The 57671-nt window shown below is 49.9% G+C and carries 43 protein-coding genes and 2 pseudogenes; 27 read left to right on the plus strand and 18 right to left on the minus strand.

The annotated features are described in order from the left end of the window. The 3 genes from msrP to GILYN3_RS01415 form a co-directional block, all read left to right on the plus strand. Nucleotides 1-961: protein-methionine-sulfoxide reductase catalytic subunit MsrP (gene msrP, locus GILYN3_RS01405; RefSeq protein WP_332307847.1), on the plus strand; the 961-nt coding region annotated here is incomplete at its 5' end. Between the two features lie 13 nt (nt 962-974). Continuing rightward, on the plus strand, nt 975-1589 hold the full coding sequence (locus GILYN3_RS01410) for a protein-methionine-sulfoxide reductase heme-binding subunit MsrQ (RefSeq protein WP_049721196.1): 615 nt from the start codon (nt 975-977) through the stop codon (nt 1587-1589). Between the two features lie 214 nt (nt 1590-1803). Beyond that, on the plus strand, nt 1804-4269 hold the full coding sequence (locus GILYN3_RS01415; protein ID WP_049721197.1) for a beta-propeller domain-containing protein: 2466 nt from the start codon (nt 1804-1806) through the stop codon (nt 4267-4269). A 52-nt stretch (nt 4270-4321) separates the two neighbouring features. On the opposite strand, the gene GILYN3_RS01420 is transcribed toward GILYN3_RS01415, so the two are convergent. Next, nucleotides 4322-6430: a TonB-dependent receptor gene (locus GILYN3_RS01420; RefSeq protein ID WP_049721198.1), complete on the minus strand. Its 2109-nt coding sequence runs from the start codon at nt 6428-6430 to the stop codon at nt 4322-4324. Between the two features lie 133 nt (nt 6431-6563). Here GILYN3_RS01420 and GILYN3_RS01425 point away from each other — a divergent pair, with 133 nt between their 5' ends. Both GILYN3_RS01425 and GILYN3_RS01430 read left to right on the plus strand, forming a co-directional pair. Then, entirely contained in the window at nt 6564-7625 is a 1062-nt protein-coding gene (locus GILYN3_RS01425) for a PepSY-associated TM helix domain-containing protein (protein WP_049721199.1), read from the plus strand. Between the two features lie 329 nt (nt 7626-7954). After that, nucleotides 7955-9994 carry a PAS domain-containing protein gene (locus GILYN3_RS01430; protein ID WP_049721200.1) on the plus strand — a complete coding sequence of 680 codons (2040 nt, stop codon included), beginning with the start codon at nt 7955-7957 and terminating at the stop codon, nt 9992-9994. 18 nt (nt 9995-10012) lie between these two features. Here the strand turns inward: GILYN3_RS01430 and GILYN3_RS01435 are convergent, their stop codons facing one another. From GILYN3_RS01435 to GILYN3_RS01445, 3 genes are read right to left on the minus strand one after another with little or no spacing between them, the layout of a single operon-like run. Then, complete coding sequence (locus tag GILYN3_RS01435) at nt 10013-10573, minus strand: DUF1415 domain-containing protein (protein ID WP_049721201.1); 561 nt, start codon at nt 10571-10573, stop codon at nt 10013-10015. 48 nt (nt 10574-10621) lie between these two features. Continuing rightward, complete coding sequence (locus tag GILYN3_RS01440) at nt 10622-11143, minus strand: hypothetical protein (protein ID WP_049721202.1); 522 nt, start codon at nt 11141-11143, stop codon at nt 10622-10624. Between the two features lie 41 nt (nt 11144-11184). Continuing rightward, nucleotides 11185-11733, minus strand: a complete 549-nt coding sequence (locus tag GILYN3_RS01445; protein WP_049721203.1) for a flavodoxin — start codon at nt 11731-11733, stop codon at nt 11185-11187. Between the two features lie 152 nt (nt 11734-11885). Here GILYN3_RS01445 and recQ point away from each other — a divergent pair, with 152 nt between their 5' ends. Beyond that, nucleotides 11886-14036, plus strand: coding sequence for a DNA helicase RecQ (gene recQ / locus GILYN3_RS01450; protein WP_049721204.1), 2151 nt, complete (start codon nt 11886-11888; stop codon nt 14034-14036). 132 nt (nt 14037-14168) lie between these two features. Then, on the plus strand, nt 14169-14696 hold the full coding sequence (locus tag GILYN3_RS01455) for a hypothetical protein (RefSeq protein ID WP_049721205.1): 528 nt from the start codon (nt 14169-14171) through the stop codon (nt 14694-14696). Between the two features lie 268 nt (nt 14697-14964). On the opposite strand, the gene GILYN3_RS01460 is transcribed toward GILYN3_RS01455, so the two are convergent. Then, nucleotides 14965-15144, minus strand: a complete 180-nt coding sequence (locus GILYN3_RS01460) for a hypothetical protein (RefSeq protein ID WP_049721206.1) — start codon at nt 15142-15144, stop codon at nt 14965-14967. A 108-nt stretch (nt 15145-15252) separates the two neighbouring features. Between GILYN3_RS01460 and dauA the strand changes: the two genes are divergently transcribed. From dauA to GILYN3_RS01480, 4 genes are all read left to right on the plus strand, one after another. Then, nucleotides 15253-16986: a C4-dicarboxylic acid transporter DauA gene (gene dauA, locus GILYN3_RS01465; protein WP_049721207.1), complete on the plus strand. Its 1734-nt coding sequence runs from the start codon at nt 15253-15255 to the stop codon at nt 16984-16986. Then, nucleotides 16983-17213 (plus strand): hypothetical protein, encoded by a 231-nt coding sequence (locus GILYN3_RS01470; RefSeq protein WP_049721208.1) that lies wholly within the window; start codon nt 16983-16985, stop codon nt 17211-17213. Before dauA ends, GILYN3_RS01470 begins: the two co-directional genes overlap by 4 nt. A 127-nt stretch (nt 17214-17340) precedes the next feature. Then, nucleotides 17341-18006 carry a trimeric intracellular cation channel family protein gene (locus tag GILYN3_RS01475; protein ID WP_049721209.1) on the plus strand — a complete coding sequence of 222 codons (666 nt, stop codon included), beginning with the start codon at nt 17341-17343 and terminating at the stop codon, nt 18004-18006. 9 nt (nt 18007-18015) lie between these two features. Then, nucleotides 18016-18351, plus strand: coding sequence for a zinc ribbon domain-containing protein YjdM (locus GILYN3_RS01480; RefSeq protein WP_049721210.1), 336 nt, complete (start codon nt 18016-18018; stop codon nt 18349-18351). A gap of 235 nt (nt 18352-18586) precedes the next feature. Here the strand turns inward: GILYN3_RS01480 and GILYN3_RS01485 are convergent, their stop codons facing one another. Beyond that, nucleotides 18587-21745, minus strand: coding sequence for a glycoside hydrolase family 9 protein (locus GILYN3_RS01485; RefSeq protein WP_049722507.1), 3159 nt, complete (start codon nt 21743-21745; stop codon nt 18587-18589). Nucleotides 21746-22224: 479 nt separating this feature from the next. Here GILYN3_RS01485 and GILYN3_RS01490 point away from each other — a divergent pair, with 479 nt between their 5' ends. Further along, the gene (locus tag GILYN3_RS01490; RefSeq protein ID WP_049721211.1) at nt 22225-22749 is read left to right on the plus strand and encodes a disulfide bond formation protein B; all 525 of its coding nucleotides are present in this window, start codon (nt 22225-22227) and stop codon (nt 22747-22749) included. A 59-nt stretch (nt 22750-22808) separates the two neighbouring features. Here GILYN3_RS01490 and metE read toward each other — a convergent pair whose 3' ends face one another. Then, nucleotides 22809-25085 carry a 5-methyltetrahydropteroyltriglutamate--homocysteine S-methyltransferase gene (gene metE / locus GILYN3_RS01495; protein ID WP_049721212.1) on the minus strand — a complete coding sequence of 759 codons (2277 nt, stop codon included), beginning with the start codon at nt 25083-25085 and terminating at the stop codon, nt 22809-22811. A 122-nt stretch (nt 25086-25207) separates the two neighbouring features. On the opposite strand from metE, the gene GILYN3_RS01500 reads away from it, so the two are divergent. After that, nucleotides 25208-26095: a LysR family transcriptional regulator gene (locus GILYN3_RS01500; protein ID WP_049721213.1), complete on the plus strand. Its 888-nt coding sequence runs from the start codon at nt 25208-25210 to the stop codon at nt 26093-26095. Between the two features lie 101 nt (nt 26096-26196). Here the strand turns inward: GILYN3_RS01500 and GILYN3_RS01505 are convergent, their stop codons facing one another. Next, a complete protein-coding gene (locus GILYN3_RS01505; protein WP_084005014.1) occupies nt 26197-26664 on the minus strand; it encodes a DUF2780 domain-containing protein in 468 nt (155 codons plus the stop codon). A gap of 206 nt (nt 26665-26870) precedes the next feature. Between GILYN3_RS01505 and pbpG the strand changes: the two genes are divergently transcribed. Both pbpG and GILYN3_RS01515 read left to right on the plus strand, forming a co-directional pair. After that, nucleotides 26871-27887: a D-alanyl-D-alanine endopeptidase gene (gene pbpG / locus GILYN3_RS01510; protein WP_232305489.1), complete on the plus strand. Its 1017-nt coding sequence runs from the start codon at nt 26871-26873 to the stop codon at nt 27885-27887. Between the two features lie 39 nt (nt 27888-27926). Next, complete coding sequence (locus GILYN3_RS01515; RefSeq protein WP_049721214.1) at nt 27927-31454, plus strand: response regulator; 3528 nt, start codon at nt 27927-27929, stop codon at nt 31452-31454. A 37-nt stretch (nt 31455-31491) separates the two neighbouring features. Here the strand turns inward: GILYN3_RS01515 and GILYN3_RS01520 are convergent, their stop codons facing one another. Beyond that, nucleotides 31492-32454: an alpha/beta hydrolase gene (locus GILYN3_RS01520; RefSeq protein WP_049721215.1), complete on the minus strand. Its 963-nt coding sequence runs from the start codon at nt 32452-32454 to the stop codon at nt 31492-31494. A 409-nt stretch (nt 32455-32863) separates the two neighbouring features. Here GILYN3_RS01520 and tpiA point away from each other — a divergent pair, with 409 nt between their 5' ends. The 3 genes from tpiA to GILYN3_RS01535 all read left to right on the plus strand — a co-directional run bounded on the left by tpiA (nt 32864) and on the right by GILYN3_RS01535 (nt 36107). Then, on the plus strand, nt 32864-33628 hold the full coding sequence (gene tpiA, locus GILYN3_RS01525) for a triose-phosphate isomerase (protein WP_049721216.1): 765 nt from the start codon (nt 32864-32866) through the stop codon (nt 33626-33628). A gap of 18 nt (nt 33629-33646) precedes the next feature. Beyond that, nucleotides 33647-34609, plus strand: a complete 963-nt coding sequence (locus GILYN3_RS01530; RefSeq protein ID WP_049721217.1) for a class 1 fructose-bisphosphatase — start codon at nt 33647-33649, stop codon at nt 34607-34609. Nucleotides 34610-34778: 169 nt separating this feature from the next. After that, nucleotides 34779-36107, plus strand: a complete 1329-nt coding sequence (locus tag GILYN3_RS01535) for a GGDEF domain-containing protein (RefSeq protein WP_049721218.1) — start codon at nt 34779-34781, stop codon at nt 36105-36107. Between the two features lie 5 nt (nt 36108-36112). On the opposite strand, the gene GILYN3_RS01540 is transcribed toward GILYN3_RS01535, so the two are convergent. From GILYN3_RS01540 to GILYN3_RS01550, 3 genes are all read right to left on the minus strand, one after another. Further along, on the minus strand, nt 36113-36667 hold the full coding sequence (locus tag GILYN3_RS01540) for an acyl-CoA thioesterase (protein WP_049721219.1): 555 nt from the start codon (nt 36665-36667) through the stop codon (nt 36113-36115). A 133-nt stretch (nt 36668-36800) separates the two neighbouring features. Next, a complete protein-coding gene (locus GILYN3_RS01545; protein WP_049721220.1) occupies nt 36801-37487 on the minus strand; it encodes an RluA family pseudouridine synthase in 687 nt (228 codons plus the stop codon). 101 nt (nt 37488-37588) lie between these two features. Further along, complete coding sequence (locus tag GILYN3_RS01550; RefSeq protein ID WP_049721221.1) at nt 37589-39208, minus strand: RNA polymerase sigma factor; 1620 nt, start codon at nt 39206-39208, stop codon at nt 37589-37591. A gap of 165 nt (nt 39209-39373) precedes the next feature. Here GILYN3_RS01550 and GILYN3_RS01555 point away from each other — a divergent pair, with 165 nt between their 5' ends. Both GILYN3_RS01555 and GILYN3_RS01560 read left to right on the plus strand, forming a co-directional pair. Next, the gene (locus tag GILYN3_RS01555) at nt 39374-39973 is read left to right on the plus strand and encodes a CIA30 family protein (RefSeq protein ID WP_049721222.1); all 600 of its coding nucleotides are present in this window, start codon (nt 39374-39376) and stop codon (nt 39971-39973) included. Between the two features lie 100 nt (nt 39974-40073). Beyond that, entirely contained in the window at nt 40074-41288 is a 1215-nt protein-coding gene (locus GILYN3_RS01560) for an acyltransferase family protein (protein ID WP_049721223.1), read from the plus strand. A 156-nt stretch (nt 41289-41444) separates the two neighbouring features. On the opposite strand, the gene GILYN3_RS01565 is transcribed toward GILYN3_RS01560, so the two are convergent. Then, on the minus strand, nt 41445-43274 hold the full coding sequence (locus GILYN3_RS01565) for a DUF7933 domain-containing protein (RefSeq protein WP_084005016.1): 1830 nt from the start codon (nt 43272-43274) through the stop codon (nt 41445-41447). Between the two features lie 534 nt (nt 43275-43808). Here GILYN3_RS01565 and GILYN3_RS01570 point away from each other — a divergent pair. Further along, nucleotides 43809-44369: an outer membrane beta-barrel protein gene (locus tag GILYN3_RS01570; protein ID WP_198147258.1), complete on the plus strand. Its 561-nt coding sequence runs from the start codon at nt 43809-43811 to the stop codon at nt 44367-44369. Nucleotides 44370-44511: 142 nt separating this feature from the next. Here the strand turns inward: GILYN3_RS01570 and GILYN3_RS01575 are convergent, their stop codons facing one another. Continuing rightward, complete coding sequence (locus GILYN3_RS01575; protein ID WP_049721226.1) at nt 44512-46314, minus strand: ABCB family ABC transporter ATP-binding protein/permease; 1803 nt, start codon at nt 46312-46314, stop codon at nt 44512-44514. A gap of 263 nt (nt 46315-46577) precedes the next feature. Here GILYN3_RS01575 and GILYN3_RS01580 point away from each other — a divergent pair, with 263 nt between their 5' ends. The 4 genes and pseudogenes from GILYN3_RS01580 to GILYN3_RS01595 all read left to right on the plus strand — a co-directional run bounded on the left by GILYN3_RS01580 (nt 46578) and on the right by GILYN3_RS01595 (nt 51841). Beyond that, complete coding sequence (locus tag GILYN3_RS01580; protein WP_049721227.1) at nt 46578-50060, plus strand: class I SAM-dependent DNA methyltransferase; 3483 nt, start codon at nt 46578-46580, stop codon at nt 50058-50060. Between the two features lie 3 nt (nt 50061-50063). Then, entirely contained in the window at nt 50064-50675 is a 612-nt protein-coding gene (locus GILYN3_RS01585) for a hypothetical protein (RefSeq protein WP_049721228.1), read from the plus strand. A 134-nt stretch (nt 50676-50809) separates the two neighbouring features. Further along, nucleotides 50810-51118 (plus strand): hypothetical protein, encoded by a 309-nt coding sequence (locus tag GILYN3_RS01590; protein ID WP_049721229.1) that lies wholly within the window; start codon nt 50810-50812, stop codon nt 51116-51118. Between the two features lie 62 nt (nt 51119-51180). Then, nucleotides 51181-51841 (plus strand): annotated as a pseudogene (locus GILYN3_RS01595) (SDR family NAD(P)-dependent oxidoreductase). A gap of 34 nt (nt 51842-51875) precedes the next feature. Here GILYN3_RS01595 and GILYN3_RS01600 read toward each other — a convergent pair. After that, a complete protein-coding gene (locus GILYN3_RS01600; protein ID WP_049721230.1) occupies nt 51876-53243 on the minus strand; it encodes a hypothetical protein in 1368 nt (455 codons plus the stop codon). 208 nt (nt 53244-53451) lie between these two features. Here GILYN3_RS01600 and GILYN3_RS17040 point away from each other — a divergent pair. Further along, nucleotides 53452-53496 (plus strand): annotated as a pseudogene (locus GILYN3_RS17040) (bacteriocin); the annotation flags it as partial. Between the two features lie 52 nt (nt 53497-53548). Here GILYN3_RS17040 and GILYN3_RS01605 read toward each other — a convergent pair. The 3 genes from GILYN3_RS01605 to GILYN3_RS01615 form a co-directional block, all read right to left on the minus strand. Continuing rightward, nucleotides 53549-54271 (minus strand): hypothetical protein, encoded by a 723-nt coding sequence (locus tag GILYN3_RS01605; RefSeq protein WP_049721231.1) that lies wholly within the window; start codon nt 54269-54271, stop codon nt 53549-53551. Then, nucleotides 54271-55383 (minus strand): AAA family ATPase, encoded by a 1113-nt coding sequence (locus GILYN3_RS01610; RefSeq protein WP_049722510.1) that lies wholly within the window; start codon nt 55381-55383, stop codon nt 54271-54273. The genes GILYN3_RS01605 and GILYN3_RS01610 overlap by 1 nt, the downstream gene beginning before the upstream one ends. 657 nt (nt 55384-56040) lie before the next feature. Further along, nucleotides 56041-56322, minus strand: a complete 282-nt coding sequence (locus tag GILYN3_RS01615) for a peptidylprolyl isomerase (RefSeq protein WP_049721232.1) — start codon at nt 56320-56322, stop codon at nt 56041-56043. Between the two features lie 229 nt (nt 56323-56551). Between GILYN3_RS01615 and GILYN3_RS01620 the strand changes: the two genes are divergently transcribed. Further along, nucleotides 56552-57313 carry a hypothetical protein gene (locus tag GILYN3_RS01620; RefSeq protein ID WP_157484828.1) on the plus strand — a complete coding sequence of 254 codons (762 nt, stop codon included), beginning with the start codon at nt 56552-56554 and terminating at the stop codon, nt 57311-57313. Nucleotides 57314-57671: the final 358 nt, after the last annotated feature.

A 57671-nucleotide genomic window follows, 5' to 3' on the forward strand; every position in this document is an offset into this window, starting at 1 on the left:
CCCCGAGCCTATTTACCGAGCGCGGCGACAATTTATGCAGCAGAGCTTAGCTCTTGGCACAGCCGCGGTTGCTGTTGGTGGTGTGGCAACCGCGACGGCCAAACCTTCTTTTGTGGCCGATGCGGATGTATCAAGTCCCAGTTGGTTGAGTCAAAAGCTCGCCGAGGCTAGCGCCGATACCGCTACGCTGGACGATAAACTCACGCCTTATGAACATGTCACCAGCTACAATAATTTCTATGAATTTGGTTATAACAAAGACGATCCGGCCAAGCACAGCGATACCTTAAAACCGCATCCGTGGAACGTTGAGATTGCTGGCGAAGCGGAAAAAACTGGTTCGTTCAATCTTGAAGATATTCTTAGTAAAGTCGAGCTGCAGGAGCGGGTGTATCGGCTGCGCTGCGTCGAGGCGTGGTCTATGGTGATACCTTGGATTGGTTTTGAGCTGGGCAGTTTATTAAAACAATTTAATCCCACCAGTCGCGCTAACTATGTGGCTTTTACCACACTAGAAGATGCACTGCAGATGCCGGCCCAAGGCAACGCCTTTAGCACCATCGATTGGCCTTACGTGGAGGGCCTAACCATGGCCGAAGCGATGCATCCGCTTACTTTATTGGCGGTGGGCTTATACGGCAAAGCATTGCCCAATCAAAACGGCGCGCCACTGCGTTTGGTGGTGCCTTGGAAGTACGGCTTTAAAAGTATTAAATCCATTGTGAAGATTGAGTTTACCCAGAAGCAACCACCGACCAGCTGGAATATCTTGGCGCCTAATGAGTACGGTTTTTATGCCAATGTGAACCCAGAAGTGGATCATCCACGTTGGTCGCAAGCCACAGAGCGACGCCTGCCCAGCGGATTGTTTAGCCCCAACATTATCGATACTCAAATGTTTAATGGTTACGATGAAGTGGCTTCGCTGTATAAAAATGTAGACTTACGCAAAAACTTTTAATTAGGGACAATATATGCCATCTACTTTATGGCGGCGCGTTATTTTAGCTGTGCTAATGCTGGCGCCTTTTGCGTGGATTAGCTATGCAGCGGTGACGCAACAGCTGGGTGCCGACCCGGCCAAAACCATTGTTTTATTTACCGGCGAGTGGACTATTTACAGCTTGTTTTTCACCTTGTCGGTTTCGCCCTTAGTACGTTTTTTAAAGTGGCGTTGGCTGATGCCGCACCGGCGTATGCTGGGCTTGTTTGCCTTGTTTTACGCCCTGTGCCATTTACTTAGCTATATGGTGTTTATCTTGGGGCTCGATATGTCACGCTTTTTATCCGAGCTGGCCAAACGCCCTTACATTACCGCAGGTGCCCCGGCTATTTTAATTCTAATTGCCTTAGGGGTGACCTCTACCCAAGGCATGATGCGCCGCTTGGGTAAAAATTGGCAGCGGCTACATAAGCTTGTTTATGTGGCCTTGTTTTTAGGCTGGATTCACGTGTTATGGCAGGTGCGTTCGAGTTATTTTGATGCGGTTTTATACGGTGTTATAACCGCGTTGTTGCTGGGGATTCGTCTCTACTGGACCGCAAAAAAGCGCCGCAAGCGCGGTAAAAAGCCGCTGAGCAATTGTTAAAACCTGTCGCCAAGGACGGTATAACTATGCCTTGCCAACCATTGTGGTGATATAAGATGATTGGCATTAATCGTCTTAATCGAAACACTTCGCAAGGCGGTTCAAACATCGTTGGGTGTGATTGTTAGTTACAAATTCATACAGATATCTTCTAATGATTGGTTATGCTAGTCGACTATAAAGTTGAACTTAGTCGTCAATCAAGGAGAGAGTAATGCGTTTTGCCGGATGGTTTTTGTTAGTCGTGGGTTTAGTGGGCTGTGGCGGGTCTAATAGCTCGTCAAGTGATGGCACTGTTGCCTCGTCGCTGGCATCGAGTGTGTCGTCTAGCTCACTTTCAAGTAGTTCTTCTAGCTCGCTCTCAAGTAGTTCTTCGTCTTCGGTTGCTTCTTCGGTTAGCAGTTCTGTCGTATCCTCTTCCAGCTCGTCCTTACCTGCGGTTGACTATAGTAGCTTAAAGCCGAGCCAGCCGACCGAGGTGCCTCTGGCCAGACTCAGTAGTCTTCAGTTGGAGCGTTTGATAAAAAATGGGCTTAGGCTTCAACTTTCAAGCTATGGCTACCCGGTTAATCGAGAGCTAGAGGATATTGATGTTAGCGACGCTGATTTTTCGCCGAGACCCCCTGCGTCAGTATCTAGCGGCGAGCCATCATACTCAGACACCAACGTACACGTGGACGGTGTTGATGAATCTGACGTTGTTAAGTACGACGGGAAGCATTGGTTTGTGGCGCACATCGGCACCGAGAGTAATGGCAATATACCGGGTATTCAGGTTGTTGCCACTGAGCCAGATGTTCCGGATGCACATATTGTTGGGCAGTACCTCTACGAAGATGCTTGGTGGGGCATGGTCAGTCAAATGTATATGGAAAAAAACGCCAGTGCCGCGACCCAACTGGTTACTTTAAAAAGAAAGCTGGGAAACCTTGATGCGATAATGCCTACGGCGACCCCGACCTGTATCTCAGACCCTTGGTTTACACCGGCTAATGGTCGTATTCAGGTAGATTTTATTGATGTCTCGACACCCAGCACGCCGAATCTGGCGGCCGAGCTTACCTTAGACGGTACGCTAATCGATAGTCGTCGAGTTGGGGATATTTTATATATCATTTCGCGCTATGACCCTTGGGTTACTGACCTAGGATTTGAAACCCGTAAAGAAGATGCGCGCGATCATAATGAGTCGTTGTTACAGCAGGCAACGCTTACACAGCTATTGCCACATTATGAACAAAACGGTACCTCACAGCCGCTAAGTGACACGTGCCTTGCCCAAAGTGATATCGATTCCAGTCAAGGCTTTCACTCGTTAGTACACACAACCGCCATTAATATTCGTACGCGATCACTGGTTGCCAGCGAATGTGTGAGTGCTGGTGTGTCGTCAATGACTATGAGCCCCGACAACCTGTATCTAACGGGTACTATTTGGGGCAATGGCTCGCGTAAAACCGTGATTCACAAATTTAACTTATCGGATAGTGGCGCCATTTACGCGGCGACTGGCAGCGTGCAAGGCTCCGTTAGTGATGATGCGCCATTTCGTATCAGTGAGCACGATGATCACTTAAGAGTTGTGACTACAAACCTAACGGAAAACTGGGATATTGTTCATCGTTTGTTTGTGCTGACACAGTTTGATCAGTCGTTAGAGGTGATTGCCCAATTGCCCAATGACGCACGACCTGAGCGATTAGGCAAGCCAGGTGAGGATATCTTTGCGGTGCGCTTTGCCGGCGATAAAGCCTACGTTGTGACCTTTCAGCTTACCGACCCTTTATACGTGATTGATTTAAGTGACGAGCTTGACCCAAAAATCACCGGCGAGTTAGAAGTGCCGGGTTTTGCAACCTATATCCATCCCATTAACGATCAATACCTATTTACCCTAGGGCAAGACGCCGATGCACAAACCGGCTGGAATAAAGGGATAAAGGCACAGTTGATAAAAATTAACGCCGGTGTGCCGATACTCACCGGCGAGCTATTGATTGGTGATCGATACAGTTATAGCGAGGCGCTCAGCGATTTGCGAGCCCTTAATGTGCTCGATGACGGCGCAGGCAAAGTGCGTATTGCGTTTCCTGTTGTTGTGTACGAGCAAAATCAACAGAATCAGTCAAAATGGCAATACAGCGGCCTGCAAACGCTTGAGTTAAATGATTTACTGTCGGCTAATGGCACTATGCAGGATAAGGGCGTGCTGATTGCCGACACCGACACCAGCCAAAGATATAGCCCTATTCGACGGGGGCTGCTGCATGATGATGCGGTTTTCTATACCCAAAACAATAATATTTGGGTGGGCGAGTGGGGCAAGGTAGACGCTGCTATGGGGCCTATCGGTAATGATGATATTGTTTGTACCGAGGAGCTTCGTAATGGTTTAAAAGTGCAGATAGTTGGTGAGTATATGATCCCGCTTGAGAACTGCGATGCAAGGGTTGTCGCCGTAGATGGAGATTTTTCCCAAATATTAACACCGCTACTTAGGGAAAATGGCCCGAATTGTTATTTTGTTGGGGCTGAAGAACGTGCAGGTAGCTACACGATTACAGCCGACTTAAGTGGTTATATGTCGGAAACCATCACTGGTGTAGAGGTCACGGAAGACGCGTGTCACGTACAGACTCATGAGGTGGCGATTCAATTAGAAAGTAATTCAGACACCTAAGTGATGTTACCGCGTAAACAAAAAGGCCTCCCGCAATGGGAGGCCTTTTGCGTTAAAACCGGTAGGTATAACCGACGCTAACAGTGCGACCACGGCCGGCAAAATAGCGCTCGTTGTTGGTTTGCGCTTGCGAGTAGTAGGTGATGTACTCTTTGTTGGTGAGGTTTTGCACGCTGGCTTGCAGTTGTCCGTCTCCCACCATCCAAGTGGCGGTTAAATCGAGCAATGTGTAACCATCAAAGTCGGCGTAACTTTCGCCCGCGGCGTTTTGGTAATCGCGATCGAACATGTTGCTGGCTTGCACACGGGTATCAAAATCCGAGGTCCATTGCTGTGACCAAAACAGATTAATACGCTCGGGGGAAATATTGCTGGCGTCTAAGTCGGTATCCACAGAACCATCGGCGTCTGAGTCGTACTCGCCGGTGGGGTTAGAGTAGGCAATGCCGACACTTGAGTCGTTGGTAAAAAACCAAGTGGCGCTGGCTTCGATACCATCGATCTCGGTTTTTTCACGTTTCACATCGTAAATACCATCGGCATTTACGGCTAGGCGTGAGCCGTAGTCTGAATCCGATTGGTAATAGCTGAACGCTAGATTTAAACCGCCGGCGTCGTATTCAATACCGATCTCGCGATTATCGGTCACGATGGGTACAAGATTTAAGAAAGAGTCAATCGATTGGCCTGGCTCGTTAATGCCACGCAATACTCGGCCCACGTCGGGCATCGATGAACCCTCGGAGGCATTAGCAAATACGCGCAAGGCATCGGTGATCTCGTAGGTGGCGCCGATGTTGTATAGGGTCTCGTTAAACGAAGGGGAGCCGCCTTCGACAAATTGACTGCCGTAGGTGTACAGAGTGGTAAAATCGTCGACATCAAGTTTAGAACTTTCGTGGCGCAAGCCAGCGGTAACGACTAAGGCGTCCACGCCGGTGAACTCTAACTGGGCGTAGGGCGCAATATTGTTGTAGTTGGTAGGTGGTACCCAGGCGCGGCCGGTTTGTACCAGCACTTGCTGTGTTTCATCTTGCAGTGCATCAAAGCCCCACACTATGTTAACGGGTGCGCCGGCGATTTTGTCGCGCGCCATGGTGAGCTTAAAGCCCATTTTTTCCGATTCATTTTGCGATTGGTCATAAAAACCTTCGCCGTACGCGGGGTCATAAAAGGTGCCAAACGTACCGCCGCCAAAGGTAGCGGCAAAGTCTTGATAAAATAATTGGGCGTGTACGCTGTGGCCCCACAGTTCGTCTTTACGATAATCCAAACTGACCGTGGTGACATCGTTGGTCGGCGTCTTGCCTGGTACGGTGCCGGGTTCGGATGAGGTGGCAATACCGTTGGCAATATCCCCGGGTACTGTCACCCAACCACCGTTGCCGGCTACGTTAAAGTTGTTCACCATCAGATGCAGCGACTGGCCATCGCCGCGATAACCAGTCTTCAAAAAGAAGTCGCGGCTGTCGCTGTCCATGGTGTCGCCCTGGGTGGTGTCAACGCCAATCACTTCGCCGTTGGCATCGGTAAAAATACCGCTGTTGCGCACACTAGCACTAAAGGCGATGTCCCAGCGGCCAATGGCATCGGCAAAGCTGTAACCCACGCCGGTGCTTAGGGCGTCCGAGTCATAATCGGTAGGGGCGTTGATGTCTACGTGAAAAGATTGCTCACGGCTGGTAACGGGCTTTTTAGTGATTAAGTTAATAATGCCGCCCGAAGCGCCCATGCCGTGTACCGCGTTGGCGCCGTGAATCACTTCAATACGTTCGATCATGGACGGATCTAACGTTAGGCCATCGCGTGAGCCATCGCGCAGCGGGTTAGATTGCGGCACTCCGTCAATTAAATACAGTGGGCTACGGCCGCGTAAGGTTTCGCCCGCGCCAGTCATTTTTTGGCGGCTGGGGGTAAAGCCTGGCACTAAGTTACCCAGTACGGTCGATAAGTCGTAGCTTACCGCCAACTGTTGGTCTAACTCGATTTTGTTGATTACCGTAACGGTATTGGGGATCGAGCTAATAGGCTTGGCCGTACGTGAGGCAGTAACGATCATCTCTTCCATTTGCGGCTCGTTATCTACCGGTTGCGCCAAAGCGAGTGCGTTAAGGCTGGCAAGCGTTAGAAGAGGGACGAGTTGGCGGCGGACGTGTATCATTAAAAACCTCGATTAGTGAGTAGAAATAAGGGTGCGGATGATAGTAGTTATCATTACAGTTAACAACTAGAATGTTGCAACTTATTTACGTTATTCACTCTTTACGCTAAAAATTTCTAGAAGATACTCATTGATGAAAAGCCCAATCCTATTGGCCGTTCACCGTTATATTGGTTTGCTGGCCGGCATTTTTTTTGTAATTACCGCGCTGACCGGAGCCCTGTTGATTTATAAACAGCCACTCTTGTTGGCTTATTATCCTGCTCTGGCCGCCGAGCAAAGCGCCTCGCCTGCGATCACCGCCGATACCGTCGCGCTGCTGCAACAACTGGATGCGCAGCAAGCGCCTGCTGCACGCCGAGTGCGTATGCCCACCGCAGACTGGCCTTTTTTTACGGTGAGTTATCGCGATGGTTCGTACCAGTATTTAAGTACCCAAGGTGAGCTGCTGGTGAGTTCTGAGCAGCAGTTTGATCCGCTGGCTTTTCTAATGGATCTGCACATCCACTGGCTTGCCGGCCATACCGGTGAGCGTATTAGTGGTTATGTGCATATTGCTGTGTTGTTGCTGCTGGCAACGGGTATTTACGCTTGGTGGCCGCGTCGTTGGCGCAAGGCGTTAACCCTGGCTTTAAGCGGAAGTGTTATTAAAGTGGCCTACAGTTGGCATCGTACATTAGGCGCGCTTAGCTCATTGGTGTTGATTGTCTCGGTTGCTACAGGGGTAATTATGGTGTTTTACGCCGAGGTAGGCACCGCCTTAGTGGCCAGTCTGGGCGGCGATATCAAACCAATAGAGCGAACTGTGGAGGTAACGGATAAGCCCCAGCCGTGGCCAGTGTTATATCAGGTGATGCGCGATACTTTACCCGAGGGTCAGCTGCGCTCGGTGAGTTTCTCGGCCGAGCCCGGCCGAGCGATTAGCGTGCGCAAACGGATGCCAGGTGAGTGGCACCAGCACGGTCGTAGCTTTGTTTATATCAACCCCTACACCGCCGAGGCTTACGCTCAAAAAGATGCCCGGGAGGCGGGCTTGGGGGTGGCGTTAATGGAGAAAGTTTATCCGTTGCATTCGGCGGCGGTAGGTGGGCCGTTGTATTGGGTGGCGTTAACCATTGCCTCCGGGATGGCCCTGTTGTTGTTTATCAGCGGGCTTTATATTTGGTTATGGCGCCGCCGCGCCCGTAAAAGTTAACCGTGATGGCTTTAATCGTTAAGCGTAAAAGCTCTTTAGGTTATACTTAGTTAAATTATATGAACATTACGTTATTAGTGATAATAACAATGCCGCAGACCAGGAAGGTGTTTCTCAAGGCGTGTTGAGGTTCTTCCCCCTGTTTGTTGTGTTGGCCGATAACGTTGTTCGGCGCCCATATTGGCGAGAACGGCACTGAGCCGAGCGCCACTTTGGTTAAGTTTGATTATTTGTGCTTCGTGGGGCGGGGTAACCGAGTAACACAGCAACGCGAGATTAATAGTGATTAGATTTTTAGTTGTAGTAGAGGGCACAATGGTGGCGGTTAAATGATAGAGTTATTTTTGTTTGGTTTGTCGCCATTAACCCATGATTTGGAATGGCAGCCGACCATAAATTTAGTACAAGTTATGTCTGATGTACTTATAGCGTTGGTTTTTTTTGTGATTGCAGCGGGGCTGTTAGCTTTTCGTCGCAAGCGTCAAGACTTAGAGTACCCACGCTTAGTAACATTGTTTTCAGTATTTCTTTTGCTGTGTGGTTTGGATCATGCCTTTCGTATTTACACTCTGTTGGGCGGCAGTCCTAATGGCCAGGCGGTGCTTTCTGCACTAACCGCTATTGTCGCTGTTATTACCGCCTTGGGATTGTTGTGGATTATTCCTAAAGTGTTTGGCGGCCCCAGTGCAGAGCAACTGCAACAGGCCATGGCAGAGGCTAATAACGAAAAGCTCGAACGGCTTGCACTTAAAGCACGTTACGATGCCGAATATAGTTTACGTGAAGCGGCCAATGCCTCGCCAATGGGCCTAATAGTAGTAGGAGAACATGGTCAGATAAAAATGGCCAATACCGCTTCTTGCCATTTGTTTGGTTATGCTAATAGCGAGCTGTTACAAAGAGACATCGCCTCGCTACTTGACCTCGCCGCGGTGGATGAAAATCAACATCCTCTTACAGAATTTTTCTCTTCAAACGTTTCATCTGGGCAACATTTAGAATGTGTAGTACAGGGTATTCGTAGCGACGGCAGCTATGTCCCTGTTGAACTTAAGCTGGTGAAACGCGATCACCTTGATGACATGAAAACATTTGTCTCAGTTGTTGATATTTCTGAGCGCTTAGCGCAACAACAGCAAGTAGAGGCCATCAGTAATCGCTTAGAACGTATCACCTCGGCAAGCCGTGAGGGGCTGTGGGAGTGGGAAATTGAATCGGGTTTGTTGTGGTGGTCGCCGGCATTGTGGCAGCTGCTGGGTTATCAGCATAAACCGACCGATGTCACTATGTATTTATGGGAGGCGCACATTGTTCCAGAGCATCAGGCCAAATTTTTTAACGAATTAGATCGTAACCTTATTGATGGCGGATCATTTGATATTGAGTTTCTAGGCGTTACGGTTAATCGTGAGTCACGTTGGTTTCGTGTGCGTGGTAATTGTGTTGGTGGCAGCTCCGATCATAAGCGTTTAATGTGTGGCACTTTAGAGGATATCCAACAACGTAAAGATTTAGAGCTAAAGTTATCAGAAAAAAATCAACTGCTCGAATCTATCTATACCGGCACCCGATACGGTGTGTTTGTGCTTGATTGTCTGAGTAATGGACAGATCGTTTATAAGGCCGTTAATCCGGCAATAACAAAAGCACTGGGTATTCAAGCAGAGCAACTGCTCGATCAGTCAACGCAGGCGCTTGCCCCTGAGATTATGCCGCATGTAATGGCCGAGCAAATTGACTCGCGTTATCGCCGCTGTCGCCAAACCGGTAAACCGATAACCTATATCGAGAGTTTTCCGCTGCGTGGTCAGCCCGTATGGTGGCAGACCTCGCTGTATCCACTGATGGACGACGCGGGGGATATTTACCGTATTATTGGTTCGTCAGCCGATGTAACCGATTTAAAAACCACCGAGAATAAACTGGCCAAAAGTGAACAGTTTTTGCAAAACGTTGTAGATTTGGCCATCTGCGGCTTATACATTTACGATTTGCCCACCGAAAGCAATATATTTGTTAATCAGCAATACACTCGTTTAACCGGATATACCAAAGACGATTTAAACAATGTGGATGATTTGTCGGTGCTGTTTCATCCAGATGAAATCGACGATATTGCCAAGCAAGTTGATAAAGCAATGACCTTAGACAGCGCTACTTTTTTAGAAATAGAGTATCGTTTTTGGCATAAGGACGGTTACTGGATTTGGTGTTACGCGTTTGATTCAGTCTACGCACGCGATGAGCGAGGCAGGCCGACGCAGCTTTTGGGCACATTTATCGATGTTAGCCAGTTAAAGCATTACTCCGAGCGGCTGCGTAAAATTGACGAGACAACCCCCGATTCATTAGCCACCAGTATGGAATAATCCCTGTAGCCTTGGCGGCTATTGGTTGGGCAAATAGTGGAATAAAGCGATCACTTGCTGCTCGCTTAAACTCTCCATTCGTTCAATATTACGCTCAGGAATCGACTCGGTATCGGCACCATTATCAATGGCTGCGCTTAGACTTTGTTCACGCAGCAGATGCAAAATAGGGTAGGGCGAACGATTAGTTAAATTGCTGCGGTCAGTGAAATCTGTATCAGAAAATTGATAGTCGGGATGAAAACTTGCTATTTGATACGTCCCCTGCAAGCCTTGTTTGTTTAGCCTGCTCTCGGCTTGTTGCGCAGTGATGGTGTAAAAGTAAAAGTCTTCAAAGCCTTCGGGCAGTATCAGCAGCGTGGTTTCAAGCTCGGTAATGGGAGTGTTTTCTAGCCGCGCGATCTCTTCGTCGAGTACTTCAAGTAAGCCTAAACCACGGGACTCATCAAATACCGTAAAACGAATGCGGTTGTGTTTAGCGGGCTGGTGGGCAAATGGGCACAAGTTAAGTCCCAGTACGACTGTCTCAAACCATTGTTGCGTATTGGCAATGACTGCCGCCGTTGTTGCTGCCTCCAACCTATCACCTCATTACTTGTGCGACGGCAGGTGTCGCTGCCGGTGGATTTAATGCGCCACTATAGCGGTCACCCCATCATTTAGGCAATGGCCGGCTGTATTGGAGTAGTGATGAGTGTGTGGGGCCGTGTTGTCTAAGATAAACAGCATCTCGATCCAGTCATCGACTTCGGCCAACGGTGAAAAGGCGATATCGATTAACGGCACGAGCATGGTTTGTAGCGGTGCGGGAGCGTAGTAAGGCGTTAAACGCTGTTGCACTAAGTGGATTATGGCATTCATATCTGGGTTGTGACGACTTTTGCGCAGTGTGTAACTCAGCTCAATGGCGCAGCGTAGATACCGCTCGGTAGCCTGCTTGTTATAGTCGTCATGCGACAGCAAAATGTCGGCAGTTTCGAGCGCGGCACCGTACGCAGATACCGCATCGTCCCAGCGCCGCTCGGTAATGTAACCGCGCCCCATAGCGCGTAACTTAAGGCACAACTGCCGGCTTTGTGCTGGGTTGTGCAAAACTAAGGCTCGGTGCTTACTGCACAAGAATTGATTCTTATAGGTGGGCTTAATCATACTGTACTCTCAAGATCGCGGGCCTGAGTTAGGCGTTTAAGTTAGGCGGCGCAAGTGTGCAAGTATTCCTGCGTAATTTGCCAAACCCAGCGTTCAATGCGTTCGTCGGTAAGTTCAAACTGTTGTTCGTCATCGATGGCAAGCCCGCAAAACTCGGTTTTCTCAGCGTTTACCGCTAGAGACTCGTCATAGGTATAGCCCTCACAGGGCCAGTGACCAATCACCGTCGCCCCGGCTTTTAATACTCGCTCGTTTAGCCAACCCATGGCATCAACAAAGTAATAGCCATAGCCGAGCTGATCGCCTAAGCCGTATAGCGCGACGGTTTTGTCGGTCAGTTTGGTCGCCAGAATCTGCTCTTCAAAGTTCTCCCAGTCTTCCTGAATACCGCCAAAGTCCCATGTGGGAATTCCCATAATAATAAAGTCGAACTGCTCAATTTGCTCGGGCGAAGCATCACTGACGTTAAGCATCTCAACCACCACGCCATGGGCGGCGAGGGCGGAGGCTATCTTGTCGCCTACCTCTTCGGTATTGCCGGTATCGGTGCCATAAATCAGCCCAGTGTGGGCGTGGGTTAAATCTTTCATAGGGGAGACCTCCGCTGCCATTGAATGTTTTGGTACATTAATATAAATGATAATAATTATCAATAGCGTTTGGTGGTGTGATGAAGATATTATCAAGCTGGTGTTTTACCGATCTTGCGCAGCGGGCCGGTGAAAACTGCTAAACTCCTCGCATGAATCAAGCTGCCTTACAAACACTCAAAAACACTTTCGGTTACGATGCCTTTAGAGGTCCGCAGGCCGACATTATCGATACCGTGATAGCAGGGCAAGACGCCTTGGTACTGATGCCCACCGGCGGCGGCAAGTCGCTCTGTTATCAGATTCCTGCGCTGGTGCGCGAAGGTGTGGCGATTATCGTCTCGCCGTTGATTGCTTTGATGCAAGACCAGGTGAGCGCACTGGCGCAACTGGGTATTAGCGCGGCTTACCTAAATTCGAGCCTTGCGTTTGATGAGGTGCGAGCCATCGAACAGGGCTTGCGTCAGGGGGAGATCAAAATCTTGTATGTGGCGCCGGAGCGTTTAATCCAACAGCGCACCCTCGATATGTTGCACCAACTACCGGTGTCGCTGTTTGCGATAGATGAGGCTCACTGTGTGTCTCAGTGGGGGCACGACTTTCGCTCAGATTACTTGCAGCTAAGTTTACTGCACCAACAGTTTCCACGCGTGCCACGGGTGGCTTTGACGGCTACGGCCGATGATCGCACCCGTGCCGAGATTATTACTCGCCTACAGCTGGAAGATGCGGCGCAGTTTATTAGTGGTTTCGATCGGCCTAATATCCAGTACCGTATCGAGCAAAAACAAGATGCGCGCCAGCAGTTACTGCGCTTTTTACACAACGAGCACCCCGGTGATGCCGGCATCGTTTATTGTTTATCGCGTCGCAAAGTAGACGAGACCGCCGAGTGGCTGACTAAGCAAGGCTTTAACGCACTGGCATACCATGCAGGTTTGCCTGCGACCACTCGCAAAACGAATCAAGAGCGTTTCCTGCGCGAAGACGGCGTCATTATCGTTGCCACCATTGCCTTTGGTATGGGGATCGATAAACCCGACGTACGTTTTGTTGCGCACTTGGATTTGCCCAAAAGCATCGAGGCCTACTACCAAGAAACAGGACGGGCTGGGCGCGATGGCCAAAGCGCCACTGCGTGGATGGCTTATGGTGTGCAAGACGTTTTAAAACTGAAAAAAATGATGAGCCAATCGCAGGGTTCGGATGATCATAAGCGTACCGAAAATCACAAGTTGGATGCCATGCTTGGTTTGTGTGAAATTACCACTTGTCGGCGCCAGGCATTGTTGGCGTATTTTGGTGAGCGCGATCACGCCCCTTGCGATAATTGCGATACCTGTTTAACCCCGCCGCAAACGTTTGACGGCACCGTGGTGGCGCAAAAAGCACTGAGTTGTTGTTACCGTACCGGCCAGCGTTTTGGGGTAAACCATTTGATTGACGTACTGCTGGGCAAAACCAATAGCAAAGTTGAACAATTCGGTCACGATAAGCTCAGCACTTTTGGGATTGGGGCCGAGCTGGACGCTAATCAGTGGCGCTCGGTATTTAGGCAGCTGGCGGCGCGGGGCATTATGGAGGTGGATGTAGCCGGTTATGGCGGGCTATTGCTCACCGAAAAGTGCCGCGCACTGCTAAAAGGCCAAGAAGAGATCGAGCTGAGAAAAGACATTAAAACTACCGTGCCTGGTAAAAAAGCTCGCAGCAATACCGGCGGCTCGTTAATGGGGCCCGATAAAGTCTTGTGGGAATCTTTGCGCGAGTTGCGCAAACGCTTGGCTGCCGAGCAAGATATTCCACCCTATATGATTTTCCACGATGCCACCCTAATGGAGGTGGTGAGTCACCAGCCGCAAAGCTTGGATGCTTTGGGACGTATCTCGGGTGTCGGGGCGAGCAAGCTGGAGCACTATGGTGAAGATTTTGTCGCCGCCGTGACTGCCCATGTCGAGAGCTTGGCCGATTACGCCGGCAGCGCAGAGAACGTTCGCGCCACCGAACATGAAACCTTTGCGCTGTTTAAGGCTGGGATGGACATTGCGGGTATTGCCCGCCAACGGGATCTAACTGAGACCACTGTGTTTACTCATTTGGCGGGGTTAATTGAACAAGGTCAGCTAAGCGTGGCCGAGGTGGTCGAGCTGCCGCAGCAAGAGCTAGACAATATTGTTGATGTGATGCTCGCCCACGACGACCAACCTTTTAAGCTAAAACCCGTGTTTGACGCCCTAGGCGGCGCGTATGAATATTGTGTGTTGCGCTGTGTGAGAGCCAGTGTGGTGCGAGAGATGGGCGGATAGATCGCTTAATGGTGGAATACTGGAGTGATACTCTAAAGTTCGATTTTCCTCTAAAAAATATTATTGATGCTATTTTAATTTTTGCAAAGGTTTTTGTTTTAAGCATTTAATGTATAAATAAAGGGACTAACCATGAGAGTTTTTGCGGTTGTAGTATGTTTGTTGCTTTCGGCTTGTTCGGCCCATCAATCTCCTCGTATTGTGAATTCAGTGCCTGATGGTAAAGGCGGCTTTAATTCCATAGTTTTGTCTGAGTACTTTGAAAGTATGGCCACCATGTTCGACGACTCGCTAGTAGCGCATGTTGTTGTAACTCTGGGGGATGAACGCCTGCCCGAAGGGTATGAGAAAGTGTTGTCTTGGTCTGATAGAAAGTATCAGGATCATATTGAAGAGGTAGAAGAAATTTATTTTACCAACCTTTCCGATAAAGAAGTGACGGTGAGTGAGGTTTATTTGTCTTACTTTCAGACAGAACGCTCGTTACTTAGCGAGCCATTGGTAATTCCACCCAAGACATTCAGAAAATCAGATGCTTTAGTGTCCATTAGTTCAGTTTACCGAGCGCCTAGACGCGATAGGGTGCTGAGGGTCAAAGCAAATGGTGTGTATGAAAAGGTTACACTCACAGAGCAAAGAACTCCTATCAAAAAGAAGTAGCCTTTCCAGTAAGTTACAGCCTGAGTGAGTTTTCGTTACATGCTTTAAGCAGCCCTAGTTATTTTTTACTGCAGTGAAGTCGCTCACCTGAAAAAGCGCCCAAAAGCCGATAGTTCTGTGCCCAAAGATAAGCTAATGAGTTCGGCATTGCGCCTGATTAAAACCCCGAATGAGTTTTAGCTCGCGTCGAACTGCGGCACTCGTACCTAGCCCTGGCCGGTGTTGATTGTTGTGAGATTGAGCTGATCTAATTGTCGCGGCTCTGTGTTTACTTGTCCCCCTGCGCATCTTCTTGCCAGTTTTCCCCCAGTTTTTGCTCGATATAATCGCGGATAAATTGCCTGACTTTTTGCGACGCAGTGACGTCCTCTTGGGAGCACAGCCGGTCAAAAATGGCTTTTTTATTGGGGTCTATTAGCAGTGTAAGCCGTGCCGTACGCTGTTCCATAACAAAATCCAAAGCTAAAATGTGATGCTGATGTTAATTAGGTTAACATTGACTGTCAATAGCATGAATATATAATGTCAACCCTATTGTAATCTAAGGGCCAGCATTATGTCGCACCGTGTTCATTTGTTTTCGTTGAGGCTTGCCCACGCTATGCGCGCAGTGCTCAGTGAAGGCTATACGCGGGCGGCCTTAGTAAAAGATATTTTGGCCGGCTGTGTGGTGGGAATCATCGCCATTCCACTGGCCATGGCACTTGCTATCGCCAGTGGGGTGCCGCCGCAGTACGGTCTTTATAGCGCGATTATTGCGGGCTTTTTGGTGGCGCTAACCGGTGGCAGTCGGTTTAGTGTCAGTGGACCCACCGCTGCCTTTGTGGTTATTTTACATCCGCTGGTCACCCAGCACGGTATGGCAGGGTTATTGGTTGCGAGCATTATGGCCGGTGTCATTCTGATGCTGATGGCCTATGCGCGGCTTGGACGTTTTATCGAATACATCCCCGAAACCGTCACACTTGGCTTTACCGGTGGTATCGGTATTGTTATCGCGACATTGCAAATTCCTGATTTTTTGGGTTTACAGGTTGCGACGCTGCCCGAGCATTACTACGAAAAAATTATTACCATTGCCCAACATCTGCCGTCGGTTGATCTGAGTAGTTTGATGGTGGCGAGCTTTACGCTGGTGTTTATGCTGCTTTGGCCCAAGCTTAAGGTCGCGGTACCGGCGCATTTGCCTGCGGTTATCTTGGCCAGTATTTTGACCATCATCCTTAACCACTACGGTAGCGATGTCGCCACCATTGGCTCTAGATTCCATTACTTGTTAGCCGACGGTAGCGTGGGCAATGGCATCCCTTCGGTGTTGCCGCAATTTGATTGGCCCTGGCTGCGCCCGGGCGCCGGTGGCGAGAGCTTCTCTTTGAACTGGCCCACGATTAAAGACTTAATTCCGGCGGCATTTGCGATTGCGATGCTGGGAGCTATTGAGTCGCTGCTTTGCGCTGTAGTTTTAGATGGCATGTCGGGCAAGCGGCACAGCGCCAATAGCGAGTTGCTAGGGCAGGGCATTGGCAATATAGTGGCCCCCTTTTTTGGCGGTATTACCTCTACTGCGGCGATTGCTCGTTCGGCGGCTAGCCTAAAGGCGGGGGCAGTATCACCTGTGGCGGCTATGGTGCACGCGTTGGTGGTGTTGCTGGCATTGGTAATGTTGTCGGGGTTGTTGGGTTACCTACCTATGCCAGCGCTTGCCGCACTATTACTGGTAGTGGCTTGGAATATGAGCGAGGCCCCCAAATCTGTGCGCATCGTCAAAGCCGCACCTGCGAGCGATATTGCCGTATTTGCCACCTGTTTAACCCTAACGGTGTGGTTTGACATGGTGATCGCCATATCAGCAGGAATGCTGTTGGCCTCTGTTTTGTTTGTGCGGCAAATAGCCGGCATGACAAAAGTGGTTGATATTACCGATAACAAAAAGTTTGTCACTGAAGTCCCTCAAGGCTGGAAGGTGTTTAAAATTAAAGGGCCGTTATTTTTTGCCGCGGCCGACAGAGTGTTTGGCGAGATAAACGAGCAGGTAAAGTCATTAGATGGGGTTATTTTAACGATGGAGTCGGTTCCTATTTTGGATGCGGGTGGCCTCTCGGCGTTATCAAAACTAATGACGGCGCAGTGTGACGCTGGTGTTAAAGTATTTATGTGTGAGTGGCAGTTTCAGCCATTAAAAACCTTGGCAAAGGCAAAGCTGACCCCCGATGGTGATATTGTGCGATTTTTTGACAGTCTAGAAAATGCCGAGGCGGCGGCAAAAGCAAGTAAGCTGAGCCGCTTATGAGATTATCGGAAGCTATAGATCATGGCGATGATAAAAATTGGAGCTGTGCACAAATCCGTAAAAATCCATCAACCCCAAGCCAATGGTTTGTGATGCTGATCGATAAAAATCAAAAGCAGTACATGTTGGTTAATGATGATGAGTCGCATATTTTATTTGAAGATTTAAATATGTTTAGCGAGTTATTTAAAAGCCTTAGCATTAAAGAATTTACCGTATTTTTGTAATTTAACTTGGCCGGTTGCGTTTACCTAAGGATGTGGTGCGTAACAAGGCCTGCGTGTGTTTATCCTGTCTGGATTTTTGCCGAGGTACTTGGCGCTAAGCTTTAGACAACTACTGTTAACAATGACTATGTTTGATTTTTTTCTGTATCAGATAAACTACCTTTCCTTGGCCGATTATTTAGGGACGTTTACCTTTGCCCTAAGTGGTGCGTTAGTTGCGCAAAAGCGTTCTATGGATTTGTTTGGTATTTTGGTGGTGGCTTTTTGTACCGCGGTCGGTGGCGGTACTTTACGTGACTTATGCTTGGGACTTGGCCCAGTCACTTGGGTGCGCGAGCCAATTTACCTTGTCGTTATTGCCGCAGCCGCCGGTGCTGCGTTGTGTGTGCGCAATTTGTCGTCGGCTGCTTTTTTAAAAGCGATGCTGTTTTTTGATGCGTTTGGTCTTGCGGTATTTGCTGTTATTGGCGCTCAAGTTGCTATGGCTCAAGCACAGCATTCGGTATCGATTGTCATTATTATGGGAGTTGTTACCGGTGTTGCGGGCGGCATGTTGCGCGATATTATTTGTAATGAAGTGCCGCTGGTTTTGCAAAAAGAGGTGTATGCCAGTGCTGCAGGGGTAGGCGCTGCACTTTATTATGGTTTGTCGCAGTACGATCTGCCCGAGGTTGTGACCCTTGCTGTGCCGATAATCGCGACCTTAGGTTTGCGGATTTTATCTGTAAGCCGCAACTGGTCTTTACCTGTTTTTCAGCCATTAAATCAAAGTAATATTCACTTAAATCAATGAGAACTTAGTATGTCTTTACCTCCTTGTCCAAAATGTCAGTCTGAATTTACCTATGAAGATCAAGCTCTACTGGTTTGTCCTGAGTGTGGGCATGAATGGGATAAAACATCGGGGCCAGATGAAGAACAAGCGCTATCGGTCAAAGATGCTAACGGCAATGACTTGCTTGAAGGCGATAACGCCACTTTAATTAAAGACTTAAAAGTGAAAGGCAGCTCTAGTGTTATCAAGATCGGTACAAAAATTAAAATAAACAGAATTGTCGATGGGGATCATAATATTGATTGCCGAGTGGACAAAATTGGGCCGATGATGTTGAAATCAGAGTTCGTTAAAAAGAGTTAGTCTTGTTTAGGCTCGGCCTTTTAAGCGTTACCTCGGTGATTAAACGCCATCACAGCTATGATGTATTAAGTATAAATAATACAGATGCTGGGGGACGGCAGTTTAAAAGTTAGGATCGCGCCTAGATATCGACCGCCAATAGAGTGCCTGCTTGGTTGTGAGGGGAATTCGGCACATCCATGTGCCGAATATAAGGTGCCGTTAGGCTTTTGCTTGACTGTCGTACAGCCGGTGTTTAATTGTCACACACGCTGCCACTAACGGTAGGCACTAAGGCGTTAGCCGAGCCTTTATTCACCTGGAAGCCAAACTCGGTAGACTGCCCCGGTGCTATGGAGCCGTTCCAGCTGAGGTTGCTCGCGCTGTGAGGGTTAGAGCCGGTAACATTCGCGTTCCAAGTATTCACCAATGATGAGCCATCACTGTAAGCCCAGTTAACATTCCAGCCATTAATTGCACTGGAACCGTTGTTGGTGATGCGAATTAATCCGGTGTAGCCGCTGTTCCACTCGTTGCTGATAATGTACTCACATTGACCACTACCGGTTGCAGCCTCGACGGTGACATTGCTAGTGGCGCTGTCTGTGTCGCTGCCATCGCTGGCGGTTAAGGTTACCGTGTAGCTTCCGGCGCTGGCATAGCTGGCACTGGTGGTTTGGCCCGTAGCATTTTGGCCGTTGCCTAAGTCCCAGTTAAAGCTCAGAGTGTCGCCATCCGGGTCGGCCGAGCAGCTGGCGTCGAGGTTGACAGTTTGCCCAACATTAACGGTGATGTTAGCCGGGGTGAGACAAGCCACAGGTGCGGTGTTGACCGGTTCGCTGACGGCGCTCAAGGTAATCACATCGGGAGTGCCTACTTCGGCTCCAGTGTTATCCAAGGCGGTTAAACTTACGCTAAAGTCGCCCACTGAGTTAGGCGCGGTAAGTACCACACTGTTGCCGCTGGTAACGTCGCTGATGAGCATGCTGTTAATCCGCACTCGCACGCCATCGGCATTGGCTAGGTTAAATTGCACAGTAAAGTCAGCGCCCAATTCTACTTCGGTGCCATTAGCCGGTGAGCTGATAGCCACTGAAGGTACTAACTCGGCCTCGACCTGGATATCCACCATAGCAGGGTCCGACACAGCACCGGCATCGTCACTTACCGTGTAGGTTAAGCTATCGCTACCGCTAAAACCGGTATCTGGCGTGTAGGTTAAAGTGGCCCCAGTACCGCTTAAGGTGCCATTGCTCGGTGCGCCAGTCACATTGTATTGTGTCACGCTACCGTCGCTGTCCGAACCTTCCAGCTGAATGCTTACGGCGGTTTCAAAGGCAGTGGTTACGGTGAGATCGTTTGCCGTTGGTAGGCAGTTCACGCCACTGCTACCACCACAGCCGCCACTGGGCTCTTCACCTTGCAGTAAACCGTCGTCGCCATAAACTGGGATGGTCTCGGATGGATAGCCATACTGATTACTGGGGTTGCTGTAAGCTGCCATCCACGACGGGTCGTTACTGTTGTCCCATACGTTGGCCGGAACGTTGGTGGGGAGTGATGCGCGAAATTGTACTTCGCGCCGATGTGCCGATTGCCCACCTGGATAGATTACATCGCCATTAAAACTAACCTCGGTGTAGTAAATATGATCGGCAGGATTGCCCCAAGGGTGAGGGCCGGTGACGCTGCTAGCTTGGGAGTAAGCGGTAGATATAGTGACATCACTGGCACTATAGCCAGCGGCGTATACCTCACTTAAGTCGTAAAAATAGCGAAAGTACAAATCGTCGCGACCCTGCGCCGGTGTGGTGCTGCGGTTTTGAATGACCGCCCTAATTTCAACGTGGCGATCACCGGCACTGTTGATGGTAGCGCCCACCAGATATTCATCATCCAGGGGTGGCTCTGCCGGTGGAAATTGCGACTCGGGCAACGGGTTACCACCGTAATCGTTGTAGAGTGCGGCAACGGCGCTGGTAAAGCCTGAGTTATAGTCTACGGCTACCTCATTCATAATGTAGTCGCCACGATCTTCTGTGTAGTTGGTGTCTGCATCGGGACCGCCGACTACCGCACCATAAAGAATGTGTCGTTGTTGCGTGGGTACTTGCAGGCTGTCAGCCCACGAGCCGTGTGAGCCACGGTGGTGAACATTGGTTGGGAAGTTATTGCCATAACCTACTTGGTAACTGCGGTTGGCGGGGTTATCACCTAAGATATAATCGATTTGCGATAAACCAAAATCTTGATAGCGATTGTATAGCGGGTCAGAGCTGCCCAAGGCGTCGGCGTAATACAGCGATAGGTAGGCGATGTTAGCAGCGTAACGGTTTACGCCCCAGCCAGAACTGTCTACCACTACCACGCCGCCAGGAGTCCGATTACCGTTGCCAATACTCCAGTGGTCAAGATAACGTTGCGCGTCGTCGTGATAACGTTGATCGCCCACCAGTGCCGCCATCATTACATATACCCCATAAGCTTTATCGTTCCAGCCTAAGGACCAGGTATAAACCGGCGTGTTGGATTGGGTTTCGCTACCCATTTGGTCGTAATAGCCTATGGCCTTGGTAAGGTAGTCGTTATTGCCGGTAGCGCGCCATAACCAAAGTGCGCTCCATGCCATTTCATCCCAGTAAACGCCGTAGGTAGAGTTGTAAAAGGCTTTGGCGTCGGTGATGCAGTTGGAGTACGCATTGTCGGTGCCATCAGTGCCGGTGGTTTGTTCGGCAAAGGCAAACAGTTGCTCGGCATGGGTTAGCAAGGTACTGGCGTATGCGGCGTCGGTAGTTTGAAACACCATAGATGACGACGCCATGGCCGCAGCGGTTTCGGCGGCAAGGTCAGGGCCTGGGCAGCTTAAATCAATTTTCATTGATTGCCGTGATTCAGGAATTTTGTGGTGAACGACCTCGGCAGGACCCCAAAAGGTATGGTCAGCCGAGCCTACCCCCACTTGACCGTATAGTACATTGGGCGATGGGTGCGCGTTAATAAAGTAGTCGTTGACAAAGCGTAGGTTGTTTAGCAAGTGATCCAGTTGGCCGGAGTCTTGATATGCTTGTCGGTAGTCAACTGCGCCCCAAGCTAATAAAGTGGTGGTGGCGGCCATTGGGAAGCCGAACTTTACGTGGTCGCCAGCGTCAAACCAACCGCCGCGTAAATCGATGCCAACATCATCACCGTCAGTCGGGGTAGAATCTCCGCGCCAAGGGACACGGTTCCACTCGGGCAGTGGGCCGGCTTGTTGGGCTTCGTAAAAATACAAGGACTTTTGCAAGGCCTCGCCGTAATTTTGAGTTTGGGCGTTGCTTTGTTGTGCCGCAACTAAGGATATTGTGCAGGCGATATGGGCTGCTATTTTATTAATTTTCAAAATAACTCTCCTAGTGATTGTCGTCCGAATGCGCATTACAAGTGTTAAGATGTCACTGTGGTTACGTAAACGGTCCATGATGTAAAAAACGACATAAAGTTTTTAACCCTTGGGGTTATGTACTAAACCATTATTGCGATTCACTTAGTGATAAACGCACACAAGGCTTTTATCCAATCGCCCGCGTAGTTTGAGTAATCTTGATTCAGGCGTGTTGTGCATACGTCACGAAAAATCGAAATTAAATGAGTGTGTTGTCACGCTCTTGCGATAAATGTGAGGCATATATAGCCTAGAAGTAAAAATGATTTATGCCAGTTATTATTTTAATTAATCAAAATGGATGTCATTTTTAATTTAAATATAAAATACTTTTTTTCAGTGTTAGGTTAATGGTTTTATTGGTTCTATTTTTTATGAAAATTAATATGGTTGAGTTGTTTGTCATTGTTTTTTCTTTGTGAGATTAATGCGCCATTGTGGCTTGGTCAGGTTCAATTTAAGAGGGAAGGTGTATGGCGTCGAAATTTTGTTCTCGTGTATTGTTGTTGGCTAATGCGAGTTGTTTTTGGTGGGCCATAGCGGGCCTGATGTTGGCGCTAGAGGTTGGCGCGCTGTTGTTTCAGCATGTTTGGCAGTATTACCCCTGTGAGGTGTGCATTTATGTACGGGTATGGGTAGCGGGGCTATTTTTTGTTGCACTTATTGCGTTGCTACTTAAACGTTATTGTTGGGGGCGTTTACTGTGTGTGCTGAGTGGCTTAGCTCTAGCGTTTGGGTTGGCCAATGAAAGCTGGAACCTTGTTAAAATCGAATACGGCATTGGTAATGGTAGTAGTTGTGCTTTTAAAGCCAACTTTCCCAGTTGGGCTCCGCTGGACGCTTGGTTGCCCTCGATGTTTGAGGTGCAAGATTTTTGTAAGGCAACTCCCGAGCTACTGTTTGGTATCACCATGACGCATATGTTAGTAGCTGTAAGTGTTGGCTTGATCGTACTGTTCGGCACAGCTTTACTGGGTGTTTTCTTCACTAAATCATAACGCTATTGGCAGAGCCTAGCGATTTTCTGTATCACACAAAACCGCTAGGCATCTGTTTGCTACGCCGATAAGCGCAGTGTTTTAGCGGCGCTCACCATGTTTTTAAGTGCCGGTAATACTTCGCTCCACTGGCGAGTTTTTAGTCCGCAATCGGGGTTTACCCACAACCGCTCGGTGGGGATTCGCTCGCCGGCTTTGCTCATTAAATTAATAATATGTGCTTGGCTCGGAATATTAGGCGAGTGAATGTCGTACACCCCAGGGCCAATATCGTTAGGGTAATTAAAGTGATCAAATGCATCCAATAGCTCCATGTTCGAGCGCGATGTTTCTATGGTGATCACATCGGCATCCATATGGGCGATGGATTCGATAATATCGTTAAACTCTGAATAACACATATGGGTGTGAATTTGTGTTTCATCACTCACGCCATTGGCGGTAATTCTAAAGCACTCTATCGCCCAGTCTAGGTAACCTTGCCATTGGCTTTTACGCAGCGGTAAGCCTTCACGCAAGGCGGCTTCGTCAATTTGTATAATGCCCACTCCAGCGTGTTCTAAATCTTGCACTTCATCGCGAATGGCCAGGGCCAGTTGTTTACACGTTTCCGCGCGAGGCTGGTCATCGCGTACAAAGGACCAATTTAAAATAGTGACAGGCCCTGTGAGCATGCCCTTTAATGGTTTGTCAGTAAGTGACTGAGCGTACTGTGTCCAGGCGACAGTCATGGCGTTGGGACGACTGATGTCACCAAATAAGATTGGTGGTTTTACGCAGCGTGAACCGTAAGACTGTACCCAACCGTACTGACTAAAAACATAACCTTCTAATTGCTCGCCAAAGTATTCAACCATATCGTTGCGTTCGGCTTCGCCGTGCACTAAAACGTCTAACTCTAACGCCTCTTGTTCGCGCACTGATCGTTTGATCTCCGCTTTTATCCGTGTTTGATAATCGTCTAAAGGCAGCTCGCCACTTTTAAATTGACGCCGTGTTTGACGAATATCCAGTGTCTGCGGAAACGAGCCAATAGTGGTAGTGGGATAAGCTGGCAAGTTAAACCGTAAACGCTGTTTTTGCGCCCGTACAGCGTAAGAGTTTTGCCGCTCGCCCAAGGTTTTGTTGATGCTAGCGACTCGTGCGCGCACCGCCTGATTATTAACGCGATCAGATTGTTTACGTGCCGCAACAGCTTTGGCGTTGGCGGCAAGCTCGGCGGCAACGGCGCTGCGGCCCTCGTTTAAGGCGGTGGCAACAATACGCAACTCATCGAGTTTTTGCGTGGCAAATGCCAACCAATTCTTAACCTCAGGGTCGAGTGCTTGCTCGGCCGCTAGGTCGACCGGTACATGCAGTAGTGAGCATGACGGCGCCAGCCATAACCGCTCGCCTAGTTTTGCGGCAAAGGGTTCTAACCAATCGAGAGTCGCGTTGAGGTCGGTTTTCCAAATGTTACGGCCATTAATAATACCGAGCGATAAAATTTTATGGCTGGGTAGCCAGTCAATGATTTTTTCTACCTCTGCAGGTGCGCTGATCGCATCGACATGTATCCCCGCGACGGGCAGCTCACAAGTGAGTTTTAAATTGTCGGCAAGCTCGCCAAAGTAGGTGGCCAACAGTAGTTTTACTGGCGCACTTTTTAACGTGTGATAAGCCACATTAAGCGCGTGTTGCCAATGACTGTCTAGCTCTGTCACCAATACTGGCTCATCTATTTGCAGCCACTCTATGCCTTCGCCAGCTAATACTTGCAGCAGCTCGCTATACACCGGTAGCAACTTATCCAGCAATGCTAAGCGGTCGTTGTCATCTTTACTTTTACCCAGCCAAAGATAGGTAATGGGGCCAACAATAACCGGCTTGGCATTAATGTTTTGTTGCCGCGCTTCGGCCAATTGCGCCAGCAGCCGTTCGGGGTTAAGGGTAAAGCTATCATCGGTGCTAAATTCAGGGACGATGTAATGGTAATTGGTGTCAAACCATTTGGTCATTTCGCCGGCATGCACAGACTGACAGTCGCTATCGTTGCCCGAGCGGCCGCGGGCAATACGAAAGTAGTTGTCTAGCGTCGAGCCGGTTAAACCTTTTACCCGTGAGGGGATATGTCCCAGAGTAAAGCTAGTATCTAGTACTTGGTCGTAAAACGAAAAATCACCCACTGGCACCCAGTCGAGCTGGTTTTGAGCTTGCCAGTGACGTGCGCGCAGGGTTTCTCCTGTGTGTTGTAGTTCTTGTTCAGATAATTGCCCTTTCCAGTATCCCTCTTGAGCAAATTTTAATTCGCGCTTGGCGCCTATGCGGGGAAACCCCAAATTATGTGTCGTTGCCATGTTGGCCTCCTAGTCAGTAAGGGCGCCAGTGTAGGGTGGCCAGCCTATGATTAAAAATGGTATTAATTCATTGTTCTATGAATTATATTCATGTCTTGTGGGGCGAATATAAGAGGGTAGTTATGATCGAGCGCAGCCATTTGGCAATTTTACGCGCAGTAGAGCAACACGGATCGCTCACCGCAGCGGCGCAGCGATTGCACCTAACGCAATCGGCGTTAAGCCATGCGATAAAAAAGCTAGAGCAACAATTGGGCACGCCGATCTGGCAGCGTGAAGGGCGCAACTTACGCCCCACCCAGGCCGGGCAATACTTATTAGGGCTGGCCGGGCGCTTGTTACCGCAGTTTGAGCATGCCGAAGGTGTGATCTCTCGTATGGCGGCTGGTGAACGCGGGATACTGCGAATCGGGATGGAATGCCACCCCTGTTATCAGTGGTTATTAAAGATAGTGGGCCCTTACTTAAGCGCTTGGCCAGGGGTCGATGTCGATGTAAAGCAACAGTTTCAATTTGGCGGCATGGCGGCGCTGTTTGGCCATGATATTGATTTGATCGTGACCCCCGACCCACTGTATAAGCCAGGGGTCGAGTTTACCCCTGTATTTGATTACGAGCAGGTGTTGGTGGTGGCGGCTAACCATCCGCTGGCCCAAGTAAGTTTTGTAACCCCCGCGCAATTAATTACCGAGGTGTTAATTTCATACCCAGTCCCAGTAGAGCGATTGGATATTTACAGCCACTTTATGTTGCCGGCCGGAGTGGCGCCGCGCCGCCATAAAACCATTGAGACGACCGATATTTTATTACATACGGTGGCTGTAGGTCGTGGTGTTGCCGCGTTGCCGCGCTGGCTGGTAGCCGAGTATGCCGCCAGTTTACCCATCAAGGCGATTAGCTTGGGGGAGCGGGGGCTGCATAAACATATTTATGTGGGAGTGCGAGCGGCCGATCGGGGGATAGATTATCTGGATGCGTTTATCCAGCAAGCAGCTACCCCGCAGCCATAAATCACACCGAGGCGTTAGTGTTGCCTTAACGTAAACCGGCGGACTCTTGCGAGTCCGCCGGTTTGTCGAGCATCAAATTGAGGCTGTCGCTTGGGGAGGTATTAATTGCCCCAAATACTGCCCAGTTGGCCGAGTAGCTCGCCGCCGCCATTGCTGCCTATATAGCTCATCAAAATGGGGGTGAACTGGCTAACCAGCGCGGGGTCTAGGCCCAGTGCGCTAAACGCCGATGTTACGCCATCCATGCTGCTGATTGAGCCCATCAGCGATGAGGCCAGTCCACCGCTAGAGTCGCCGGTAGGGATAATATCTTTAAGCAACGCGCTGTTATCGTCCGATAACGTGCTGCTGGCCAAAGCCATTAGAGCCGAGGTACCACCGGCGGCTTGCGCTGGCGAGATTCCGAGTTGCTCGGTTAGGCTCGACATGAGCCCAGATGCTTGCTCCGTGCTTTCTTGGGTGCTACTGACAGCGTCAGTTAAGCTTTTTAAGTTTAATGATTTTGGCTCTTCGGCCAAGCTGGCCTGGGCTAAAACGCACAAGCTGATGCTTGCTATTAGCTTTTTCATGGTGGTTCCTTGCGCTATTAGGCGTGTTCGTCTTCGTGGCGAGCACGCTGGAGTTGATCGGTATTTATATCACAGCCACTAAAAAATTAAAGCAGTGATTACTCCGCTGGCGGTTGCTACAAACTGTGGCTCGCAGGGCAGCGCCGCTAAAGTAATTCGTGTTAACCTTGTGGCGGATAAAATCGCGCCTTAGGAGACGCCAAGTAATGAAGTATAACGTTAAGATGTCGCTGCGGCAGATAAAAATTCTGACTCTGGCTTTAGTGGTCAGTGTTTATGCAGCTGCAGTTGTTGGCGCCGAGCCCTCGGCAGCCCAAGTTCCCGCGTCAAAATCCCCAGCAACCTTAACCCTGCAGCCACAAAATCTTAAGCTGGCCTCAGTCAGTGCTTTGGTTGCGCCACTTGCCACCGGTAAGCCTAGCTACACTAAGCGCGCCGACTGGGTTATGCCTATCGCCTCGGTGACCAAAGTTATGACGGCGTTGGTGGTGTTAGATTCAGGTGCCCCCTTAACCGAAAGGCTTAAGGTTGAAAAACGCCACGTTGCGGCCGCCGCCAATGGTTATTCACGTATTCGCCCCGGCTCGCGTGCCAAACGCGCTGATCTGTTAAAAATCTCCTTAATGTCCTCAGAGAATTACGCCTCTTATTTACTCGCGCGTCACCACCCAGCAGGCTATGATGCTTTTATTGCCGCAATGAATAGTAAGGCGCGCGAGCTGGGCATGAGCCAAACCCACTTTGTCGACTCCAGCGGTTTATCCGAGCAAAATGTCTCGACGGCGGCCGACTTGGCCAAAATGCTTAAAGCCGCTTATGGCTACCCCGCTATTCGCGAGGCAACTACCAGTGCCAAGCATGACGTATGGTTTACCGATCCGGGTTATTCGCTGTATTACGCTAACACTAACCCGTTAGTGCGCAGCTCGCGCTGGGATGTACTGTTAAGTAAAACCGGCTATTTAACCAACGCCGGACGTTGCTTGGTGATGGTGGTCGATGTGGCAGGAGAGCCCACGGTAATGGTGATGCTTGACTCGTTTGGCAAACGCACACCGCTGGGCGATGCTGGACGCATTCGCCGCTGGCTAACCACCGGCAACAGTGGGCCGGTAGCCTCGGCGGCATCACGTTATGAACAAACCAAAGCGGACACTCTGGCGGCACAAATCTTGGCCGCTGAACAGGTTGACACAACAGGGACAGAAACCGTTAGCCGTTAATTAGCGTCAAGGCGTTAAGGTCACTAAAAGGCTGTAAGAATGACATTTAAAAGCTCGTTAGATCGGTTGTCGTATAAGCAGTTTTTGTGGGTGATCGCGACAGGGCTGTTGTTTTTCGCGGCCATCTCATTTTTGGTGTATAAAATTCTCGCAAATGATGCCAGAGACTCTTTGGTTCGTGAAGTCGAAATTCAACAAGCCGAAAGCCGCTCGCAGTTGACCGAGGTGTTGTCACTACCGGCGAGGCACTTGGCTGGGATGGTGCAAGAGCCTTTGATTCAGTCGGCGCTACAACAGCCCGATCTGGCCGGTAAACATGATCTAGTGATTCAATCGTTATACTCACTTGCCTACCGCAACCGCGCTTACTTTCAAGTGCGCTGGGTACTTGCTGACGGTCGCGAGATGGCCAAAATTTTGGTCGATAACCAAACTGTACGTAAGGTTGATGAACAGGATTTACAAAACAAATCAGAGCGGCCTTACCATAAAAAAATAATGAATTTGTATGACTACGAGACATTTGTCTCGCAGCCCGATCTGAACGTTGAAAACGGTCGTTTACAGCGACCGCTAACCCCTACCATTCGTTACGGCGTGCGCTTGCCGACGGTTAATGACTTTGATCACGGTTATTTAATCTTCAACCTGTTGTTTAATGTTAAATCTAGCTTGTTTTCCAGCTCGCAAAGTGAGACCGATGTTTACCTAGCCAACGCCCAAGGTAATTGGTTAACCCACCCGGACTCCAGTAAAACGTGGGGGCACATTTTAGGCACCAAACACTCCATCGCTACCGATGAGCCAGATTTATGGCACGGCATACAAGACACCTCGACGGCCTTGAGCGTACTGGAAACGGCCAGTGGTTATTGGAGCTGGGTGAGTGTTTCGCCGCAGCTTGAAAACGCACCCGATCAAGCTCGGGCAACCTTTAATCCCATATTATTGTTAACACATATTCCCGCAGCCGAGGTAGAGCTGCGTTTTAGTGCTGCCCGCTGGCGTACCGTTTGGTTTTTGTTGCCGGTGTTGTTGGCGATGTTTTTAGGCTGTTGGTTTTACTACCGTTTGTTTAGCAGCGCCTCTGACTTGCGTCGGCGCGAGCAGCAGCGCAGCTTGGCTTTACAGCGGCGCAACGAATTTATTAATACGGTGACCGAATCTCTGCCTAATATGATTGCTTATTGGACACTAGAGCAACACTGTAGCTACGCTAATAGCAGCTTCAAACAATACTATGACGTGGCCGAAGCGCCATTGGGTAGTGTTGCGTTGTCCGACATTATGCCGGCGCAAGAGTATTATCAGTGGCAAGGTTATTTTGAGCGCTGTTTAGTTGGCGAGTCGGTTACTTTTAATCAGTCGTCAACAACGGCTCTGGGCACCACGCAACATTTACAGATTCATTTAGCGCCAGATATCGAACAAAACGAGGCGCAGTCGCTTGGTCCTAAAGTCGTCGGTGTGGTTGCTATTGCCACCGATTTGACCGAGGTGATGCGGGCGAAGGACCAAGTGGAAACTTTAAACAAAGCGTTGCGGGTGCGCACCCGTCAGGCCGAAGCGGCGGCCGAAGCTAAAAGTACATTTTTGGCTAATATGAGCCATGAGATCCGGACGCCCATGAACGGTATTATCGGCCTGGTTGATATTCTCAAAGGCACCGAGCTTGGCTCCGAGCAACACGAATACGTCGATAAACTCGGCGATGCATCAAGAGCCTTGCTCGCCATTCTCAACGATATTTTAGATATCTCAAAGCTAGACTCCGGCAACGTAAAAATCATCAATACCCCTTTTCAAGTCGAGCAGCTTATCAGCGCTGTGGTTGGGCTGTTTGATGTTGGCTTGGCTAAAAAAGGGGTGCAGTTGCATACCTGGATTGATCCAACGCTACCGCTTACCTTGCAAGGCGATCCGTATCGGTTGGCGCAGGTGTTGAATAACTTGGTCGGTAATGCCAGCAAGTTTACTCATGATGGCCAAATAATTATCACGGTAAGTCGTGAACAAGATGGCAACGCGAATGAGCAATTACGCTTTTCGATAAAAGATACCGGAGTAGGCATAGAAGCTGAACAAGCTGGGCATATTTTCAAGCAGTTTAGTCAGGCCGATGAAGCAACCGATCGCGAGTATGGCGGCACCGGTTTGGGTCTCACCATTTGTGAAAAGCTAGTGGCGTTAATGGGCGGCGCAATTGCCGTAACGAGCAAGCTTGGGCACGGTAGCGAGTTTTATTTTAGTGTGCCGTTGCAGCTTGCCAAAGAACAAGATCAAGAGTTTGTCCCGGTTGGTATTAACCGGGTGCTGCTGGTAGATGATAGCCATACGTCAAGTGAAATCTTAAAAGCTTATTTAGATGCTTGGGGTGTGCAGGCCGATGCAGTCACAAGCGTGGCCGATGCGCTGACACATTATCAGCGGGCGCTTAATGAGCAGCCGTATGATTTGGTTTTGCTCGATTGGCGCTTGGGCGACGATGACGGGGTGGATCTATTACACATGCTGGAGTCTATCGATAACTCGCAGGAGAGCAGCGCAGATACCCCCGCGCCGCGTAAAAAAATGGGCGAGATCATCATGGTTACCGCCTACGATAAAAACGCTCTGGTTAGAAAATTAAAACAACAAGGCCGCGATGAAACTCCAGTTTTATCCAAGCCAGTATTACCATCTACGCTTTACAACTTGGTTAAAGCCGAGCATATAAAATCGATGACGCTAGGTGTAACGCAAGGCTCTACGACGCAGAAAGAAAGCAGGAAAGAAAAGGCCGATCGGCTGCATGAAAAAGCTATTTTGTTGGTCGAAGACAATCTTTTAAATATCGAAGTGGCCACCACATTGTTATCACAAGTCGGGCTTAGCGTTGATGTTGCCAAGAGCGGCTCGGAGGCGATAAAAGCGGCTGAACAAAAGCGCTACGACGCGATTTTAATGGATTTACACATGCCGGAAGTCGACGGCTTTGAAGCGACCCGTCGGCTGCGTAAAAACGCGGCAACAAAAACCACACCGATTATTGCGCTGTCGGCGGCAGTGATGAGCGAAGATATCGCACAAGCGATGGCAGCGGGAATGGATGATCACCTGGGCAAGCCATTTGATTTAGGTGAGTTGTTAGATGTATTAATACGTTGGACACTGAGTAACGCTTTAGCGGTTGAGAGAGCTATGCCCGAGGTTCTGGGCGAGCAAGATGTTAGCCCAGAGCTGGCCGACTTGTTTGCGCAAATGGGTACCGAAGGCTCCGAGTTGGTGCGGCGTTTTCAAAATAACGATACGTTAATTTTTACTCTGTTGGCTAACTTTGCTAAGCACCACCCGGAATGGCCCAGTCAGTTGCGCGCACAGCAAGACTCCGGTGACGACTTAGCGATGTTGTTGCATACCATTAAAGGCACCACCGGCACTATGGGGTTAATGGAGCTATTCACTTTAGCCGAGCAGGCCGAGCAACAATTAAGCGCCGCCGGTACCGTGCCCGATATCGAGCCGCTGGCGAGCCTTTTGCAAACAACCATTGATGCGCTGCTAGCGCGCGACGATAACTCCAAGTAATACACCCGGGCAGATCCGATCTGCCCGGGTGTATTATTTAGTGCTTGGCCCACAGCCAGCGTAAGCCTTCGGGCAATAGCGCACCTGGGTGATCATCGTTGTGGACGCCATCGGTCCACACATGGGTAAACTCATAACGTGGCCCTGCTTGGTTGCTGTCGTCGGCAGCACGGTTGGCGTAAGCCAGCGCTTTAAGCATTTGTTGATTGGCTAAAAACCAGTCGCCCCACTCGTTATCTAAGTCATTACTGCCGTCTTGTAGAAAAATTCGCATCGGGCGTATTGCCTCGCGGCGGATCAGGGCGGGGTAGTTTTGCCCACCTTGCAGCAGCGGGGGTTGGGCATCGGGCCTAAAGCCAATAGACACATAACTGCCAATACCGCTGTACACCTTACGAAAATAATCGGGCCGCTCCCAGGCGACGGTAAATGCCGCAATGGCACCGCTGCTGGTGCCGCCAATAGCTCGCTGCTCGGGGTCATCGGTCAGGTTGTAGCGCTGCGCAATTTGGGGCAGCATCTCATCAATTAAAAAGCGGGCGTAGCGGTCGCCAAGTACATCGTACTCTTGCCAGCGGTGGTCTGGGTTGCTCATGCCAAGGTTGTCAGGGTAGCGGTCGGATAGGTTACCGGGGGTGATAAACAAGCCGATGGTGACGGGCATTTCGCCCTTGGCGATTAAGTTCGCCATAACCTGCTGAATTCTAATTGGCCCATCGGGGTTGGTTGCTCGCTGCCCATCTTGAAACACCAACAAGCTGGCGGCCGTAGTGCTGTTGTATTGCTCGGGTACAAAAATCCAATAGCGTCTAACGGTGTTTGGGATGATACGGCTGTGAAATTCAAAAGGGCCTTGTAACTCGCCAGTGGGCACGCCTTGTTGCGGTAAATGATCGGCTGTTAGGGTTATGTTAGTGCGGACCGAGGCGTTATCTGGCTCGGCTGCAAATGTTAATGCAGCAAAGAACAAAAGTGGTAATAGTAGGGCGGTAAATTTCATAGGGGTCTCTTTATTGTTATGTGCCGTCACTAGGTACGGTATTAGCTTGTGTTGTTATTATCGGTGATGACGATTGCGCTGGCTACACACGGCACCGGCTGAGTTAAGGATATGAGCCATGGGGTTAACGCTGTTGTTTATGTTATGTGCTATTTTTTGGTAAGGCCAGTTCTCGATAAGTACAGGGGTGAGACGGTTCTTGGGTGGTAAAAATAATTCAATATCAGTAATAATGGCTGGAATTTTTTAATAAAATAGCAAAATATGCCTGATTGTTTACCAATTTTCACTTAATATAGCTTATGTAGATAACCTCATTTTGGCTAGACCAATATATTGTTGTTAAGCATGGTTGGTCAGTCGTTAACGTTAACCGGTCAGGCAAAGCCCTGTTCGAGGATTTTGATCAATGAAAAAACGCGCTCCGCTTGTGGTGGCAAACTGGAAGTTAAACGGCGGCACAGACTTAATCTGTACCTCGGTGGCTTCGGTGTTAAATAAAAACTTTAAGGCAGAGGTAGGCATTGCTCCGCCGTATGTTTACATCAGCGATATGGTTAACTTTTTGCGTAACTCCAATATTTTGGTGGGCAGCCAAAACGTCAGTAAGTTTGCCTCGGGTGCCTTTACTGGCGAAACCTCGGCGCAAATGCTGAAAGAGGTTGGCTGTAAGTTTTGCTTAATTGGCCACTCTGAACGGCGCCAAATGTTTTTAGAAAACGATGCCTCGTGCCACACCAAAATCGAACGGGCATTAACCGCTGGCATCATGCCTATTTTATGTGTGGGTGAAAACAACCAACAGCATGAGTTGGGCTTAACCCAAGACATTCTCTATCGTCAGTTACACCAAGCACTGCCAGGGTTGGAGCTGGAAGGCAAAAGATTTTGTGTGGCCTATGAGCCGGTGTGGGCTATTGGCACAGGTAAAGCTGCCAGCGCCCAGCAGGTGCAAGAGGTACACGAGTATATCTACCAAGAGCTGTGTGCCATTTTGGGTGAAACTACCGCCCAAAGTGTACAAATACTGTACGGCGGTAGCGTGAAAAAAGACAACGCCGCCGAGCTGTTGGCTCTGCCTAATGTGGGTGGCTTGTTGGTTGGTGGGGCGAGCTTAGACCCCGAGCATTTTGCTCAAATCTGCGCCGCCGCTAACGACGTCGCACCAGAATAATCGATTAAGGAAGACCATATGCAATCGGTAGCGTCACAGTTAAACCAAGACAAAACTCCAGCGCCGCTTACCGAGCTTGTACTGACGCTGCTAAGTGCCAGTACGGCTATCGCCCACAAGGTACGTCAAGGTGCGCTGGCCGGTGTGCTGGGCTCGGCGGCACAGCAAAATGTTCAGGGCGAGACACAAAAAAAGCTCGACGTGATCGCCAACGATATTCTTAAAGAAGCTCTGTTGGCCTCGGCCCATGTTAAATCTGTTGCTTCCGAAGAGGAGGACAACGTGGTGCCGGGCAACCCTAGCGGCGCCTATGTGGTGGCGTTTGATCCGCTCGATGGTTCATCCAACATCGATATTAACGGTCAAATCGGCACCATTTTTACAATCTATCGCGCTTTGCCCGATGTTGCCGCCGACTCCCACAAACAATTTGCCCAACAGGGGCGCGCGCAAGTGTGTGCCGGATACGTATTGTATGGCCCATCGACGCAACTGGCTCTAACCACGGGTGGCCCGTCGCGGCTGTACACGCTAGATCCGCACGATACTTATCAGCTGACGCAGGCCGAGCTGGCCATTGCGCCCGAGTGCCAAGAGTTCTCGGTTAATATGTCTAACCTGCGCCATTGGTCGCCAGCGCTGCAAGGCTACATACAAAGCTTGCAGGCGGGTAAAGACGGGGTGCGGAGCAAAGATTTTAATATGCGTTGGAACGGCGCCATGGTGGGCGATGTACACCGCGTTTTGATGCGTGGCGGTATCTTTTTGTACCCCGCCAACACCCAAGGCGCGGTTCATAATGGCAAGTTGCGGTTGCTGTACGAGGCCAACCCTATGGCCCTGTTGGTAGAGCGGGCCGGTGGCCGTGCTAGTGACGGCAAGCAAGCCATCTTAGATATAGAGCCAGGCACTCTGCACCAGCGCGTGCCGGTGTTTATGGGTGCCGCGCAAGAAGTCGCAAAGCTAGAGGGGCTGGTGTGATATTTTAATTTAGTGGGTGCCTCAGAGAATCTTTAGTATTTGAGTCTGTATGTGGTTTGGTTGGCTATGATTTAGTGACCTTTAGAGTCCATTAAACGGTGACGTATTGCCTCGTGTTACCTATACTTACTTTTACTAGAGATATGCTTAAAGGGCACATATAAACTTTATGGATAATCAGTCCGTTCGTTGGGTGGCCAAAACCGACCTATTGCTAGGTGCTCTTGCGCTGTTGTCGTGTGTTGTTCTTTTATTGCCACAAAGTTGGATTACACGGAATGTCACCCTTGATCTGGCAAGCTATACAAGATCTATATACGCCGATAGCGTTATCGGCGGTAATAGTCAAGCATACGCTGTAAGTGGTCACCCCTATAAATGGCAATGTCAGTTACGTGAAGGCTCTCCTGACCCGTTTTGTAGCTACCAGATCAGCTTGATCGGTGCCGACGGGAAAGGCGTCGACTTATCTAAATACAAAACATTTACCATTGATCTTGGTTATCAAAATAATGCGGGTAATGTGCGGGTGTACTTGCGCAGCCGCAGCCCCGAATACTATGTGGTGGGCGACCTTAGTACGACTAAATACAATAATGTCGGGCTTAACGCCAAGCTCTTAAACAAAGGCCCTTACGCTGTAGGTCTGGCAGATTTTTCGGTGGCAGATTGGTGGGTAGAGGAAAAGGGCATTCCTCCGCATTATTCTCGGCCAGATTTTCATGAAGTGCTTTATATTGAGATTCAAACTAGCGATCATGTTTTACCTAGTGAGTATGTTTACACGCTAAACAGTATTTCTTTGAGCGGCCCAATCATCCCCCAAAAAACTATGTATCAAGGGCTTATTGCGCTTTGGATTGGTGCGATAGTGTTGTTGTTATTGTTTCGTGTGCTGCAGTTAAAATTAGCCCTTAAGCGCAATGCCAAATACCAACGCCAGCTTATGAACGTGAATAAGCTGCTTAACATACAAAACCAACAGGTCGAAGATCTAGCAAAAACAGACCCTCTTACCGGTATTAATAATCGGCTAGGTATACGGCAGGCGTTTCACGATGGCCTGGCCAATTGGCAGAGCCACGAACAGCCGTTCTCGATGATACTGCTGGATATTGATGACTTTAAAAAACTAAATGACCAACATGGACACGATGTTGGAGACTTAGTGTTAAAAGAGGTGGCGAGTACTCTAATTAGCAATGTGCGTAGTTCTGATGTGACAGCTCGCTGGGGCGGCGAGGAGTTTATGATAGTTTGTCCTAACACCGAGTTGTACCAAGCACGTATTGTTGCCGAGAACTTGTGCGCAAAAATTGCCAATATAGGCTTAGAGTGTATCCCCAAGATTACCGCCAGTTTTGGCGTGGCGAGCATGACGCGCGACGATCTTGACCACCTATTTAAACAGGCCGATGAGGCGCTCTATGCAGCTAAACATGCGGGTAAAAACCGTGTTATGTTGGCGCCAACAAGTGGCTTGGTTGGTGTTGCCTAAAACGATTAAGATTGCTCTATCTGACAGTTTTCTTCGGCCAGAGCGCGGGTCTCGGCGGCGATGTCTAAATTTTGGTGCAGAGTTTTAAACTGTTGCTGTAAATCGGCCTTAAAACGTTTGCGAAACTTGCCCCAGATAAAACGCTTTACCTCGATATCCTCTTGCAGTATCAAGCCGGGCACCTGTGCCGGCTTGCGTGTGTCCTCATCAATAGCCACCATCGTAAAATAAGACGTATTGGTGTGCTTATTAATACCGTTTTTAAAATCTTCCGAGTAAACCTTAATACCCACCTCCATCGATGAGCGGCCCACATAGTTAACCGATGCCATTAATGTTACCAGCTCGCCCACCTCTACCGGGCTCACAAAGTTCACCGAATCAACCGAGGCGGTAACACAGTAATTACGCGAGTGACTTGCCGCTGTGGTGTAAGCGATTTTATCCATCAGCGATAAAATAACACCGCCGTGAACCTTGCCACCAAAGTTAGCGTATGAGGGAATCATCAGCTCTTTTAAAACAATCTGCGAGGATTTAACCGTGCGAAATTCATGCATAAGTAAAGTCTTATGGGGGATGGTGTGTTATGGGCGGTAGCCGTTAAGCGTTGTTGTTTAGCGCCAATAGCGTTGTAAATAGTACCGGTTAACCCCCCTTAAACCAAGCAGCCTGTAACAGTAACGCGCTAATTTAAAACGGGCAGCGGCTTGTGGCATTAATGCGCTCGCCGGTGATCGGGTGATCAAACGTTAAGCTGGTGGCGTGTAACATTAACCGGCGCGCCATAAAGTAAGCGGTATCGTTAGCGTATAAATCGCAGCCCAATATCGGGTGGCCTAACTCGCGGCTGTGAATACGCAATTGGTGGGTGCGCCCCGTGAGTGGTGTGTACAAAACCCGGCTGCAGGGCGCGCTCATACCGTTGTTAGCGGTAACCGATTCATGCCCCAGTAATTGGTACTTGGTATGAGCGGCCTTACCTTTGCTGTAACAAATCTCTTGCAACGGAAACTCGCCCTTGGCAATCGGTGCATTAATGCTGCCATTAGCTGGTGTTATGTGGCCTTGTAAAATAGCGGTATAGGTTTTGTTAATGCTTTGCGCTTGAAACTGTTTGGTCAGCACGCCATTAATGATTTTGTTTAACGCCACCAACATAACGCCCGATGTGCCTAAATCTAAGCGGTGTAACAAACGCGCATCGGCAAAATCTTGTACCAGCCTAAAGTGCACCGAATCTTTATTGGCCGGATGCTTGCCCGATAAACTCAACAAACCCGAAGGTTTGTTAATCAGCAAAATAGCATTGTCTTGGTACAGAATCTCAATCGATTCGGTACAAACGGGGGCAATAAACGGGTCGGCCTGAGGTTGCATAAACGCCACGGTTAATTCTAATGGTTGGCTCTATTGCCCTTGTGGGGCTGGTAGCCGGTATCGTCTCGCAAGGGTAGCACAAGCGTGGCCTGGCCATGGGCTTAAGGCTTGATGTTAGCGGCCATGCTGCTGCGAACCTTATTGGAATGCCATACCGCGGGCACAATAACCAATACCGTGATAGCACCCAACACCCAAAGGTAGTTTTGGTCTAACGCTGTAAGGTTAACAATGCGGCTGGCCTGCTCGTTGTTAACAAATTTGGCAAAGGGCAGGGGGGCAATCGCGGCCTCTTTGGCAATGGCAAAGCCACCACTAAACGCACTCTCCCAGCCCAGCGCCGAGAGCGAACCGTAGGCCTTGTAAGCAATGGCCGATGCGCCAAAGCCAATAACACCCACTGCTACAGTACCGGCGGCCATAAGGCCTAAACCGAGTGCGCCAACAGTTACCAGACCGATCGAGACAATCCCCACGCTAATGGGGGCCACCGCCAAACCGCCCCAGGCAAACACCAAACCATAGGCTTTATCGCCACCGGCAATCCAGCCTAGTGCGGGTTTGTCGCCCATCTCGGGCATACCCAGCTTAAAGTGGATGAAAGGAACCCCAAACAGTGAGAGCCGGCTTTTGTATTCACGGCGTTGCGCGCCTGCTTGGTCATGGGGGTGGTTAAAAGCCTGCGGCAGTCGCAGACGCTCTTGCGCTCGTAACCGAGGTTGGCTGGTCAGCATATAACGTAATAGCAGTAAGTAGGCGGCAATAAACCCCAGCACAATCAGTTGCGAGCCTAAAGCGTAAATATCCCGGTATGTGGCACTGGCCAGTGCCGCATACTTTAATAAAAATAAACTGGCAACATACACCGCCGCCGCCAAAAAGTAGAGCGCAACGATTTTGATAACGGCCCGTCGCTCACGCTGCGTACGCGATAGCGCAAGGCTTGCCCGCACACTAAAGAACGAGCCAATAACCCCGGAAAAAGAGGCCGCGACGGTGAGTAAGCTGGCCCATTTAAATAAGGTGCCGGTTTGTGCCGCGCCCGCACTAAAGGCCGCCGCCTTTGCTTTGGGGGCCGTAACGCTACTGATGGATACCAATACCGCCAAGGTAAAGGCCGCGCCGGGCTTGGTTTTTTCCAGCGCGTCTTCGACAAAGCTCAGCATCGCTTGTTGTAACACTTTACGCCCGCGCGATAACCGCTGTTTAACGGCGTCTTCCGATAACTCTAACTCGCAGGCCACATGTTCTACCGAGCGCTGCTCGCGGTAAAATAAAATCAAGGGTTCGCGATAAGTGTCGGGTAATTTTTCCAGCGTTTGCCATAACAACGCTTGTTGCTGCTCTTGTATGGCCGCGTCATCAATACTGGTTTGCTCTGCGGTCTGCTCAATTATCTCGCCAGCTTGCTCGGTTGGTTGGCTGGCCGCTGTGCGGCGGTAACGGCTCACTTTAAAACGCAAAATGCCACACAACCAAGATTTTAGTTTCTCGGGCTCGCGCAGCGTATCCAGTTTGCGCCACGCCTCAACAAACGCCTCCTGCGCAATATCCTCACTGTGTTTGATATCACCCACCGCCGCATAAGCCAGCGAGCAGAGCAAACTTTGATAGCGGCTAACCACCTCGCCAAAGGCGTCGTGGTTGCCTCCTAAAGAGGCCAACACAAGGTCAGTATCGGCTAAGTCTTTAGGCTGAATGCGTTTTTTGAACAGGCTCATAGTGATATCTCGGGCTTAAAACACATAAGTGCCCACCTTTGGCCTAAAGGTGACAAGTTTTTTAAATATTTTTTTAGCAATTTTCTTGTCACCTATCGAGCCGTGCTTGGCACTTATGTATAACACCACAGGCAATTAGCCAATGGTTAACCTAGAGGACACACCATGAGCAATTTAACACCAAGCAATAAACCATTACACAAATCACTGGCGTTAGTCTTAGTGATGCTTTTTTCGGGCACAGCCTTGGGCGCGCCGCTAGCGCCTTTGGTTGATGACTTTAGTCATAGTCACAACAATAGCCTAGATTTACCGCGCCAGTTTATTAATGACACCATTGCCGGCGGCGCCACCGTCCAGAGCCAAAGCGTAACCGACGGCATTATACGTATTAGCGGCGATATAACTCCGCCACGGGGCCAGTTAGGCTGGGCCACCTGCGTACTCCCGCTGGATGCCAACGGGCTGCCCCACAGTGCCGAGGCTTTTACTGGCGTACTACTGACCGTTAAAGTGACTAAGGGTAACTTGTCGCTATCGGTTAACAGCACCGAAATTAGCAATTTTGATTATCACTCGGCTCCGTTTACGGTAACCGCCGATGGTCAGTTTCACGAGGTAAAAGTGCCTTTTACCTCCCTTAAGCGTGCTTGGTCTGCCCAAACGTCACTCGACACCAGCACCATTAATAGCCTAAGCATTATCGCCTATGGCATGCAGCAAACAGCGTTTGATTTTGAGCTAGATGAAGTGCGCTTTTATTAACCCCATGCTTGATGCTCAACCATTTATGCCACAAGGCGGCCCTGCGGTTGCCTTGTGGCGCAATCACGCTGTTTATTCTTATAGCCATTAGGGACGCGCCATGAACACCACCCCTGAGTATCACCGGCTCGATTACCTCGATGCCGTTAGAGCCTTTGCCCTGTTATTAGGAATTGTTTTTCACGCCAGCTTATCGTTTTTACCCGTGTACATTGGCTGGGCGGTGATGGATGTATCCACCAGCGCAGCGGTTTCTATATTTATGTTAATCAGTCACTCGTTTCGGATGGCATTGTTTTTTTTAGTGGCAGGTTTTTTTAGCCATATCATGTTGCACCGCCACGGCGTAAAACGTTTTAGCCAATCGCGCTTAGTACGGCTTGCAGTACCGTTTATTATTGGCTGGTTTATGATGAAACCGCTGCTGGTTTCGGCCTGGGTGATGGGGATGCAAAGCCTGCGCGGCGACGTGAGTGTTTGGCCCGCGTTACAGCAAGGTAGCGCATCGTTGCTGGAATCTTTGCATGCGCCTTTTACCGGCACCCACTTGTGGTTTTTGTACTACCTATTGCTGATAACCGCCGGCGTGTTGCTGCTGCGCCAGTTAATACATGGGTACCGGCCAATAGCAAACACGCTTAGCCGCACCGCCTGTAGCTTAATGCACTGGCTGGTTTATTCACGTTTTTCCATTGTGGTATTGGCGACATTTAGCGCGATATGTTTGTGGTTTATGAGCCACTGGGGCATGGAGACACCCGACAAAACCCTCGCGCCCAACTTGCCGGTATTGCTTGTTTACGCTGGTTTTTTTTGTTTTGGTTGGCAGCTTGCGCGCCAGCCTAAACTAATGGCTCAGTTTAGTCGGTTAACCTGGGGTAAGTTTGCGCTGTGCCTTAGTGCTATTGTTGTGGCGATATTGTTGTCTGGCTTTGAAGTCCAAACCGGCCATCCACAGTACCACTATCTAAAAGCCGCCTTTTTATTTGGTTATGGGGTTATGATGTGGTTGTTAACCGCGCTCACCATCGGCGTGTTTAAACACTGCTTTAACCGCCCCAGCAAAATTATACGCTACCTCGCCGACGCCTCTTATTGGCTCTACCTAATTCACCTGCCCATGGTTATTTGGCTGCAAATTGCCTTTGCCGAGCTGCCGTTACATTGGAGCCTAAAGCTGGCGCTAATCTCTGCCATTACCGTTGCGCTATCGCTGTTGCTGTACGATTTGTTGGTGCGATCTAGCGTGGTTGGCGCGGTGCTTAATGGCCGGCGCAAGGAGCGGGTTTTGTTTGCGGGTGGGCGTGATAGTTAGTGCGTGTCGGGTAATTCACTAAGAGCCGACTAACGCATCTTTTGACTCAATACTTGAGCCTGTCTTTCATATAGAACTGGTGGGGTGGGCTGGCAATCATGTAAAAAATCCCCACCTGCGATCAGGCGGGGATTTATGCGTGTAATCAACCCGTAATTAACCGAAGAGTTGACGTCTGCGGATGAACAGGGTGGCCATAATCATCATGATCAGAAGTCCCAAGCTCCAGTTTGAAAGCATGGGAAGGGCGTGCGCGTTGGCGACACCCAGCGCACCAAGAAGCAACACGCTGGGCGAGCTGCCAAGGCTAGACGAGAGCGTGGCCATCGGCGAGAAGCTACTGCTGCTATTGCTGCCGATGAACGCCGTCACGTCGAGGCTGATGTTACAGCTTGCTCCCGCCGCCACGGATCCGCCACTGTAATCGAGAGTGTTACCGGTGACTATCAGCGCGCCGCCACAGCCGTCGCTTAAGTTCATTGGCGAGGCGACCTCCATTCCCGCCGGCAGCGGTAGGGAAAACCCCAGACCTGTTGCAGCTGCGGACGAGCTGCTGTTGTCGATGGTGAAGCTTATCGTCGTTGACTGTCCAGGGGTAATTTGCGTAGGGGAAAAGCTGATTCCAAAGCTTGGAGCCTCGTTGACGGTTAGCGTGGCGCTGGCCGAGCCGCTGTCACCCGCCGAAGAGGTTAACGCACTGCTGGTGTTGATCAAGTCACCCGGCGCCGAAGTGAGTACGTCGACTTCGATCGTGCAGCTGGCACCTGCGACTAGAGAGCCGCCGCTGTAGTCGATCAAGCTGGTGCCGTTGACGGCTGTCAGGCTGCCGTTGCAGGTGCTGATAACATTGGCGGGTGTCGCTAATGTCATGCCTGCTGGTAAGTTATCCGAGAAATTGATGCCAGTCGCATCGAGCGTTCCGCGGTTGTCGATGGAGAACGTTAGCCGCGCCGAATCACCCAGTGCAACCAGCGTGGGACTAAACGCCTTATCAAATTTGACGGACGGGCCGATTTCGATGTCGTCCAGACTGATTCCATCGGTATTGATCGGAAAGTTGTCGTTTTGGCCAAATCGAATTTGGCTTTGGTTGCTTAAAGACTGGCCGCTGCCGTTTAGCACCGCAGTGAGCTCTAGGTTAGTGACCGACGTCCAATCGCCATTATCCGAGTTACTGGAAAAACTGTAAACCTGGAGCCATGCATCAGTCGGCGTGCCTCGGATTTCAACGACGTCCAAGGGGTCACCTTCGTCACCGTGGTCGAACCAGTTGAAATCTAAGTAGAGTCCTTGGCCGGCAGGATGGGCCGATCCATCAAACCCCAGAATGATGTGGTTTATGCTCTCGCCGCCTGGGTTATCCATAGAGGCTATGCGCATACCATCGGGGTCGAAATCGGATCGGATAGCGAATCGACCAGCGGGCGAGTTTTGTTCATACCGAAAACCGGGGATGTCCAGTAGGGGGTCGTTGGATCTCACTTGTTGAATGGGGATGCTCTCGAAGTCTTGGTCGACCGGCAGAGGTAAGAATAAAACGTTTTCGATTACCTCCAGTGTGCTGCTGGCAGGTCCGCTGTTACCAAAGGAAGACGTTAGATCCGAGGTGGTGTTGAGGTACAAGCCTTCGGTGCTGGGTGCGAGTATATCGACGACGATCTGACAGGACGAGTTTGCGGGAATTTCGCCGCCCATGTAAATAATGCTGCCCCCGTTATCAGGAGCATTTAGCGTGCCGCCAACACAGTTGGTGCTAGCATTCGATGGCGTGCCCACAACCATCAGAGCCGGCAGAACATCACTAAAGCTCACTGTCATAGCGGCCGTCACGTTTGCCGAATTATTCAGCGTGAAAGTTAGCACTGCGGTATCGCCGGGTTCTATCTTTTCTGGGGCAAACGTCTTGCTAAAGGTAGGCAGCACTTGTGCCAGAGCTGATGTTGAGAACAAGCAACTCAAGAGGGCAAGCCAGAGAACTCTTTTCATGTTGGAGATATCCCTAATTGTCTGTTGCGGCTTCGATACTAAGCCACTGTCACCCGGAGTATTCCGCCGAGGCGGGAAAGTATACGGTTCCTACTGTCTCATTTCTACCGGTAGTCGCAACCGTGCCTCTATGATGTTTGACCCAGCCCCAGACCGCTTGAGGCAAAAGCACAATATCCCCACATCCAAACTTACCAGAGCACGCAAAAATAAGCCGCGCAAGTGGGCTCAAAAAACTGGAGTTAAAAAACTGGGGCAAGTCTAGGGTTGAGAATCAATAGGGGCAGTGTTGTAGAATTTTAAAGTTAATGACGATAAGTCGTGGACGAGCTCAATCGGAGATACTCAAAATATCTAGCCATTATTAATAAGCAGAGTTAAGCGAAACCGCTTAGGTTGGTGAGCAGTGGTTAAACATCGTGACCTGCTTGGCCCCTTATGATAGTTTTGCGCGCCATCGCGCAGCCATCAAGTTGGCGCAATAGCGATCAGGTTTTACGCAAAGCCTCACGGCCAATAAATGGAGTTTATAGCATGAATGCAAAGTCCCTACTGATTAGCGCTATTTTTTTAGCCCCTGTGTTAGCCTCAGCCCAAGAGGCGCAACCGCAAAAGCACTTCTCGCTCGGCCTTGCCTCTTACGCAACCGCTGTTGGCTATAGCGACAATGGTCGCGATGATACCGAAGGCTTTGGCGGCCCCGCGTTAATTGCCATTGGTGCCATTAACGATCATGTTGCCTTTCGGTTAACCTACGCCGCGCAAGAAAACACCGATGACTCAGGCCACAACATAGACGCATTAGAAGGCGCAATGCTATTGGGCACAGGCCTTGCGACACAGGGCTTTCGGGCCTATGGCGCACTGGGCTTGTTTGACGAGACTCACGAATATACCGCGTATCGCAGAACGGCCGAGCAAGACTATAGCGGCTATACCCTAGGCGGTGGCTTGGGTTATAACTGGCGGTTTGTGACTCTGGATGTTTGGCTTAACCTTCGCGACGCCAGCGATTATGAAGACAATTATTACACCCGCAGACCAGACGATGTAGTCGCCATGAGCGGCGGGCTGGGGCTCTTTGCACGCTTTTAAGCGCTATTAACAGAGGGCAGGTGTGTCGGTGTCCTCAATTTTTTTCATTGGAGCCATCTGCATAAAGATTTTCGAATCAAATAGCGCCGGAAACCTCGTTTGATAAGCTTAGTAAACCCGCTGTCATTCGGAGTTTCCGTGCCTAACCATGCTCTGGCTGCTGCACAGCCCACAGTTGCGCGTAGCGGCCACCGCGTTGCAATAGCTCGTGGTGGTTACCTTGTTCCACCAGTTGGCCGTTGTCGAGTACCAGTATCTGGTCCGCATCCACCACCGTGGAAAGGCGGTGAGCAATCACCAGGCTGGTGTGGCCGCTGGATACCTCCCGCATCGCTGTTAATATTGCCGCCTCGGCATGGGAATCCAGCGCCGAGGTCGCCTCGTCAAACAGCAAAATGGGCGCGTCTTTAAGTAACACTCGGGCAATGGCAATGCGTTGTTTCTCGCCGCCCGACACTTTTAAGCCCCGCTCGCCCACCAGGGTGCGGTCGCCCTCGGGTAGGGCGGCGATAAACCCATTCAAATGGGCCATGCTAATCGCCCGGTTGATGGCCTCGTCCGGCGCATCGGGGTTGCCGTAGGCAATGTTGGCGCGAATGCTGGTATTAAACAGCACTGTGTCTTGCGGCACCACGGCGATGGCCCGGCGCAGTGAGTCCAGAGTAACCTCGCGAATGTCCTGCCCATCAATGGCGACGGACCCTGCAGTGACGTCGTAAAAGCGATACAGCAAGCGGGCGATGGTGCTCTTGCCTGCGCCCGAGGCGCCGACAATCGCCAGCCTTTGCCCCGGTGCCACGCGAAACGACAAATCCGTAAAGGTGGCGCGCTCGGGCCGGTAGCCAAACGCCACATTCTTAAAAGTCACTTCACCGGCGGTTACCCGCAGTGGTTTTGCGCTAGGCGCATCCACAATGCGCGGCGCCCGTTTTAAAAGCCCCAGCATATTTTCTAAATCGGTCAAGGCCCGGCGCATTTCCCGGTAGACAAACCCGAGAAAATTCAGCGGAATAAACAGCTGGATCATATAGGCATTCACCATAGCCAAATCACCCAGCGTCATCTCCTCTATAATCACCGACTGGGCCGCCATAACCATCATGCCGGTAATGGCGGCGGCGATAATTAGCGCTTGGCCCGAGTTCAGCGCCAGCAGCGACATGCGGTTTTTTAGCTTGGCCTGTTCCCACTCGGCTAAAAACCGATCGTACGTCTGCGCTTCAAAGTCTTCGTTATTAAAATACTTAACCGTCTCGTAATTCAGCAGGCTATCCACGGCCCGGGTATTAGTGGATGAGTCAGCCCGGTTGGCCTCGCGCACAAACCGGGTACGCCACTCGGTGGTAAACACCGTAAAACCAATATAAACCGCCACCGCCGCCAGGATGATCAGCGCGTACCAGGCAGAAAAAGCAAAGGTAAAAATCGCCGCCACCATAAAAATTTCAAACAAGGTGGGGACAATATTGAACATTAAAAAGCGCATCAAAAAACTGATGGCCGTGGTGCCGCGCTCTATATCGCGGCTAATGCCCCCGGTCTGACGGCTGAGGTGAAAATCCAGCTCCAGCCGATGCAAATGCCGAAACACCCGCAGCCCGATGCGGCGCATCGCCCGCTCGGTTACTCGGCTGAAAATGGCATCGCGCAGCTCACCAAAAAACACCCCGGCAAAGCGCAAAAAGCCGTAAAACAATAAAAAGGCCAGAGGCAACGCCAGCTCCGGCTGCAGGCTTCGGTCCACCCCATCGACAATATGTTTAAGTGCCAAGGGCATCGCCAGCGTCGCCCCTTTTGCCGCCAGCAGCGCCGCAATGGCAAGCCCAACCCGCCATTTGTAATCCCACAGATAAGGCCAGATATAGCCCCACACCTGCCGCAGGTTCAGCCGGGGCACGGAAGGGTCGGGCGCCGCAGGAGGCAATTTACTGGACATACCGCGCATTGTTAGTTCCGGTTTGGGAATTTGGAGTTATAGTTTACGCAACTGAGAGGGATAGTGTTGGGGTTTAGCTACACCGGCCCTGGGGCAGGTGAGTGAGTAAGCCCTAACACCGCGACGCGCAAGGCGGGAATCTACCGCAGTTGGGGCTGGCACTAGCAATCGCACCGGTAGATTTCGACAATAGCGCCCAAAACAACATCTTGTTATGATCGATTACTATAAAAGTACAATCAATAATCATCATCTCAACCAAACGGATTGCCATGTACCCCGAGCCGGAACGCCAACCCCTCGCCACGCCCGAGGCCGTCGATGCCTTTATTAACCGCTGGCACAGCGCCGGTGGTACCGAGCGGGCCAATTACCAGTTATTTTTAACCGAGCTGTGCGCCTTGCTGGGCCTGCCCCAGCCCGAACCCGGTGGTGACAACAACGCCGACAACGCCTATGTGTTCGAGCGCCGGGTCGACATTAACAAGCCCGATGGCAGTGTTAACCGCGGCTTTATCGATTTATACAAGCGCGGCAGCTTTGTTTTAGAAGCAAAGCAAACCGGCAAAACCCTCGGCACCACCGGCTGGGACAAAGCCATGCTGGCCGCGCAAAATCAGGCCGACCAATACGTACGCGCACTACCGGCCGATGAAGGTCGCCCGCCGTTTGTTGTCGTCACCGATGTGGGCCGCTCGCTGGAGCTGTACGCCGAGTTCAGTCGCTCGGGCGGCACCTATGTGCCATTCCCCGACCCCGGTCACCACCGCATTAAGGTTGAGGATTTACGCCGCACCGATATCCAGCACCGCCTATACAACCTCTGGCAAGACCCAGACGCGCTGGACTTATCCAAACAGGCCGCCCGCGTTACCCGCGAGGTATCCGCCAAGCTGGCCGCGCTGGCTAAATCGCTGGAGCAATCCGGCCACCCAGTGGGGCAGGTGGCCCACTTTTTAAAGCGCTGCCTGTTTACCATGTTCAGCGAAGACGTCGACCTCATTCCCTACGGCTGTTTTACCGCGCTGCTAGAGCGCCTGCAAAAAACACCCGAGCACTTTGCCGATTCTATGCGCAGCCTGTGGCACACCATGAACAGCGGCGGCTTTGAAGGGCAAATCATGGCCAAGGTGCAGCGCTTTAACGGCGGCCTGTTTAAAGACATTAACCCCATCGCCCTAAACGCCGAGCAAATAGGTCTACTGCTAGAGGCCGCCCGCGCCGATTGGCGCTATGTCGAGCCCGCCATTTTCGGCACCCTGCTTGAGCGCGCGCTCGACCCGCGCGAGCGCCACAAGCTGGGCGCCCACTATACCCCGCGCGCCTATGTCGAGCGCTTGGTGATGCCCACATTAATCGAGCCGCTGCGCGCCGAGTGGCAAACCGTACAAGTCGCCACCGAGGCCTGGCTGCAACAAAGCAAGCACGACAAAGCCCTAAGCGAGCTGCGCAACTTTCACCAAAAACTGTGCAACACCCGCGTGCTGGACCCAGCCTGTGGCAGCGGTAACTTTTTGTACGTGGCGCTGGAGCATTTAAAACGGCTAGAGGGTGAGGTATTAAACCTGATTCGCGATTTATCCGACGGCCAACAAAGCTTTGACGCCGAAGGTCTAACCGTAAGCCCGCATCAGTTTTTGGGGCTAGAGATCAACCCACGCGCCGCCGCCATTGCCGAAATCGTCTTGTGGATTGGCTACCTGCAATGGCACTACCGCATTAACGGCAAGCTGGATTTACCCGAGCCAATATTGCGCGACTTTCACAACATCGAATGCCGCGATGCGCTCATCGAATACGACAGTCGGGAAGAGATGCTCGATGACGACGGTACCCCTCAAACCATTTGGGACGGCATCAGTTACAAAAAAAGCCCCGTTACCGGCGAGCTAATTCCGGATGATGCCCAGCGCATACCCGTGTACCATTTTAAGAATCCGCACAAAACCGAATGGCCCGAGGCGGACTATATTGTCGGCAACCCGCCGTTTATTGGCGCGGCGACCATGCGCCGCGCCTTGGGCGATGGCTATGTCGATGCCGTGCGCGCCGCGTATAAAGGCTTGGTGCCCGAGTCCGCCGATTTTGTTATGTATTGGTGGCACATCGCCGCCGAGACCGTGCGCACCGGTAACGCCCACCGATTTGGTTTTATTACCACCAACAGCCTGCGCCAAACCTTTAACCGCCGCGTGATGGAGCCACACCTAAACCACACCAAAAAACCGCTATCCCTCGCCTTTGCTATTCCCGATCACCCGTGGGTGGATGGTAACGATGGTGCCGCCGTGCGTATTGCTATGAGTGTCGGCGTGGCCGGTGAGCAGTCCGGCGTTTTGCGGCATGTGGTTTCTGAGGTGGCGGCGAATGATGAGGTGCGTTCGGTAAAAGTTGATCGACGAGAAGGTAAAATTTTCGCCGACGTTACCATTGGTGCTGATGTGGCCAGCGCGAAATCGCTTAAAGCTAATGAGTCGATCAGCTCACCCGGTGTGAAGTTGCACGGTGCGGGCTTTATTGTGACTCCAGAAGAGGCCCACGCGCTCGGTTACCCGAACACGCCTAATATTGAAAAAGTGGTTCGTCATTACCGCAATGGTCGCGATTTAACCCAAACCCCGCGCGGCGTAATGGTGATTGATTTATTTGGCTATACACCGGAGGAGGTGCAGCAGGAGTTTCCAGCGGTTTATCAGAGGGTGTTAGAACGAGTAAAGCCCGAGCGCGATCAAAATAAACGTGAAACCTATAAAAGGAATTGGTGGATTTTTGGCGAAGCGAGGAAAGATTGGCGAGCTATGTATTCTGATTTAAGAAGCTATATTTCTACCGTAGAAACCACCAAACATCGTGTATTTACTCAGTTAGACGATTCAATATTACCAGATAATAGATTGATTAATTTTGCAGTTTCTTCAGCTGATTTTCTTGGGGTGCTGAGTAGTAGAATTCATATTGAGTGGTCTCTTCGCACTGGGGGTCGATTGGGCGTAGGCAATGATCCTATTTATGCAAAAACCCGCTGCTTCGAAACCTTCCCTTTCCCAGAGCTAACCGAAACCCAAGCTAAAACCATCGGCACCTTGGCCGAAAAAATCGACGCCCACCGCAAACGCCAACAAGCCGAGCACGATAAGCTTACCCTAACGGGTATGTACAACGTATTGGAAAAGCTCCGGTCAGAACAGCCGTTGACTAACAAAGAAAAAACCATCCACGAGCAGGGGTTAGTCTCCATCTTGCGTGAACTGCACGACGAGCTAGACACCGCCGTATTCGAGGCCTACGGCTGGAGTGATTTGGGCGACGTGCTGGTAGGCCGCCCCGGCGCCACCACGCCGCTGCCCGACAAGCCCGCCGAGCAAGCGGAAACCGAAGAAGAACTGCTGCGTCGGTTAGTCGCCCTAAACCACGAGCGCGCCGCCGAGGAAGCCGCAGGCCACATCCGCTGGCTGCGCCCCGACTACCAAGCCCCCGAGGCCACCCAAACCACCGCCAGCGTCACCACCGCGCAAACCGCAAAACCCGACGCCAAACCGCAAACCGCCGCCAAACAAACCTGGCCCAAAACCATGCCCGAGCAAGTCAAAGCCGTACAACAGCTGCTCGCCATCGGCCCGCAAACCCAACAAGCCCTGGCCGAACAATTTAAACGCAAACCGGAAAAATCTGTGGTGCAGGTGCTTGGTGCGCTGGAAGTTCTCGGCCAGGCTAGCCAGGCTGGTGAGCTTTGGCAGTTGGGTGGGGGTGTTTAGAGTATGTCACCAGAGTCAGCCAGAGAACGTATTTTTGGACTTCAGTTATCCAGTGTTCCTCTTGTCAATTTGAGAATTGACTTCTATCGAAGTTATAAGTTTTTATACTCGAAAGCTGCCGGCGATGCGCTAACACCCCCAAGGCTTGAGCCTATTGAATATGATTATTTTACTTGGTACGGAATGCCTAATGACTTCTTTACGTTGATATCACAGCGGGCAATCTTAGGGCTGGAAAGTTATGTTCCCGGAACGCTATTTTTTCTTTCGCATGATGTGAGAGGTCGAGACGATAAATATCTCGAAAAATTAAAAAACCCTTTCTCTTTTGGGGGTAGAAGTATTGTAAAAAACTTATACGATACTGCACCTGGAGATATTGACCCTTCTTTTAGCTTGTTGATAAGAAACCAGAGTTTATATCAGGAGGCTCAAAAAATGTATCGAGAAGTACGAAATCCATTATTTCACGGGGGTCAATTAACTGATCTTAATATTATAAGTATTCAAGGATTGTTTAATCATATTGCTCAGCTTTATGTCTGGGTAGACAGCATTTATGATCCGGAAAAAATAGTTAATGGACTAAGTCATTACAAGGTTTCTCCTGTTTAAAATTTACGGTAAGGGGCAGGTTTTTAATAGTGAATTTTCTTAAGAATGCTGGGGTCAATCTTGACAATTAAAATTGATCTATCGGCCGGCCGGCCGAGCGTGTGTTTATGGTCGTCTCTGAGGCGGCCGATTTTATGGCGGCGGATCTGACCCCGGGTAAAAATTACCTTAGTATTGTCACGCCACGTATGGGCGCCTGGAAAGCTAGGTTCTCTATGTGGCCCATAAAAGCTGATTCTGCAGCAAAGTATAATACATCGATGCCAGAGTTTGATAAGTGGCAAAAAGGCACCACGCTTGTTAATAACTCTGAGAAAGGGCGGCTGTGGTACTTAAAAATTCTTCCAACATTGACAAAAAATACGAAAAGTATTGGCAGGCATGGAAAAAAATCGGACGAGGCTATTGCTGAACGTTCGTTAACACCGGAAGACGGTCAGTAGATAAAAAGCCCAGCACTTGCTGGGCTTTTTATTATTCTGTTACCGAATGGTAAGGAGTCAGTATGAATCAAGCAGAACTCACAGGTTTATTTACGGTAGAGGGTAAGGTGGCCGTCGTCACCGGTGCGAGCCGTGGCTTGGGGCAGGCTATGGCGCTGGGCTTGGCGCAGGCGGGCGCTACGGTGGTGGCTTTGGGCTCTAAGCGTGAGAGCTTGGCCGTATTGATATTTTAATTAATAACGCCGGCACCATTGCGCGATTGTCGGCCCATGAGTTCTCGGGTGATGACTGGAACGAGATGATAGAGACTAACCTAAATGGGGTGTTTCGAATGTGCCGCGCGTTGGCCGGACAATGCTAAAACAGCGCTCGGGTAAAATAATTAATATTGCCTCGCTGTTGAGTTTTTCAGGTGGTATTAACGTGCCCGCTTACGCGGCCAGTAAAGGCGGGGTGGCGCAACTTACCAAAGCGCTCGCCAACGAGTGGGCCAAATATAATATTCAAGTTAATGCCATTGCGCCGGGTTATTTTGCGACTGACAACACCAAAAATTTGCGCAAAGACCCAGAGCGACTGGCTGCTATTAGTGCGCGTATTCCTACCGGGCGCTGGGGCGTGCCAGAGGATTTGATGGGCATGGCCATTTACCTTAGCAGTAAAGCCTCGGATTATGTTAACGGCCATGTCCTTTTGGTTGATGGGGGCTGGATGGCTCGTTAATTTTTTGATTTTCCTTTTAGCTATGCCTAAGCGCTTATCTAAATACGCTTAGGTTATTTTTTCTGAGAAAATCAATGGTATCGATACACTCTTCTGACTTGCAGCGGGGGATAGACTTTTCAAGGTTTTCTTGGTTTGCAGGGGTGCTTGTTATTTCTTTTTCAGCGTTGAAAAAATAGTTTTGAACATGTTCTGCACGCTGGTATTGCTCTATTGAAGCATAGGCAAAGAACATTAAAAGTACACTGAGTGTGGTTATGGCCATGGGGCGAGACAGGTGGTGGGAGCTTAGCGATAATGCAATGCCGGCACTAATATAGTAAACCGTGAATAGCCGAGTGAAGCGTCGCGCATCAAATATGTAGTGACCTACGTCTAAATAGCGCGCTAGCAATATCGTCGCCCAAGATAGCAAGCCAAATAAGAATAGTAATAATGGGAGCTGGCTTTTTTTATGCCCCGCTCCAGCGATGTAAATACTTAGACAGATCAAAGATAGGGTAAGACCAATAACTCCAACACCAACATGCCATAGCCGGAAATTATTTTGGAACGTGCTGGATTCGGAAAGCATAGTTCTGTCGGTTAGAGGTTGAGAAAAAGTAATGATAACGGACTCTAGTACCGAGGCTGGCTGCTGGATTATTGCTAGTGCAGAATCACTTAAGTTGGAGCGACCGCCAATGCCGTGACCTAGCAATGCGTACTGTAGGGCCAATAAAATTAAAAAACTAAGCCACAAAACGCCTGAGTAGGTCCAGGAGTAATTCTTGGTGAGACAGGCTAAGAGACTCCACCCGAGTATGGATAGTACGGAAATTAATCCAATGGTCTCGGTAAAAATAACCGTAAAACAGAACGCGATAAGGAAAATCTCAAAGCGTAATTTTTGGCGTATAGACAAATCAAAAAGGCATAGAAGCCCTAAAGCGAAAAAATAATAAACATACTCGAATAAGACGAGTACCCATGGGAAGTCGGGCAGCGGTGATGCATAGGCGAGCGTTAATATTAATAGGCATGTGCACTGCGTTTTTTTAAGTTGATAGCTGTGTAGAGACAGGTAATACCAAACTAGCATTAACCATGTCATTACGTAAGCGACTAAACCCGTGTAGGCCATATGGCTAAAATCGAGACCAAACCATGTGTAGTCAATAAGTATAAAAAGCAAGGTGAAGTAATGTGAATGTGATAGAAATGAATACTCTCCCGTAATATATTGCCAAAAGCTAATGTCGCCCTGCTGGTACGGAATCAGCAGAGCTTCCATCCAGTGCCATTCGTCGGACAGCGGCACTGGGTTTATAACCAAAAGAATATACCCGATAGTCAGTGACAGCGGCGCTAAGGGCAACAAGACTTTCAGTGAAGTGGTTAAATAGCGAATTTTGGTGCTCACGCGATACCTGCAAGAAAAGACTAGCTTAAACCCTACCATGATGATTGTTACAGTATGATAACGGTCAAGGCTCATTCGTATGTGTGAGTGAATTCAGAATTAACGGGGTCAGATGAAATTTAAGAATTAACGGGGCCAGATGAAACTTATGGTACTTAAAATATCCTTGGCATTCACCTTGTCTATGGCGGCCAATTTTACTAGCTAGGAGTTATCGATTAAAGAATTAACGGCGATTAATGGGGGCAGATGAAATTTTCGGCGAATTTTCCTTTTAAGTACTAAGCGATTATTTTTTGCTATTTTTATAGCTGATAAACCTTCGGTCCAAAATAATCCGCTAAAAATATCGGAAATGCACTCAATACTGATACTCGGCCTTGCGGTAGAAAATCTTCGAGCTGCGCTTGGGCAATTGGCGGCTGGTCAATTACGGGCTCCATGCTAGGCTGCCCGCTAATAAGGTAGTTGGCTTTTTGCACATTAGCCGTAATCAAAGTTTGCCAGAGCGACTTGTCGATTTTTCTGAGGTCTTGAAAGGCAAAGTCGCCCCGTTTTGAGTGTAGCCCTTTATAGTTTTTTCCGGTGCAATCGGGCAAATTTACGGTGCGGGTTAAATATTCTTCAGTATCGCTAATATCCCGCAAAGCTTCGGCCATGGGGTAGCTGATAAACAGCTTGCCATGTTCGGTTTCGTTGTTGAAATGTGAGAGCATGGCAAGCAGATTCTGTCCGTCGAACTGATCGTCATGGGGCTCCATATCAAAGAATAGGTAAATTTGACCGATTTGATCACGGCGAAGATCTGTTAAGGGTTCTTGCCCGGGGATGGTTGGTACTAATTCGCTAATAATTGCAAAAGGGTCAAGGTCGTCGTCTTGGGCTAACTTTTTGTAAAGCTCGTATATATCGTGTCCAAAGGTCATTAAAATTCGGCTTTCATCGCCACTGAAAAAAGCTTTTTCTAAGCTTTTAAAAATCCCTTTTTCAGGCTTAATGCCTTCAAAAACAAACAGCGTGCGTTCCATTAGCTGGACATGCCTTTGTAGATTTTTTCTAGGTTATGAGCTCTGCGCAGTTCCTTGCCTGTCAGTTCGGTGATTGCCTGAATGGTTTTATCCAGTACAAAGTAACAATCTGGCCGCAGTAGGTCGTTGCTCATTACGCCGGTGTTGTGGGTGGTCATAATGGTTTGGCAGTCAGAGTGGGCAACTTTTTCTACAATGCTGGATGCCAGAGCGTGGTGATAGAAAGCGTCAAACTCGTCGATGTAGGCAAAGGTGATGTCGTTACTTTGAAAGCGCAGCCACCAGAAGTAGAAAATACCCAGAGATAACGTACCGGTAGAGGCGGCTACGCCAAACTCTAGTTTGGTCTTGCCAAAATTAAAGTAGATGCCTTTTTCGCCATTGGTAGTGGTGTCCACTATAAGCTCGCACTCTATACCGGCGTTGTTCAAGAAAGCTTGAAAGTCATTTACCGCATCCGCGTCGATAATGCTTTGTGAGAGGCGCTTAACGCCAATGTTCTTTCCGACATACTCGCCCGTGCGGGTGGAGCTGAGGGAGCGGAAAAAAACCATGCCTTCTATAAAATCGAGTAGCGCCTCAAACTGTTTTTTTGTTGGTGTATCGTCTAACAGCGCATTGTTATGGACGTATTTTAGTAGTGAGATGTTGGAGTCCCCGACATCCGACTTTAAAGATTCGGCCCCAGGTAGCTGAATTTCGGCTTTTGTGGAGATGCGGCGGTCAATATTGAGTACTGTGGCGTCATTAATGACTAAGGTCTCGTACACGAGTTGATCCACGGACTTCTTGCCGTAACGATATTCAATGGCGGCACCATCAATACGAAACTCAAAGACAAACTCGGCAAGCTCGACACCAGATTTACCGTTGAGGTAGTTACCATCAAGTGTGCTGAGGTAGCTGGGCGAATCTACCAAATGGAGCACTGGGTCCACCATCGCCAGGCCAAGGTTAGATTTACCTCCGCCATTGGGGCCGTAAATCATGCCGTGCTCTATAATGCCATCGCGCACAGCCTTACCGTTAAACTCATATTGCTGGCTGGATAGGTCAAAAGTCAGCCAGTCAGAGAAGTTTCGGAAATTTTTTACGGAAAATTTATGCAGCATAGCGCCTTCCCCCAAAATCATTGATAAGCAGAATAGCAGGTTTTTAACTTGCCGTAAAAAAACTACGGCCAAGCCCAGTTTATTGCACTGCTAACTGCTGGGCTGGTGGAGGGTTGTGTGTAGCTGATATTTTAGATATTTCTTTTTTCATCGCTAATTGAATTGGCTGCCGGCGTGCGTTCTATTGCCTGGCCGGGGCGAGAGTGGCCTCGCGTACTTTTGGCGCCAGCGGGTAGCGCCCGGTAAAAACCACCCAACCTCCTAAACCAACAAAGCAAAGAATGCACTGAGCAAGACGCGACAAATCTCTTGAGGCGTACCGCAGTGCTGGAAAACAGACTCCGGCCGACTTAGAGAAACTGCTTACAAAATGAGCTACGAATAACTGGGGTCAGATGAAACTTATGGCACTTAAAATATTTTCGGCATTCACCTTGTCTATGGCGGCCAATTTCACTAGCTAGGAGTTATGGGGATGGGAGTTCCGAATACAGTTTACTAAATTCAAATCAGCACGCTTGCTGAATCTTCAGTGTGTCATTTTTGGCTTCGATGGGTTAGGGGCTCTTGTAGTCACTACCTGATAATAACTACGAAATCGCGAATAACCCCACGCCCGATCCAGATAACGGATTGGCGTGGGGTTTTTGGTTTTGGTTAGTCTTGGCGCTGGGTTACTTCCAGCAGGTGATAACCAAACTGGGTTTTAACCGGGCCTTGCACTTCGTTGATTGGCGCACTGAAAACGACTTTGTCGAATTCGGTTACCATTTGGCCGGGGCCGAAGGAGCCTAGATCACCGCCGTTGCGGCCCGAGGGGCAGCTGGAATGATCTTGTGCCAATTTGGCGAAATCTTCGCCGGCTTCAATTTTGGCTTTCAGTTCGTTGCAGGTGGCTTCGTCTTTGACCAGGATGTGACGTGCTGTGGCTTGAGGCATAATTGTGACTCTTTTGGGTGGGTTGTAAATGAGGCGTATACGATAATCGGTATCGCGGTTCAGATCCAGCCTAGCAAAATCAAATTGTTATGACCTTTTGTTTGCTGGGCGACCGCATGGGCGCAGGAGATAGATCGGTACAGAGGTAGTTGCCGCGGTGGTACCGGCGTTGAACAATCCAAGCGCAATGGTAATATGCGGGTTTAAACCACAGCGCAGGGATAAACGCATGAAGCCGTATTTAATGGTGTTATTGGTGGTCAGCTTGGCCGGTTGTAGTACTCAGTGGGAAGGCGAGGGCACCAAAGGCAGCCTTACCGTCGTCAAGCCTATCGTGGTGGCACCGCCGTCACAGCGCCAAAATGGCAATACTGGCGACATGATTATCTCCGGCGTAAAAATAGCAGAGCAAAAAGTTATCTCTGTTGATGTTCCGATATCCATCACAGGTCAAAACGCTCGCAAAGCCGTGGGCGCCGTAAATGTTAAAAGCATTCCCTATACGATTACAGTCAAAGCCGGCCCCGCACTGCTAGAAAAATCTGATCTGCAGTACAATTATTATAAAAGCAACCATAGGCTGAAAGTCGATTATGCCAATCGCTACTCTTTTTCTGGCGGTGTAGCAATTAAACACACAGGGGGAGGGCCGGAGGCTAAAGTTTACTGGTACCCAGAACGTGGTTCGGGCCGAGTCTTAACAGCAACACCGGCAGAGCCTGTGCATTACACGGATCAAGGGGTAATCAGAACCCCCGTAGCATTCGACGGCTTTAGTCAAACCATCACCTACCTCGGCATGTCCGGCGGCCAACTCAAATTTTCATATAAAGAATTTAGCGGCACTATGGTACGCGACGCATACACTCAAGAGTTTAGTTACGACTACAAGCCTAATGGTGAATACCGCTATAAAAACGCTGTGTTTGTCGTGCACAAAGCAACTGCCGGCACAATCGATTACACAATACTTAAGTCGTTTGTGGATTAGTTGCTCGCTATTACTCCGGACACAAAAAAGGCCACCCGAAGGTGGCCTTTATCGATGTTGTCAAAATGCTGTCATTACAGGGCTGAAACAGCCCTAACTAACCCCACATTTCGCCACGACACACTTGTAAGTCATTGATTTATAGGGGTATTGTGTGGGTCGGGGGAGCTCATAATGCACGTCCGTGTGCATTACCCTGCGGGCACCCTCATCGGCTGTGCAAATCTGATCCGGTCAGATTTGTGGTCGCTCTTGCGCATCCTTGCGCTCGCGACATTAGTGCTTCCATGCACGTCAACCCCCGGGACTTTACCAGTCCAACCCTTTCAACCTACAGCCAATAAAAAACCCCCAGATC

Source organism: Gilvimarinus polysaccharolyticus (assembly GCF_001187555.1).
GTDB lineage: Bacteria > Pseudomonadota > Gammaproteobacteria > Pseudomonadales > Cellvibrionaceae > Gilvimarinus > Gilvimarinus polysaccharolyticus.

Excerpts from the sequence above, each read along its gene's own strand:
- GILYN3_RS01605 (WP_049721231.1), bottom strand. The coding sequence starts at position 54,271 with ATGGAACGCACGCTGTTTGTTTTTGAAGGCATTAAGCCTGAAAAAGGG.
- GILYN3_RS01540 (WP_049721219.1), bottom strand. The coding sequence starts at position 36,667 with ATGCATGAATTTCGCACGGTTAAATCCTCGCAGATTGTTTTAAAAGAG.
- GILYN3_RS01455 (WP_049721205.1), top strand. The coding sequence starts at position 14,169 with ATGAGAGTTTTTGCGGTTGTAGTATGTTTGTTGCTTTCGGCTTGTTCG.
- GILYN3_RS01615 (WP_049721232.1), bottom strand. The coding sequence starts at position 56,322 with ATGCCTCAAGCCACAGCACGTCACATCCTGGTCAAAGACGAAGCCACC.
- GILYN3_RS01555 (WP_049721222.1), top strand. The coding sequence starts at position 39,374 with ATGAGCAATTTAACACCAAGCAATAAACCATTACACAAATCACTGGCG.
- GILYN3_RS01445 (WP_049721203.1), bottom strand. The coding sequence starts at position 11,733 with ATGAAAGATTTAACCCACGCCCACACTGGGCTGATTTATGGCACCGAT.
- GILYN3_RS01545 (WP_049721220.1), bottom strand. The coding sequence starts at position 37,487 with ATGCAACCTCAGGCCGACCCGTTTATTGCCCCCGTTTGTACCGAATCG.
- GILYN3_RS01590 (WP_049721229.1), top strand. The coding sequence starts at position 50,810 with ATGGCGGCGGATCTGACCCCGGGTAAAAATTACCTTAGTATTGTCACG.
- GILYN3_RS01560 (WP_049721223.1), top strand. The coding sequence starts at position 40,074 with ATGAACACCACCCCTGAGTATCACCGGCTCGATTACCTCGATGCCGTT.
- GILYN3_RS01430 (WP_049721200.1), top strand. The coding sequence starts at position 7,955 with ATGATAGAGTTATTTTTGTTTGGTTTGTCGCCATTAACCCATGATTTG.
- pbpG (WP_232305489.1), top strand. The coding sequence starts at position 26,871 with ATGAAGTATAACGTTAAGATGTCGCTGCGGCAGATAAAAATTCTGACT.
- dauA (WP_049721207.1), top strand. The coding sequence starts at position 15,253 with ATGTCGCACCGTGTTCATTTGTTTTCGTTGAGGCTTGCCCACGCTATG.
- GILYN3_RS01580 (WP_049721227.1), top strand. The coding sequence starts at position 46,578 with ATGTACCCCGAGCCGGAACGCCAACCCCTCGCCACGCCCGAGGCCGTC.
- GILYN3_RS01550 (WP_049721221.1), bottom strand. The coding sequence starts at position 39,208 with ATGAGCCTGTTCAAAAAACGCATTCAGCCTAAAGACTTAGCCGATACT.
- GILYN3_RS01475 (WP_049721209.1), top strand. The coding sequence starts at position 17,341 with ATGTTTGATTTTTTTCTGTATCAGATAAACTACCTTTCCTTGGCCGAT.
- GILYN3_RS01620 (WP_157484828.1), top strand. The coding sequence starts at position 56,552 with ATGAAGCCGTATTTAATGGTGTTATTGGTGGTCAGCTTGGCCGGTTGT.
- GILYN3_RS01480 (WP_049721210.1), top strand. The coding sequence starts at position 18,016 with ATGTCTTTACCTCCTTGTCCAAAATGTCAGTCTGAATTTACCTATGAA.
- GILYN3_RS01500 (WP_049721213.1), top strand. The coding sequence starts at position 25,208 with ATGATCGAGCGCAGCCATTTGGCAATTTTACGCGCAGTAGAGCAACAC.
- tpiA (WP_049721216.1), top strand. The coding sequence starts at position 32,864 with ATGAAAAAACGCGCTCCGCTTGTGGTGGCAAACTGGAAGTTAAACGGC.
- GILYN3_RS01570 (WP_198147258.1), top strand. The coding sequence starts at position 43,809 with ATGAATGCAAAGTCCCTACTGATTAGCGCTATTTTTTTAGCCCCTGTG.
- GILYN3_RS01440 (WP_049721202.1), bottom strand. The coding sequence starts at position 11,143 with ATGATTAAGCCCACCTATAAGAATCAATTCTTGTGCAGTAAGCACCGA.
- GILYN3_RS01425 (WP_049721199.1), top strand. The coding sequence starts at position 6,564 with ATGAAAAGCCCAATCCTATTGGCCGTTCACCGTTATATTGGTTTGCTG.
- GILYN3_RS01415 (WP_049721197.1), top strand. The coding sequence starts at position 1,804 with ATGCGTTTTGCCGGATGGTTTTTGTTAGTCGTGGGTTTAGTGGGCTGT.
- recQ (WP_049721204.1), top strand. The coding sequence starts at position 11,886 with ATGAATCAAGCTGCCTTACAAACACTCAAAAACACTTTCGGTTACGAT.
- GILYN3_RS01585 (WP_049721228.1), top strand. The coding sequence starts at position 50,064 with ATGTCACCAGAGTCAGCCAGAGAACGTATTTTTGGACTTCAGTTATCC.
- GILYN3_RS01575 (WP_049721226.1), bottom strand. The coding sequence starts at position 46,314 with ATGCGCGGTATGTCCAGTAAATTGCCTCCTGCGGCGCCCGACCCTTCC.
- GILYN3_RS01485 (WP_049722507.1), bottom strand. The coding sequence starts at position 21,745 with ATGCGCATTCGGACGACAATCACTAGGAGAGTTATTTTGAAAATTAAT.
- GILYN3_RS01610 (WP_049722510.1), bottom strand. The coding sequence starts at position 55,383 with ATGCTGCATAAATTTTCCGTAAAAAATTTCCGAAACTTCTCTGACTGG.
- GILYN3_RS01520 (WP_049721215.1), bottom strand. The coding sequence starts at position 32,454 with ATGAAATTTACCGCCCTACTATTACCACTTTTGTTCTTTGCTGCATTA.
- GILYN3_RS01530 (WP_049721217.1), top strand. The coding sequence starts at position 33,647 with ATGCAATCGGTAGCGTCACAGTTAAACCAAGACAAAACTCCAGCGCCG.
- GILYN3_RS01505 (WP_084005014.1), bottom strand. The coding sequence starts at position 26,664 with ATGAAAAAGCTAATAGCAAGCATCAGCTTGTGCGTTTTAGCCCAGGCC.
- GILYN3_RS01460 (WP_049721206.1), bottom strand. The coding sequence starts at position 15,144 with ATGGAACAGCGTACGGCACGGCTTACACTGCTAATAGACCCCAATAAA.
- GILYN3_RS01470 (WP_049721208.1), top strand. The coding sequence starts at position 16,983 with ATGAGATTATCGGAAGCTATAGATCATGGCGATGATAAAAATTGGAGC.
- GILYN3_RS01420 (WP_049721198.1), bottom strand. The coding sequence starts at position 6,430 with ATGATACACGTCCGCCGCCAACTCGTCCCTCTTCTAACGCTTGCCAGC.
- GILYN3_RS01410 (WP_049721196.1), top strand. The coding sequence starts at position 975 with ATGCCATCTACTTTATGGCGGCGCGTTATTTTAGCTGTGCTAATGCTG.
- GILYN3_RS01515 (WP_049721214.1), top strand. The coding sequence starts at position 27,927 with ATGACATTTAAAAGCTCGTTAGATCGGTTGTCGTATAAGCAGTTTTTG.
- GILYN3_RS01565 (WP_084005016.1), bottom strand. The coding sequence starts at position 43,274 with ATGAAAAGAGTTCTCTGGCTTGCCCTCTTGAGTTGCTTGTTCTCAACA.
- metE (WP_049721212.1), bottom strand. The coding sequence starts at position 25,085 with ATGGCAACGACACATAATTTGGGGTTTCCCCGCATAGGCGCCAAGCGC.
- GILYN3_RS01490 (WP_049721211.1), top strand. The coding sequence starts at position 22,225 with ATGGCGTCGAAATTTTGTTCTCGTGTATTGTTGTTGGCTAATGCGAGT.
- GILYN3_RS01535 (WP_049721218.1), top strand. The coding sequence starts at position 34,779 with ATGGATAATCAGTCCGTTCGTTGGGTGGCCAAAACCGACCTATTGCTA.